Source organism: Psychrobacter sp. DAB_AL62B (assembly GCF_028895345.1).
In the GTDB taxonomy this organism is placed as follows: domain Bacteria; phylum Pseudomonadota; class Gammaproteobacteria; order Pseudomonadales; family Moraxellaceae; genus Psychrobacter.
Genome location: NZ_SAXC01000002.1, coordinates 461,371 through 519,041, shown reverse-complemented (window position 1 = coordinate 519,041; position 57,671 = coordinate 461,371). Strand labels below are relative to the sequence as shown.

Here is a 57,671-nt window from a genome sequence, read left to right as displayed (position 1 = left end):
TTATCTTAGCGCGGATGGTTGGGCATATTACCTATTTAACCGATGACGCGATGAAAGCAAAATTCGGCCGTGATTTAAAATCGGGCAAGTTTATGTATGGTTACGATGTTGAGTTCCAAGTCGAAAGCTATCTGCGCTATCAAGGCGAACGCTTTAGCGAAAACTTCGATGCCAATACCTATTTGCTTATGACCAAAGCGTTAGACTATTTTGACCCGACGCGTGATTATCCATCACAGGATTATCCGTCAGAGTCTGCTACAGACCTATCTAAGTTATCATCAGAGCCGTTAGCAAACTCTATTGGTGCTTCGGTAAAAGCTGATAGTAGCGAAGACGAGCTAACTGAAACTCTAGCCAATAGTACTGATATAGATAATATTGAAAACAGCAATTACCAAGAGCTTACTGCGCTTAAAGCAGCCTTTGCTCATACTCAGTGCCAATATCTAATCGTGTCATTTACCACTGATTGGCGTTTTGCACCGGAGCGCTCGCAAGAGATTGTCGATGCATTGATGGCTACTGGCAAGCCGGTCAGCTATATCAATGTCGATGCGCCACATGGCCATGACTCATTCTTATTTGATATTCCGCGTTATATGGGTGCCGTCAGAGGATTTTTGACCGCACCATTTATGACTGATAACCAAGCAAAAAATAACCATCAAGATAGCATTCAAAGCAGTCATCAAAAAGTAGGAGCGCATTCATGAGAATGGATCATCAATTGGCTGAACGCTGGATTGCCCCGCACTCACATGTTCTGGACTTAGGCTGTGGTAATGGCGAACTGCTCGCGCACTTGCAACAAAATCGTGGCGTAACGGGCTACGGGCTTGAGATTGACGAAGAAAAAATCAATGAGGCGATTGCTAATGGTTTATCGATTGTCGAGCAAGATTTGAATGATGGTTTGGCGCGTTTCGCTGATAATAGCTTTGACACTGTCGTCATGGCGCGCGCACTACAAGCGGTTAAATCTCCTGATATATTATTACTCGATATGCTACGGGTTGCCCGTGAGGCCGTTATTACCTTTCCAAACTTTGCCCATTGGCAAAACCGTATTCATTTAGGACTTAAAGGTATCATGCCAGTTTCAGAGGCATTGCCGTATGAATGGTACAACACGCCAAACATCCATTTATGCACCTTTAAGGATTTCGAAAAACTCTGCGCTCAGCACGACATTCATATTATTAATCGCTTTGCTGTCAGCGATTCTGAAAAAGGGCATTCACCGCTGATGACAGCGTTGATACGCCAAGCGCCCAATCTGTTGGCAGATGTTGCTATTTATCGGGTGACCAAACAAAAACCTGAATGATATTCGAGTTTTTGTACTATTTATTAAAGGTAATATTAGCGCTCATCAGTACCACTCTAACCTTAATATATTGTTAACTTATTCTTACGCTCAGGTAACTCTATGATTTTGTTGAGGACAATGAGGTATAAGTAAGCATTAAATCGTGTAATTAGTATTTGAGTTTCGTAAGCTTGGGTGTTAAGCTAGCAAAATAGTGTCAATCGCACCCCATTTATGACCGTTTATCGGTTCGATGAAGGTCTATTGCCACACACAACGATTAAATATATTGCTAATAATTAGGTAAGTTTGTATTGCAAGATTTCACCTAATTGTTATCGCCGCCTAAACTCCTTTAGCGGTGCAACTTTTTTTGCTTATTAACTGCCTAATTTTGGAGCTGCTATGAAATTATTAAAAGCTGCGTTGTTCACTACCTTGCTTTCTTGTGCAGGTTTTGCCAACGCTGAGTTAATATCAAATGTGCCACTTGATACCTCACGTTTTGAGCTGATGCCTGTCAGTGAATTATCCAATCGTGCTGCTCAAGGTAATGATCACGCTCAGTTCTATTTAGCCAAGCGCCTACAGAAAGGCGAAGGTATTGCTCAAAATACTCAGCAAGCAGTCCAGTGGTATACCAAAGCTGCGCAGCAAGGCGTTGCCCCTGCTCAGTTGAATCTTGCCATCATGTACTTGCGCGGTGAAGGGGTACAACCAAACCTACAACAAGCACGCGGTTGGTTAGAAAAAGCCGCCATGCGTGGTGATAACCGTGCTAGCTATACGCTTGCTTTATTAGATGAGAAGCAAAAAAATCTGGTTGATGCTTATAAATGGTACGACTTGGCTGCCCGTGATGGCATGTTAGACGAAAAAGTACGTAACAAAGCACGCGGTAAAATCGGTCAATTAGCATTAAACTTATCAAGCTCAGATATCGCTAGTGCTCGTAGCAAAGCGGATACTTGGTTTCAGAGTAAGTAAGTTTTAAAACACTTAGTAAATAGAAAAATCCAGCCTTTGAGCTGGATTTTTTATTATATGATCACTAATTTAAGCTATCTAATTTCGATAAAACATTTCGACAAATCTATAAAAACCCTGCAAAATTTGCTACACTGCGCCAGCATTTAGCCAATTCCACAATTACACCAATGTTATAAAACCACCAAATACTTTAAACCAATGCACTAGGTTTGCGACCTAGCCAGCAGGAGAAAAACATGAGTACCTCACAGACTACTAACGTCAAAGCACCAACCCATGCGACCGAATACGACAGCGTCACTAATAACATCGTGGTTGCCGCTTTATATAAATTCACGCGCTTTGCTGACTTTGAGCAGTATCGCGAGCCAATTTTAAATAATATGCTTGATAACGATGTCAAAGGCACCTTGTTAATCGCAAGCGAAGGCATTAATGGGACGATTTCTGGCACACGCCAAGGGATTGATCACGTCCTTGAGTATCTTCGTAGTATCGACGCGATCGGCAGCTTCACTTTTAAAGAATCTTATACCGACGCCCAGCCTTTTTATCGCACCAAAGTGAAGCTTAAAAAAGAAATCGTTACTATGGGGGTTGAAAACATTGACCCATTACAATCGGTTGGGCGCTATGTCAAACCAAGCGAGTGGAATGCGCTGATTTCAGATCCGGACGTTATCCTCATTGACACGCGTAACGACTATGAAGTGCAAATCGGTACTTTCCAAAATGCGGTCAACCCAAATACAGAAACCTTCCGTGAGTTCCCTGAATACGTGGCAAAAGAGCTAGATCCGACTAAACATAAAAAGGTCGCTATGTTCTGTACCGGTGGTATTCGCTGTGAGAAATCTACTGCATTCATGCGCGAACAAGGCTTTGAAGAGGTCTATCATTTAGAGGGTGGTATCTTAAAGTACCTAGAGGAAATTCCTGCCAGCGAATCTATGTGGGAGGGCGATTGTTTTGTTTTTGACAATCGCGTCTCCGTCAATCACAACCTGGAAAAAGGCAGTTATGAGCAGTGTTTTGCCTGCCGAATGCCAATTACTCAAGATGAGATGCAAAGCTCTGCCTATATCAAAGGCGAGTCATGCCCGCATTGTATTGATAAAGCGACTGATGAGCAAAAAGAGCGCTTCCGTGAGCGCGAGCATCAAATGCAGCTGGCAAAAAAACGTGGTGAAGCACATATCGGTAGCGAAGTTATCGATATCATCGAAAAACGCCGCGCTGCGAAAGTTGAAGCTCGAAAGCAGCAAGAAAACGCTCAAGCTAAACAATAGAAATCAGCAAAAGCTTAACGAAATTAAGGTTTATTAGAAATAAGGGTTAAAAGAAGAGGCCAACAGCGTCTCTTTTTTTGACTCTTTTATACCGCTGGATAAACCACCTGGCCTTGACTATTTAGCTCAGCCCCTAGTGTTGGCTTGGCAGGATCTAAGCGGCCAACGCCCATAATATGCTCTACCCTGTTGCCTCTAAGCAGTAAATAATCGGTAATAATACGCCGATGACAACGCCACCATACCGCTTCAGAACACATAAGGGTAAGGCGCTGTTTTTTCCCGAGTTGAATGAGTTGGTCAAGGGCCGCTTGAAAAGTATCACTTAACGCATAATCCGCATAGTTATGAAAAGCTTGCACGCGCCATAGATTATTAATGTGTTCATCGATTTGTTTTTGTTTTGGACGTCGCCCACCAAGGTCGGAGCAGTGCTGATAACTGATGCCAACTTGACTGAGCGCTTGCGGAAAAGTATCGATATTAAAATTAGGGTTGGTGCGAGAACGGGGAAAGCTGCGCACATCAACGAGCAGTTCGATATCGGCTGCTTGAAGCATGTCAATCAGCTCATCAAGGCTACGGGTCGAATGTCCAATCGTATAAAATGTGGTGTTCATGAGTTAAGCCGTTGTCATTTTGAATTTTGCTGTTATAGTCTTGTTCTGCATGGTCTTATCCTGAATTGTCCAATGGTTTTGCTCATTCAATATTAACCAGCTTGAACTTGCTAAATCATTAGGACTTTTGTAGGACTATGGTGGTCAAAGGCTGCTAACGCAGCAAAACCGATCAAAGCAAAATAGAATGACCTAAACCTTTACTGCTTATAATGATACCCAGCATAAAAAAAGAGACGCTCAATTAAGCCCCTCTTTTTGACGTTTACAATGCGTTTTATCGAATACGATCAGCTGCCGCGATAAGTACTATAGCCATAGGCTGATAAAGTAATTGGCACATGGTAATGCTTGTCGCCTTCGATATTGAAGTTCACTTCAACATAAGGATAAAACGACTTTAAACCTTTATCTTGAAAATATGGCGTGGTTTCAAAAATCAGTTTATAAGTACCATCATGTTGTACGCCAGCTTCATTAGGTAAAAAAGTCCCAATACGACCATTGGCATCGGTCTTTTGCGTATTAACCAGTTTCCAGCTACCAGTCTTCTCTTGCATCATCAATCTTACATTGACGTCCGGTGCAGGCTTGCCCGTACTGATATCTAAAATATGGCTAGATAACTGATACTTGTCTTGATCGCCTGCCGCGTAACTTGCTGTCGCCGTCATAGCCAATACGCTACCAAGCGCAGCCGCTTTCATTATACTTGCTTTCATAAAAACCCCTATCTAAGTTTGATTTGAGAACACTAAGGACTAATGATAAAAATTTACTTATAAAGTAATTCGATAAAATACTTATCTGCTAGCTATTATAAGATCTAAATATTAAGCATATTAGCAATACAGGCGTTTAGTATAAGTTATCATAGCCGCGTTATTGTAAAGAAAATGTTAACTTATATGATGAAATTTTATGGTCAGCAATATTTGTGTTAATGGTTATTTAAGACAAAAAAATAGCAGACAATTTATTAAATTGCCTGCCATTCATATAACGACAATAAGTGCAAATTAGCTATAGATGTGCTTCAAACAAAAAATATGCCTAAAACAAAATACGCACGCGAATCGTTTCTTCAACATCTTTAAGTTGGTCTAGAGCAGCTGTTGAGTCGTTATAATCTACATCCATAACGAGGTAGCCGACATCACCTTCGGTCATCAGGCTTTGTGCTAAGATATTAATATGCGCCTCAGCAAACAAGCGGTTAATCTGTGACAGTACGCCTGGGACATTTTTATGGATATGCAGCAGACGATGCGAGCCTTCTTTAAACGGTACAGAAACTTCTGGGAAGTTGACGGCAGTCGCAGTATCGCCTTGGTCAGAATATCTAACGAATTTCTCTGCTACTTCTAGTCCGATATTGGCTTGCGCTTCTTGCGTTGAGCCGCCGATATGCGGGGTCAAGATGACATTATCAAACTTACGTAATGGCGATTCAAACTCTTCGTCAGCAGATTTTGGCTCTTTTGGGAACACGTCAATCGCTGCGCCTAACACTTTACCAGACTCAAGCACAGCGGCAAGATCATCAATCTCGACACAAGTACCGCGAGCGGCGTTGATAAAGTAGCTGCCGTCTTTCATTTGGGCGAACTGCTCAGCTTTCATCATATAGCGTGTGCTTGCTACATCAGGTACGTGCAAGGTCACGATGTCAGCGGTAGATAGTAGCTCTTCTAAGCTACCAACTTGTACCGCATTACCCAATGGTAGCTTGGTTAAGACATCATGGTAAATGACTTTCATACCAAAGCTTTCGGCCAAGACAGACAATTGCGAACCAATAGAGCCGTAACCGACGATACCGATGGTTTTGCCGCGCACTTCATGTGAGTTAGTCGCCGACTTACCCCAACCGCCACGATGAACAGTCGCATTCTTTTCAGGGATACCGCGATATAACATAATGGCTTCGGCAAGTACTAACTCAGCGACCGAACGGGTGTTCGAATACGGGGCGTTAAAGACCGGGATACCGAACTCACGAGCGGCGTCCAAGTCTACTTGGTTAGTACCGATACAAAAGCAGCCAATACCGATCAGTTTTTCTGCATGCGCAAGCACTTCACGGGTCAACTGGGTACGTGAGCGAATGCCGATAAAATGAGCATCTTTAATCTTTTCGATTAGCTCATCTTGATCCAATGCATGGCTGATATTTTCGATGTTTTGATAACCAGCATTTTGCAATATCTTTAAGGCATTGTCGTGCAGACCTTCAAGCAATAAAAAGCGGATTTTGTCTTTTTGGAGTGATAACGCCATATGAGAACTGTCCTATAATTGTCTTATAAAAATCATCAGTGGGATAAGCTATGATGGATGAAACGAAAACAGTCCGGATATCTTACACAAAATTCGACGGCTATGTTAGCAGATTAGATGAATTATTGGTTATCAAGCCTGAAAACTTTTTATGCTATAGTGAATAATTCTATCCATATGTGATTCAACAATCTTTTTATGCTTTGAAGCCATAGATAGATGCAAGCTCATACCGCTCTCTCGTTGCTACATTCGCTCAATTCCAATAATATACATCTTTTATATCAGACTAATAATATACACAGCTACACACGTTCAGTTATAGCCATTTAGTTATATAATAATCCCCTTTATGCATAGCGCTTACGTTTATACCGAGATTTGACCATGACTTCTTTATCTAGCCAAACCCTATCTGACACCCATGCAGCCGCTGTTCAAACTATTCTAAACACGTTGATTGATAGCCATCAATTTGATGCCAGCCAAATCAAAACTGACAGTGAAAGCTTAGAGCATTGGGGCAAGGACTGGACCAAGCATTTCGCTCCTGCTGCTGCGGCTATTGTCTTTCCAAAGACTACTGAGCAAGTACAAGCGATTGTGTTACTTGCCAATGAGCACAATGTGGTCTTGACGCCAAGTGGTGGTCGTACTGGCTTGTCTGCGGGCGCAGTCGCCGCTAATGGCGAGATTGTCGTCAGTATGGATAAAATGAACCATATTGGAAAATTCTATCCTGCCGATCGCATGGTTGAGATTGAAGCAGGTGTGGTCACTCAGCAGTTGCAACAGTTTGCTGAATCAAAAGACCTTTACTACCCTGTCGACTTTGCTTCAGCAGGCTCAAGTCAAATCGGCGGTAATATCGGCACCAATGCCGGTGGTATCAAGGTTATTCGCTATGGCATGACCCGTCAATGGATCATGGGGCTGACCGTTGTCACTGGTAAAGGCGATATCTTGCACCTCAATCGCGGTATGGTGAAAAACGCTACGGGCTATGACTTGCGTCAATTGTTTATCGGTAGTGAAGGTACGCTGGGGTTGGTGACTCATGCTCAAATCAAGCTTGAGCGTCAGCCGCAAGACTTAAACGTTATGGTGCTTGGCATGGACAGCTTTACCGATGTCATGAATGTCCTATCAGCCTTTCAAGCGAAAATTGATTTAACCGCTTTTGAATTTTTTGATGATGTGGCGATTGATAAGCTCATGGCACATGGTCAAGTACAAGAGCCGTTTGAGTCGCGTACCAAGTTTTATACACTGCTAGAGTTTGAAGCGCCATACGAGCCTATCATGGATAAAGCAATGGCGATATTTGAGGATTGCATGGAGCAAGGCTGGGTCGTTGATGGGGTCATGAGCCAAAGCTTGGCGCAAGCCGAGGAGCTATGGAAGCTACGCGAATATATCTCTGAAACCATCTCAGTATTTACACCTTATAAGAACGATGTATCCGTACTCATCAGCTATGTACCCGACTTTATCAATGAGATTGATCATATTGTCAGCAGCAACTACCCTGACTTTGAAGTTTGCTGGTTCGGTCATATCGGCGATGGTAATTTGCATCTGAATATCTTAAAGCCTGAAAACATGAGTAAAGACGATTTCTTTGCAGAATGTCAGATCGTTAATAAATATGTGTTTGAAACGGTAAAAAAATATGGTGGCTCAGTATCTGCTGAGCATGGCGTTGGTATGACCAAAAAACCGTATCTCAATTATAGCCGCAGCGAGACTGAGATTGATTATTTAAGAGAGGTCAAAAAAGTCTTTGATCCCAATAATATTATGAACCGTGGGAAAATTTTTGATATGTGAGTATTCATTTAATTATTAAAGTAATGAACAAGCTGGCATAAAAAATGACGCTAAACATAATGGTTTAGCGTCTTTTTTATTCGGTCACTTTTATAAGATAACTTTTATACAATCTAAATGGTCATTTTCGCCATATGAATTATATTTATAACGCTATAAATATAACAATATCAGCGCCACCACCAGTAACACGCTTAAAAAGCCTTGAACGATTAAAAAGGCTTGGTGTGGCGCAGCGATATGACGCATCATATTGCCCATCGCGTTATAAGTAATGCCTGCTGCATTGATATGCGGTGGACTATCAAAGGCTTTAATGGTTTGCAAAAACTGCTCAGTACGCTCAGGCGTCCAACCATGAGGCGCAAACGGTAAAAATGGTGACAGCTGCGCGGCTTGTTTCTTGGTAGCGGGCGACCATAGCCAACGCTCCAAAAACAATAAGCGCATACGCCAGTCAGAGAAGCTACGCTGTTTGATGGCTTTTAGTAATAGTACCTGAACATTTTTGTGGCGTTTATCAGCAAAAATATTCTGCGTTAAGGCCGATACTTTTTCTTTTTCACCTTCGATACATTGTAGAAAATGCCCATTGCCGTAACATAACGTTCCTGTAATGCCTTGCCGCTCATTGTAATCACGCGCATGACCTTCTACCTCGTCAAATATCGTCGCATTCAAACGTGATCCAATCGTCAGGCTGCTGACATACACCAACTGCACCAGTGCGGCGTCTTCTATTTTGTCTAATTTGCTAAGTGCAGTAGTGTGAGATGGCATCGTTTAAAATCCTTAAAAGGTCACTGTTAAATATGACCGAAAAAATAAGCTAAATAAAATTACGCCTGAGCTAATAAACTACTGCGTCAACAAAATACTAAACTCATAAAAAATAGTGATTCACAAAAACCTAGCAAATATTTACGACGCTTGACTGTCATTGACGAATGAGCTTGGTATCATACCCATCGCAGTCAGAACTGAAAGTATGGTCGATTCACTTTAAAAGTAAGAAAATGCCACTTGCAAACTGGCAAAGACACCTCATTAAAATTAATGATATGAGATTGAGGTTTTATAACTCATTGTAAATACAGAGATAAATTATTGTAACGATTCTCTAAGAGTATTGGTATAATTTTCTCGACATTTCTTGGCATTGTTACATGAAAAACTGTGCCCTTGGGTTTGCCTTTAGCGATTGCATTCACCTAAAGAGTAATACCACGACGTGTGATCCCTTATTTATTGACCTTATTTATTAACATTAATTTATTAACACCCGTTATTGAAACAACAGACAGGAACATTATGAGCAAGATTGAAAAACCAGACGACTTCCATCTGACGATTGCTGAGATTAAGAAAAAAGACTACCCACAATTAAAAGCATTGATGGATCGTGTCTATGTTAACTTAGGCGGTGCATGGTCTAAAACGACGATCAATACTTTGATTGATGCGTTCCCTGAAGGTCAGATTGCTTTGTTTGACCATGATAAGCTGATTGGTATCGTACTATCCATGCGCGTTGATTACACCAAATTTTCTAATCCGCATACCTACGATGATTTAATTGGGCAAAAAGAAATCATTAGAGATAACCCTGAAGGCGATGCAATATATGGTCTAGATGCACTCATTGACCCTGAATATCGTGGTTATCGCTTAGGTCGTAGGCTTTATGATGCACGTAAAGAGCTATGCCGTCAGCTAAATTTCCGCGCTATTTTGGCCGGTGGTCGTATCCCTAATTATCATAATCATCAAGACCTCACACCGGGCGAATATATTGAGGCCGTTGCGGCTCGTGAGATTCACGACTCTGCGCTGTCTTTTCAATTATCGAATGGCTTTATCGTCAAACGTATTTTGACTGCTTATTTGCCTGATGACAAACAATCTAAAGGCTTTGCGACCTTACTTGAGTGGGCAAATATTTATTATGAGCCAAAAGACTATAAGCCTAATACTCGGAAATCTGAGGTACGTATTGGCGGGATTCAGTGGCAGATGCGTGAGGTTGAGTCGCCTGAAGAGCTGCTGCAACAAGTTGAGTTCTTTGTCGATATTATGGCTGATTATAACTCTGACTTTGCCTGCCTACCCGAGTTTTTTAACGCGCCATTGATGGGGTTATGTGAATCGACGGATCAAAACGTCGCCATTCGCTTTTTGGCAGGATATACCGAGTGGTTCAAAAACGAGATATCGCATCTGGCCGTCAGCTATAACGTCAACGTGATCTGCGGCTCTATGCCTCTGCTCGATGAAGATGATACCTTGTACAATGTCAGCTATCTTTGCCGCCGCGATGGTACGGTTGAAGAGCAGCGCAAAATTCATATTACCCCACATGAGCGTAACGCTTGGGTCATCGAAGGCGGTGATGAGGTAAAAGTATTTGATACTGATGCCGGTCGTATTGGCATCTTGGTTTGCTATGACGTCGAGTTCCCTGAGCTTGCCCGCCTAATGGCACTCGATGATATGGATATTTTGTTCGTACCATTTTGGACAGATACCCAAAACGGCTATTTACGTGTACGCCACTGTGCGCAGGCACGCGCGATTGAAAACGAATGCTATGTGATGATTTGCGGTTCAGTAGGTAACTTACCGCAAGTTGAAAGTTTAGATATTCAGTATGCACAGTCGTCTATTTTTTCACCATCAGATTTTGCCTTCCCACATGATGCGATTATGGCGGAAACGACCGCAAACACTGAAATGGTATTCTTCTCTGACTTGAACTTAGACAAGCTTATCCACGTGCGCAACGAAGGCTCGGTACATAACCTTCTTGACCGCCGTGATGATTTGTATAGTTTGAAATGGAAACGAAAAGCCAAAATTTCAGCGAGCAAATTAACGGACAAAGAACGCCTTGAAAACTCTGGCAGTGTCCTTCTTGGTGATCCATTACAAGACCGCGCGCAAAAGTCTTAATTGGTTTATTTAAAAGCCATGCATTAACCCTGTACTAAAAATCACCTAATAGCATTTATAAGTAATACGGCTGATCCTTCAGCCGTTTATTTTTATCTATTAAAAAACACTGAGAGTAAAAAAGCAGCCACTATGACGACTGATATTGAAAGCAAAAAAGAAAAACCTAACAAGACACCTAAGCAAAAAGCATTGTCGATCATTAAAACTGTGCTGTTATATGGTTTGGTATTTATGGTGATTTATACCGCCATCAACTGGTGGCGACAGCCGGTCATGCCAGCCAATCCGCAGTTGCAATTAACAGACTATCAAGGGCAGACCGTTGACTTGGCAGCGCTGAGTCAGGATAAACCAACGCTGGTATATTTTTGGGGGACTTGGTGCCCTGTATGCCGTGTCACCTCGCCGACTATTAATACGTTGGCAGCAGAAAACAATTATCCTATCGTCACTATCGCCATAAAGTCAGGCTCTGACCAAGAGCTAGACAGTTATCTCAATGAGCATAGCTATAACTTTACGACAATTAATGATCAAGAAGGGCTTATCTTTGATGATTGGCAAGGACAAGTCACGCCTTCTTATGTCATATTAAAAGATGGTGAAATGACCCAAGGGCTGACTGGTATTCAGCCTAAATGGTCACTGAAATTACGATTATGGCTGTCGTCAGTTTTTTAATTTTCAAAAATCAGTTTTACTATGCTGATGGCATTTTTGATTTACCTCTATCTATAGTCAGATCTAAATAAAAAAGATACAAGTTAAACAGTGCGTTGCTGGTATAAAATTTCCTCGCTTGCTGTGCGCTTTGCACTCCAGAGGCTTCGAAAAATTCATTCCAGCAACGCTGTATTCTTTTTAAAGTGTATTAACTATACTTCATTTTAAATAAATGATAGAAAGCCCAAGCTCATTAATTAGCAAACATTTGCTATAATAAACTTTCGTTTAATCTTAATAATGGATTTGAGGTTTGAAAATGAATTGGAAGAATACTGGTATCACAATAGTTACTGCTGTGTTCATTAGCATCTTAAGCGTGACTTCAGCAAATGCCGAACTTAAAGATTATTATAGTGAATGTATGAGCAAATATAAGACTATAAATAATTCGAAAATTTATGAATGTACTGGATATGCGGATCAAAAATACAAAAGTACGATGAATAAGGCTTACAATAAAATCTATAAATCCCTTAAAGGTAATGGACGAGATTCCGCTGATGCAGAAAGTTTTGAAAAATCACAACTCGGTTGGCTAGATTATCGTGATCAACAGTGTGCTCTAGAAGGGATGTATATTGGTAGTCCAGCACTGCCGCTTTGTGTATCATCTAAAAATAAAGAGCGCGCTGAAGAATTAATGAATTTCTCAGAAAACTTTTAAAAAGATATTCTTCTGAAACATATCAAAAACTGAATCTCAAACTAAAAACCTGCCACTCATTTGACTGGCAGGTTTTTCATATACTTAGGGCGTATTTAATAATATGCTAGCTAACTAACGAATCGAGCTGCTTATACTCATAATCCAGCGCCTCTGCAACTGCTTTATAAGTCATATAACCTTGAGTGGTATTTACGCCTTTTGCCAAAGCGGCATTGTCATTACAAGCCTTTTTAAAGCCTTTTTTGGCAAGGGCTTGGATATACGGTAAGGTAACGTTAGACAATGCTATGGTTGAGGTGCGTGGTACTGCCCCAGGAATATTCGCCACGGCGTAATGAATAATGCCATGCTTGGTATAAGTCGGATTATCATGAGTGGTGATTCGATCCGTGGTTTCAAATAAACCGCCCTGATCAATCGCAATATCGATAATAACACCGCCATCATTCATATCTTTGACCATCTGTTCAGTGACCAGCTTCGGTGTGGCCGCACCCGGAATTAATACCGCGCCAATGACCAAATCACTGTCTTTCACGCTATCGGCGATATTGACTTTGTTGGATATCAGCGTCTGCACATTATTGCCAAACATCTCCGATAGTTGTTTAAGACGCTTGGGATCAAGATCCAGAATGGTGACGCTAGCATGTAGACCAACCGCGATTTTTGCCGCTTCAGTACCCGATACACCGCCGCCTATAATGGTAACCCTACCCTTTTTTACGCCTGGCACGCCGCCGAGCAGCATGCCTTTACCGCCATAAAAAGACTGCAAAAACTGCGCGCCTATCTGCGTACTCATCCGTCCAGCGATCTCACTCATCGGCGTCAATAGCGGTAACGAGTTATCCGCCAATTGGACTGTCTCATAACCAATTGCCGTGACTTTATTGTCAATTAATACCTTAGCAAGCTCTGGCTCATTAGCCAAATGCAAATAGGTAAATAAGATTAAGTCGTCTGTTAAGTATTGATATTCGTCAGCTTGTGGTTCTTTTACTTTAATAATCAGCTCTACGTCCCATACTTCAGCAGCGCTATTCGCAATGGTTGCGCCCGCTTCTTTATAGTCATCATCCGTAAACTGCGACCCCATACCGGCCTCAGTCTCGACAATGACGTCATGACCATCATCGACCAAAGCACTGACGCCATTTGGGGTTAGACCAATGCGGTTTTCGTTATTCTTTGTTTCCTTCGGAATACCTATTTTCATAACTGCTCCATGTTATATTATTTAAGATAAAATAGATAAATTCATAGCAACGTGCTACGAGCATTATTTTTTAATTAATGCTCCCATGCGCGCTAGACGCTACAAAAAATCCATACTAGTAGGCGTATGTTGTATTTCTTTAAATCGAATTAAATCGGATATGATAATTAATGTGGATTAAAATTAATGAATAAAAAACGCTTCAATCAAAAACGACGATAAACTACTGGGAGTAGGGATTATCTGAGGATAGTGATATGATGCTGTCTTGCACTTAAAAACAGCTTAGATATTGATTGCTCTATCTTTATTATCACTTTTATTAGCGTAGCAGATATAAAATAAGTAGCAATCGCTAGTTACTTAAATTTTGTGACTGGTTTTGGCGGACGCAATTACGATACTGGTCGGCTCTTTTTACCCTACTGTTTTTGTCATATAATAGCTGACGTTACCTTTATCTACTTTCTGCCTGTTTTAATAGCTGTATGTTATGTTGCATTCATCTCATGAGCATTTATGATTGATTTGACTATTTTATAAGCAACTGATAAGTAAAAAAGACCCCTGTTATTAAGCATCAATCCCAGTATTACCTTGAGTTTTGCAACCACCTTTAAACAAATTTTTCAATTTACATTTTCATCACTATTTTAAAAGACGCCTTCTATGACTGATAAAAGTTCTGATACACCAAGCCACGATTATAAAGACACCTTAAATCTTGCCGATACGCCATTTGCAATGCGCGCAAACCTTGCCAAACGTGAGCCTGATTGGCTAGCTGCTTGGGAAGCGGATGATGTGTACGGTAAAATTCGTCAGGCACGTGCTGGGGCGACCAAATACATTTTGCACGATGGTCCTCCCTACGCCAATGGTCAGATTCACTTGGGTCACGCGGTCAATAAAGTACTAAAAGACATTATCGTTAAATCAAAAACCTTATCAGGTTTTGATGCACCTTATGTGCCCGGTTGGGACTGCCATGGTTTGCCTATCGAGCAAAAAGTCGAAGCTAAGTACGGTAAAGTTGGTCAAAAAGTCTCCGCGACTGAATTTCGTGGTTTGTGCCGTGAATATGCCAGCACGCAGATTGAATTACAAAAGGCAGACTTCAAACGTCTTGGCGTGTTCGGCGATTGGGACAATCCGTATCTAACCATGAACTTCCATCAAGAAGCCAACATCGTACGCGCCCTTGCCAAAATTCATGACAATGGTCATGTGACTCGCGGTATGAAGCCGGTCAACTGGTGCTTGGACTGTAGCTCTGCTTTAGCTGAGGCCGAAGTTGAATATCAAGATAAGGTCTCAGACGCTATCTATGTCAGCTTTGATGTTTTAGACAGCGACAAGGTTGCAGCATTGGCTGAGATAGATGGCAACATCGCTGCCGTTATCTGGACGACGACGCCTTGGACTTTACCAGCTAACCAAGCCATCTCGGTACATCCTGAGCATGACTATAGTGTGGTCGCCACTGAAAACGGCAACTTACTACTGGCAACTGACTTGGTCGAGTCGGCGTTAAGTGAATTTAAACTTGATAATAAAGGCATCCTAGCTACGGTATCAGGTCGCGAGCTTGAAGGTCTGCATGCTCAGCATCCATTAATTACAGAACGCCAAGTGCCATTAATCTTAGGCGATCACGTGACGACTGACAGCGGTACTGGTCTGGTACATACCGCACCTGGTCATGGTCTTGACGATTATATCGTTGGTCTTAAATATGATTTACCGGTTGAAAATCCAGTAAGTGGTACGGGCATCTATTTAGAAAGCGCGGCGGTATTTGCTGGTGAGCACATTTATAAAGCCAATCCAAAAATCATCGCGGCTCTACATGATAACGGTCACTTAATCAGTCATACTAAAATTGAGCACAGCTATCCGCATTGCTGGCGTCATAAGTCGCCTATTATCTTCCGTGCGACGCCGCAGTGGTTTATCAGCATGGAAACCAAAGGCTTACGTGAGCGTGCGCTTGCCGATATTCCAACAGTCAATTGGACACCAGCATGGGGACAAAATCGCATTGAATCCATGATGAATGGTCGCCCAGACTGGTGTATTTCGCGCCAGCGTACATGGGGTGTACCGATTGCTTTCTTTACCCATAAAGAAACAGGCGAGCTGCATCCAAATACCCTAGAGTTAATGGAAACTGCCGCACAGAAAATCGCAGCAGGCGGTGTTGAAGCTTGGTTTGATGCCAGCTGTGAAGATTTCTTGGGCAGCGAGGCCGCTGACTATGATAAAGCGACTGATACGTTAGACGTTTGGTTTGACTCAGGTACGACGCATTTTGCCGTACTTGAACAACGTGACGAGTTGACCAATCCAGCTGATTTGTATTTAGAAGGCTCTGATCAACATCGGGGCTGGTTCCAGACGTCATTACTGACCTCAGAAGCCATGTACGGACGCCCGCCGTTTAAGCAAGTATTGACTCACGGGTTTGTCGTCGACGAAAACGGTCGCAAGATGAGTAAGTCACTGGGCAATATCATCACCCCACAAGAAGAGATTAATAAAACCGGTGCGGATATGCTGCGTCTATGGATTGCGTCTAGCGATTACCGTTATGAGATGAACGCCGGTAAAACGGTATTTAAAGGTGCAATCGATATGTATCGCCGCATCCGTAATACCCTGCGTTTCTTGCTTGCCAATACCGATGACTTTGATCCAGCAACTAACAGCGTCGATATCAATGAATTGGTCAGCCTTGATAAATTTATCATTGAACGTGCGCAAACGGTACAAGCACAAATCATTAGTGCTTATGATGCGATGGACTTTCACCAAGTCACGCAACATATCACCGCGTTTTGTTCGCAAGATTTGGGCAGCTTCTATTTAGATATTATTAAAGACCGTCAATACACTACTCAAACCGATGGTCAACCGCGCCGCTCTGCGCAAACGGCTATTTATCATATCGTCCAAGCACTCATTCGCTGGATCACACCGATTTTGTCATTCACTGCGCAAGAAGCGTGGGAAGTATTGCAAGGTAACAATGGTGGTGAAGCCGGCTATGTATTTACGGAAGAGTGGTATGTATTCCCAGAGTTTGAGCTAAGCGCTATCAGCAACGATGACTGGCAACGTATCATGCTCGCAAAAGATATAGTCAATAAGCATATCGAAACCGCACGCGGTGAAAAAATCATCAATGCTAACTTATCAGCGGACGTTAATCTATATGCTGATGGCGCCATGCATGAAAGTCTAGCCAAGCTTGGTGAAGAGCTGCGCTTTGTACTCATTACCAGTAATGCAACCTTAAAGCCTTTGAGCGCTGCCCCTGTTAATGCAGTAAGCACAGACGAGCAAGCAGACAGCAGTAGCACAGCGGTCGTCGACTTAGTAGTAGAGGTCAGCGCTGCAACTGGCACCAAGTGTGTGCGCTGTTGGCACATTCGTGATGATATTGGTACAGATAGCACGCATCCAGAATTATGTGCCCGCTGCGCAACCAACGTCAGTGGCGATGGCGAGGTGCGTCACTATGCCTAATTCGACAGAAAACAATAAGCCGCATGTTGCAGTCGACAATACACCTAAGCCTGCGCATGCGACAACGGGTAACTCATCGATACCTAAAGGACGGCTGAATAAGACGCCAAAGATTATTGCTAATGGCAGTCGCGCGTTTGTCTGGTATCTACTATCACTGGTCGTGGTTATCCTTGATCAATGGACGAAATGGCTGGCTGAAACCAAGCTGACCTTTCATGAGCCAGTGCCTGTCATCGAACCTTTCCTTAATTGGACATTGGCATATAACTACGGCGCTGCCTTTAGCTTTTTGGCAGATGCTGGCGGTTGGCAGAAGTGGTTTTTTTCTGGTCTCGCATTAGTGATGTCATTATTCTTAATCGGTTATCTCATCAAAGCGCCACGCCAAGCTAAGCTGTTATCTATCGGTTTGGCATTAGTACTTGGCGGTGCGATAGGTAACTTGATTGACCGCTTGCTACATGGTCACGTGATTGACTTTATCCATGTGCATTATGCCGACGTTTGGCATTATCCTATTTTTAATATTGCCGATATTGGCATTTCTATCGGTGTAGCACTGATTATTATTGATATGCTATTTTTGGAAGGTAAGCGTAATAAATAAGTAAATTGATGTCAATTAGCGAAAATAAAAGCCCCGTCATAGAACGCTATGGCGGGGCTTTTTTATAAAATTTTGATGCTTATCTACTACAGCCCCTAAAAATTTAATAAAGAGCCAATCCTTGTTCACAATAATCCTTCTAAAAAAGCCAAACCCCCACCCGCCAATATAAACAACAACCCCGCCATATTAATCACGACGGTTAAATAATACGCCACTCGAAACTCAGGCTTTTGTGACTTATGCCTCAAGTAAGTTTGTGCGACCATTGCACCGACCCAGCCACCAAGCGCACTTAACAGATGCAAGGTTGATTCAGACGTGCGCCAATCGTTATTTTGAGCGGCAGCTTTGTCTTTGGCATACATTGCATAGGTTATGATTCCCAATGCCGCATACCAAGCAACGACTAGCCAGCTTAGCTTATTCATGACCGCCAATAAAATTAAGACGCCATAAAAGCCAACACCGAGGAACAAGCGTTTCTTTTGTCCTGCTTCAAACTCTGCTTGCGCACTACGTTTATGATTACGCTGCCGGATTTGCTGATTCTTTTGTGCCATTTTTTGTTGTACAAAGCTCAGCTCTTGCACGTCTTTTGCCTGCATGCGCCCTTGATTGTCTTGCCCAGACGTAAAGATGACTTGCTCGCCGACATTAGGTCGACGGCGTGCTTTAAACTCATTGATATGAAAGAATATTGAGTCACCATTCTCAGTTTCGATAAAGCCAAAGCCTTTATCATCTTGCCATTTTTTAACCTGACCTTGTCGCTTATTTGCCATCGATATGCCCGCCCTCTTTTAGATTCGCCAAACATATTACACTATTTGCGTTACACTATTTACGCTTACATGCTTTCGCAGATGGCTTATCATTTCTTACAGTATTCTCAACCCGACTCCCTATTCTAACAAGAGGTAGCTTTTACTATGTCCGACTCACAATTTATCACTCCCAATGAAGATACTCGTATCACGTTTGGCAGCCTCGTTAAGCTACATTTTGAAGTATCATTAGAAAATGGTACGGTGATTGACTCAACCTTTAGCCGTGACACGCCTGTCACCTTGACCATAGGCGATGAAAGCTTGTTACCCGGTTTTGAGCAAGTTCTAATGAACCTGCGTGCTGGTGATACGCGCTCCGCTCACCTTGAGCCAGAGCAAGCGTTTGGTGAGTGGAATTCTAACAATATCCAACGCTTTAGTCCTACCCAGTTTGCGCTCATCGCTGAAAACCCTGAGATTGGCATGCTGATAGAGTTTGAAGACAAAGGTAAAAATACCCTGCCCGGTACGATTAGCGCTATCAATGATGACGAAATCGAAGTGGATTTCAACCACCCTCTTGCTGGGCAATCCGTACTATTTAAAATTAAAGTCTTTCAAGTAACGCCACCGGGTGTCACTGGTATTAAGCTAATTTAGAATGAAAAATCGATTTATATTAGAATAAAAAAGGATAAACAGATGCAATATCAAACACTGCCGCAAATCGATGAAAAAGTTTCCAAAATTTGCTTAGGAACGATGACTTGGGGCCAGCAAAATAGCGAAGATGACGCACATGCGCAAATGGATGTGGCGCTCAGCGAAGGCGTGAACTTTTGGGACACCGCCGAGATGTATCCGTCACCGCCGGATAAAGACAAGCAAGGTGATACCGAACGCTTTATGGGTACTTGGTTTCATAAAACCAAACAGCGCGACAAAGTCATTCTCGCCAGCAAGATGTCACCGATGGATTTCTTACGTGATGGGCAGACGCGTTTTAATGCTGAACATATTAGTAGCGCCATCGATGGCAATCTTGAGCGTTTGCAAACTGATTATATCGACATCTATCAACTGCATTGGCCTGAACGTCAAGCAAACTTTTTTAGCCAACGCGGTTATACTGAAGCAATGGCAGCGCAATCACTGGACGATTTAACGCCCTTTTTAGAGACCATTCAAGCGTTAAATGATGAGATTAAAAAAGGTCGTATTCGTGCTTATGGGCTGTCGAACGATACTGCTTGGGGACTGATGCGTTATTTATGGGAAGCGGATAAAAATGGCTTAATTGCGCCTATTACTGTGCAAAATCCTTATAGTTTATTAAATCGCTTATATGAAGTTGCTATGGTAGAGATTGCGCATCGTGAGAATATTGGTTTACTCGCTTACTCACCGCTTGGCTTTGGCGTATTGTCTGGCAAATATCTTGATGGCAAACGCCCAACCGGCGCGCGCCTCACTATGTATGATCGCTTTGCGCGTTATACCAACGAGCAAGCACTGTCAGCCACCGCTCAATATGCCAAAATCGCGGCGGATGCCGGTTTAGATATGGCGCAAATGGCATTAGCTTTTGTCAATTCGCGCTCGTTTGTCACAAGCAACATCATTGGTGCTACCACTATTGAGCAGCTAAAATCTAATATTGATAGTATCCATGTAACGTTAAGCTCAGATGTATTAGAGGCTATCGAAGCGGTACATACGCAGCAACCTAATCCATCACCTTAGTTTAACAGAGCTTAGACTCTCATAACCTGATATTAAAGTATTCATAGTGCAAAGAGAAAGGCGCAAATCGCTAGGTTTATCACTGCGATTTGCGCCTTTTTTATTGATATTTTTCTATCTTAAATAAACTTATGCTTTTACTACTTTCGTTAATACTCGCGAATGTAGTTCGGCTAGGCCTTCTTGCATACGTGACTGTAATAAATTCGTCAGCTGGCTTTTACTCAACCCTTTGGGATCTATTGGCTCAAGTGGCAATACATAAGCGGTAACATCCTTAGTGTCGAGCACCTTTTTTATGCTCTCTTTCATCGTAAGCTTACCGAAATAAGGTAATGCTTCACTCAAGGTACCATCTTTATTGACATAAGCAATCACCAGCGGGCGCACAGGAACGTCAGCATCTATCGCCGCTTGTAGCAAGGTGCCATGAATACGCTTAATTTTTTTGCCGTCTGTCGTGGTTGCCTCAGGAAAAAACATTACCGAGAAGCCCTTGGTTAAAAAGCTGGCAATTTGCGCTGCAACCGAGCCTGCATCACCAGAACCACGCTCAATGAAAACCGTGCCTGCCGCCTGCGCCAACTTACCGAATATAGGCCAATCACCAATTTCAGCTTTGGATAAAAAGAAGGCAGGGCTTACCGTACCAACCACAGGGATGTCCATCCATGACACGTGATTAGACACCCATAGCCCATGATGTTGCTCTACCCGCTCAACGGCAATGACCTTTACGCCAAAAGAGCCTGCCATTTTGCGGCAAAAAGTTTGGATATAGTGTGGCAGTGTTTCGCGTGGTGGCTGTTTAAAGGCCCCGATACGTTGGGCGGCACGCAGTCCGCCAGCGATAGTCGTGGTCATGCCAGCAATCTGTTTGCCGCGACCCAATTGCTGTTTGAGTGAAAAGCCTGACTTAGATTGGCTCATCTGTGTCCCTCGTGGTTGAAAACTTATGATTATATATCGTAAACAAGCGCAATGAGTATAACAAAGTTTATTCAGTCAGTGACGATTTGTTCACTGAGTTATGAATGGTTTTTGTTAGCGCTTTGATTCAGTTTCCTATCGCTCAATTTGTATTTTATCATCATTAAAAAAGCTAATAATGGTAGTAGTAACTATAATGACAGAACATTTAATAATTAACCTTGTAACATAAAACCATCGCTAATTGTGCTAGTACGCTTTAACATTAAGTGATGAGACCACATATATATGGTCATATGAACGCTATATCGACGTTTACTGAATTGATAATAGCGATATATTTACTTTATTGAATAGGTGATACTCTTTGGATTATTTTGAAAGACACGAAGGTGGCGAACGCGCCATTATAGTACATTTAGACATCCGCCAAATCCAAGATCCTGATGATCTAGGTGAATTTGAGCTATTAGCAGACTCAGCAGGGGCTGATCGTTTGGCACTGGTCACAGGCTCACGCCAAAGACCAGATGCTAGATACTTCGTTGGTAGCGGTAAAGCAGAAGAAATAGCAGAATTGGTTCGCGAACATGATGCCGATATCGTCCTTTTTAACCATAGCTTATCGCCATCACAAGAGCGTAATATTGAAGCCTTGGTAAAATGTCGCGTACTTGATCGTACTGGGTTGATTTTGGATATTTTCGCTCAGCGTGCACGTACTTATGAAGGTAAGTTACAAGTAGAGCTGGCACAGCTTAACCATTTATCGACGCGTTTGGTGCGTGGTTGGACGCATTTGGAGCGTCAAAAAGGTGGTATTGGTCTGCGTGGACCAGGTGAAACCCAGCTTGAGACGGATCGTCGCTTACTACAAGTGCGAGTAACCCAGCTTAAATCTAGAATTGAGAAAGTCAGACAGACACGTGCGCAAGGTCGAGCCAGACGGCAAAAGTCAGACGTGCCAACCATTTCGCTCGTTGGTTATACTAACGCTGGCAAGTCTACTTTATTCAATCGCTTAGTCGATGAAAATATCTATGCTGCCGATAAACTTTTTGCAACGCTCGACCCCACTTTACGCCGTTTAGATTGGCAAGGTGTTGGTCGTGTGGTATTGGTCGATACCGTTGGTTTCGTCCGTCATTTACCACATGAGCTAGTAGAATCTTTTCATGCAACATTAGAAGAAACCTTAGAAGCAGACTTATTGCTACATGTGATCGACTCCTCCAGTGAAGACATGCATGAGCAAATTCAAGCGGTCAAAGACGTGCTGTCTAAAATCGATAACGATGTACCCGTGCTCAATGTCTATAATAAAATCGACTTAACCGATGAGCCTGCACATATCGGTTATGCTAGCGAAGGTCAACCTAACCGTGTGTATGTTTCTTCTAGAGAAAATCTAGGTATGGAAGAGTTGTCATTAGCCGTCCAGCAGCTACTTACTGGCACATTGACCACGTTTGATTTGACGCTACCTTATAATGCGGGTCAGTTAAAAAACGCCTTGTATGAGCTGGGCGTTATTCAAGAAGAGAGCTACAATGACAGCGGTCATGAATGCTTAACGATTCGCTTGCCAAGCGATAGGCTCAGACAGCTACTTGGTCAAGCAAATTTAGAGCCTTCGGATGTATTGCCATTAGCACAAGCGACGTTACTGATGCCGATACTTGAAGAGTTTGAAAAGCCTGACGAGGATGAAGAGCAGACGATGACCGAAGCAGAAGAAAAAGCGTTTGATGAATTTGATGCCTTAAATTCTGAAGCATTATCGTCAGAAGTTCTAACTGAAAATAATCTAGGGTCTGAAGTGGAAACAACGCAAACTCTTGATTCACAGCGCTAAATGACCAGTGTTCTAAAATAGCTGGCTGCTTAAAATGGTGTGGTTAACTATAAATGGACGGTATCAATTGATATCGTCCATTTTTTATAGGGTATATATAGTCAGCTCTAAATAAAAAAAGATACAAGTCAAACAGTGCTTTGCTGGAATGAGTTTTCCTCGCTTGCTGTGCGTTTTGCACTCCAGAGGCTTCGAAAAATTCATTCCAGCAACGCTATATTCTTTTTAAAGTGTATTAACTATAGTACTAAATTTCACAGTCCGTCCAAAGTGATAGAAAGCGCTATTATCCTATAAACTTTATTAGTTGAGCCACTCTCTATATAATCGCTTTTTATGCCTTTAAAAATACTGATACGTAGGATTCACATTTTAAAAATGGAAAACCCATACGCTTATAATTGATTCTATTCGTGAGACTATCCTCACTAATATTTTAACTCTCTCATCTATCTTTCTTTCTATCTATGACTTGGCCGAAATTGCTTATGAAGTCTACCCATTCTTCAAAAATACCCTTATGGATGGCATTGCTGTTGACACTAACGATGATCATCATTGTTCGTGAGTCAGCAGTGATTGTCTGTCAGTGGGCAGGAATCGAAAAAGCTGCCAATATCGTCGGTATGCTAACGATGTTTTCTATCCTGATCGTTTGGCGGTTGATTAAAGGTCTACCTAGCTGGCTCACCCGAGCTAGTAATACTTTATTGGTTGATAGTGGCTTTGCTTTTTTACCGGTATCTGCGGGTGCAGGTTTGCTGTTATTCGCCTTAGGTGATGAGCTATGGGGCGTAATGCTAACGATGATTATTAGTACGCTCATACCACTTTGGGGACTGGCGATACTTGCCAACCGCTGGCTCAATCGCGATGCTAGTAGTGATAGCACCACTACCAATAAGCAGAAGGAACAGCTTTAAGCTGTATGAACAAAGGAATCTTATGAGTTTTGATAGTATGTTTATGACCACCCTTGCTGCGATATTATTAACCTTAGTAGCACACGTGATAGCTCGCGTACTGGCACGCAAACTATCATGGTTGCCAATGGTGATTACAGCACTGGCATTGGTGGTATTGTTTTTGTTCATTCTACAATGGGATTATAATCATTATTATAGCGCGGCCAAACCTGTATTTGATCACCTATTAGGCTACGTCACAGTGTTATTAGCCGTACCTTTAGCAGCCATGAACTTTAAAGGCTTGCCAGTCAAAAAACTTTCTATCATTGTCGCGATGGCTAGTCTAGTTGGGGCGTTGTTACCGATGTCATTGGCCTATCTATTTTCACTGAGCAACGATACGATATTGGCTTTTGCCACCCGTTCAGTGACCACACCGATTGGTTTGAGTATCGCAGATTTGATCAAAGCGCCTCTAGCGATGGCGAATCTGATTATTATAGTCTCAGGGATCATTGGCGGTACGTTAGCGCGCTTCTTGTTTCTTGGCATCGATGACGACCGTGCCAAAGGCTTAGCGCTTGGCTTGGCCGCTCATGCATTTGGTACGGTAGAAGCCTGGCAGATCAGTCATACAGCTGGACGTTACGCGGCATTTGGCTTGGCAGTCAATGGTTTGGTCACCGCTGTTTGGGTACCTATTTTTATTACTGCCCTAACTGTTTAAGCTCACTTTATGACTGCACTATGCGCTTAAGCTCGTTAATCTGCTTTCAATACTCTTTACCTGTTTAAATAGAATAATTGTAAAGTCCAAAATATCTACGATGCTTTAGATAATCAGTATTTTTATAGAATCGATTTACTTGAAAAACAAAAAAAGTATTGCTGAAATCACTTTTTTCTATTAAACCAAGCTTATAAACAGTAAGCCAGAAGATTTTTTTTCAGTAGCACATAGCTAGCAAGGTATTTATTTTATCTTATACTGGCAACAGCAATGATATAGCTGTACATCGATCCTTAATCAAGTACCTTGTAATAGCATATTGATTTCATTAAAAATTTTTACAATTTAAATATCTGTTTCGGCAGTTTATAGCGGCAATCAGATATAGTCATAAGTTATTTTATGTTATAGTAAGCAACTATTATTTTTTGTATCTATTGCAATTGGTTTTGTTAGCCGTGGTTTTGCGTTGTAGCACTAAAGGTTGGTGACTATAAATCTTGCAGACAGGATAACCGCTTTGTTGCGCAAACCGATGCGTCCATGAGCAAGGCAATTTGCTACTACTCGATAAAAAGTGATAACCCTATGATAAATATTGCACCTCTAGTCACCCGCTGCTTGTCACCTATTTTACTCACCACCGTCGTCCTATCTAGCCTACCGATTGCCGCTCAAGCAGGCAATATGTACATCTATAAAGATAAAGGTGGTCAAGTACTCCTAACCAACGTCAATCCCAGTGGTAATTTTGATAAATTTACCAAAAAAGTAAAAGTCACTTATTATAAAGACTCTAATCTATATGATAGTGGAAGTAGCAGCGCTAGCAGCAATAACTATGGCAGTAGCTCTGCAAGCAGCAGCGGTACTCGCAACTCTTATGATAGCTATATTCTTGCCTCAGCCCAGCGCCACGGTGTCGATCCGGCACTTATGAAAGCCATGATGCATACTGAATCTGCCTTTAATCCTAACGCTCGCTCACCAGTCGGTGCACAAGGTTTGATGCAGCTGATGCCAGCAACGGCACGTCGATTTAAGGTGAGTAATCCTTGGAGCCCTGCTGATAATATTGAAGGCTCAGCCAAATATATCGCTTGGCTAATGAAACGTTTTAATAACAACGTAGAGTTTGCGGTTGCCGGTTATAACGCTGGTGAAGGTAACGTTGATAAATATAACGGCATTCCACCTTTTAAAGAAACGCGTAATTATGTCAAAAGTGTGATGAGCCGTTATCATAGTTTATATAAAAACGACTCAGGACTATCTGGCAATACGATGAACGCTAATAACAGCAATTCTACTAATACCAATAACGCTAGTGGCATGCAAAACGTCAGTTATGGCACCAGTAGTAATAGTAATAGCGCCAGTTATGCCAATTCTGCTTATTTGGCATTACGTTAGTATTGATACTTGGCACCATACTATAGTCCGTTCGAAATAAAAGCGATACGATGGTAGTGACGTGTTACGGCTATAAATTTTTGCAGCCTCTGTCACGCCTGCGAACAGCAAGCAAGAAAAGTTATAGCCATAGCACGGTATCGTTTTTAAAGTGACTCCACTATAAACAGCTTAAAAATGAAGCATAAAAAAAAAGCCCGTTAAATAAATAACGGGCTTTTTTGTGCGTGGCTGCTTCATAGTTATTAAATTAATATACGTGAAACAACTATAAAACAAACCTATAAGTACTGAGCAAAAACACCATCAGTACTCACAACAAAATGTATAAATTACTTGTTAGCTAATGCTTGAGTAGCAGCAACTTCAGCCGCGAAATCTTCTTGTTTTTTCTCGATGCCTTCGCCGACTTCTAAGCGTTTAAAGCCAAGTACTTTTACGCCTTCAGCTTTTAGTACGTCACCAACTTTTTTCTCATTGTCCATGACGTATGGCTGACGTAGTAAAGTTACTTCGTCTAGGTACTTACGTAAGCCACCTTCGATCATTTTTTCAACGATGTTGTCAGGCTTGCCAGATTCACGAGCTTTTGCGTCGATGATATCTTTTTCGCGGGCTAGTACATCAGCATCTACGCTTTCATCATCTACTGCAACAGGGTTGAATGCAGCGATATGCATGGCAAGATTTTTACCAGTATCTGCATTGCCACCTTCATAAGAAACGACTACACCGATACGTAAGCCGTGACGGTATGATGCAATGTTAGCGCCTTCTAAGGTTTCAACACGGCGAATTTGGATGTTCTCACCAATTTTTTGTACTAAAGATACACGCGCTTCTTCAACGGTTTGACCATCGCCATAAGGCAGTTCAGAGATAGCAGCGACGTCAGTGACGTTGTTTTCTAACGCAAGGTTAGCTACTTTTTCTGCAAATTTAGTAAAGTTTTCGTCTTTAGCCACGAAGTCAGTTTGGCAGTTAACTTCTAACAAGAATGCTTTATTGTCGCCTTGAGCGATGATGATAGCACCGTCAGCTGCAATGTTACCGGCTTTTTTAGCGGCTTTCGCTTGACCAGATTTACGTAGGTTATCAATGGCAGTTTCAACATCGCCGTTTGATTCTTCTAACGCTTTTTTACATTCCATCATGCCAAGACCAGTACGGTCACGCAATTCTTTTACCATTTTGGCAGATACTTTTACTTCTGACATAAGAGTTACCTTTTATTATGTATGTGAGTATTGTTATGTATGAGAGTGTACGATATCTAAATACATGACACATTTAAATTCTGTTTGGCGGCTTAATAATAAGGCATGACGAGTAAAACTACATCATGCCTATTATAAACTTCCATGCTGTTAGTAACGTTATATGGCTGCCAATAGATAAACTATCAAGGCATCCTTACAAAGTTAAACCATATCGGTCAGCGATTTATTCTGCTGGAGTAGCCGCTTCTTCAGTTTTAGCTTCAGCTGGTACTTCTTCAGTAGCAGGCGCTTCTTGCTCAGCTTTACCACCGGCTTGAGTTTGTGCGTATTCTTTACCAGCGATGATTGCATCAGCCATAGAAGTTACATACAAAGTCACGGCACGGATAGCATCATCGTTTGCTGGGATGATGTAATCAACGTTATCTGGGTTAGAGTTGGTATCAACGATACCGATAACTGGGATACCTAGATTTTTAGCTTCTTTGATAGCAATCGCTTCGTGATCTACGTCTACAACGAAGATAGCGTCAGGTAGGCCGCCCATGTCTTTAATACCGCCTAGTGAACGCTCAAGTTTTTCCATATCACGAGTACGCTCTAGCGCTTCACGTTTGGTTAGCTTAGCGAAAGTACCGTCTTCTGCTTGTTTCTCAAGCTCTTTTAGACGATTGATTGACTGGCGTAGTGTTTTCCAGTTAGTCAACATACCACCTAACCAGCGATGGTCAACGTAAGGCATGCCAGCGCGTGCTGCTTGCTCACGGATAACACCACTTGCAGCGCGTTTAGTACCAACAAACAATACTTTGTTTTTCTTAGCAGCTAAGCCGTTTACGTAAGTCAATGCTTCGTTAAACGCTTTTACAGTGTGCTCTAGGTTAATGATATGAATCTTGTTACGGGCACCAAAAATATATGGACCCATTTTTGGATTCCAAAAACGTGTTTGGTGACCAAAGTGAGCGCCGGCTTGTAATAGGTCGCGCATTTCGATTTTGGTTGGATTCTTTGTAGCCATGTTAAATGTCCTGTTGGTTGGGTTATGCCTCCACATCACAAAAACTGCCTATCTAGCGACACGCATTTGCTATTAGTTAGGTATATCAATAAAACACCTAGCCGTGAAGCAAATTAATCAAGTCGCCAAACACCCAGCAATTTTTTGCCATGATGTGTGTGTCATTGGTTGATGGGTTGGTTTAAAAAAAATTGAGCTATGATTTGAACGTACAGAATACTGTAGGATAAAAATAGCTGGGCTGTATTTTATCATATAACGCTTAGCGACTGCTAGCGCTATTATAAGGTTTAAGGTGATGATAATGCATAAAAAAACGACGTCTCAACGTCGTTTTTATTCAGAAAAAAGAAGAAGTAGCTTGCAGCTTTAGATTAAGCGATGCAAATACCTATGACGGCCTTGTAGCCATGCCATGTAAATGGCGTCACATAGCTTTGACGATCTTTTGGTAAATAAGGAATACTGGGTATTCCCTCAATAATCTTAGGCGGTGAGATAATAAAATCTGCGCCAAACTCAGCACGGGCGTTACCTGAAATGGTATTTGCCATCTCACCCAATAAGTCTTTCATCATCGTAATTGATGAATCAGGCTCGCCCATGACTTTGATCACTTCGCGCAACAAGTTGCTAGGGGCGCTGACATAAACACAGCCTTCAAGCGGGCCAGATATCTTAATCATGCCGCTATAATCGTAACCCACGGCATTTTTATTGCTATGCAAATAAGGCGTATCAATCACCACTGGCTCATCGTCAATCTGCGCAAAGAATGCGCTGATTGAGCTTAAAAAGACGCCTAACTTTTCTACATTAACCATAATAGTTCATCGTCCATATTTACATATTTATCGTCACGAGGTATTGTATTAGTCCTGCAAACAAACCACAATCTCCCCGATTTGACCGCGCCAACTCACTGGAATGATAAAAGAGCGTCCACTTTTAGGCAAAATAATACTTTGCGGTGAGCCTTTGCATACGAAGGGTACAGAAATGTGGAATTCTGGGCCAAACTCATTACGAGCATTACCCGAAATGGTATTAGCAACCTCTCCGACAAGGTCTACCAGATTATCCTCACTTTTATCTGTCTCGCCCATGCTATCTAGAATGCTATCCAATAGCGCGCTGGTGGCAGAAAAATAAACCACCCCTTTTTGCACCCCTGATATACCGATGACGCCGGTATAATCGTGAACTTTAGGTTGTTGGTTTTCTAGCAAATACGGCGTATCTACAATAAGCTCTTCATTACCAAACTGATTAAAATAGTTGGTGATAATACTCACAAAAACTTGTAACTTTTGCTCTTTCATAATGTGTGTTCTTTAATAAGGTATTTACTTAAATTATTGGACAATATCAGTCTTGTACCAACTCATACAAAGACTCTACCAGCTCTTCTTCTGAAAAAGGCTTGCATAAAAATCCGCTAGCACCCAGTGATAAGGCTTCAATCCCAGTGGATTTATCAGACAATGCTGATACCACTAAAATGCGGACATTGGGGTCAATCGCAATGATTTTTTCAATACACTCAAGCCCGTCCATTTGCGGCATGGTTAAGTCCATCGTAACCACATCAGGACGGTGTATATTGAATTTCTCAATGGCTTGGACACCGCTGGTTGCCGTAGCAACCAACATAAACTGACCAGAATCATAAGCGCGCTGAATACGGTTGCGAATAATATTGGAATCATCAACAATCATTAATTTGTACATAGCTTATCTATTTTCCTTAATTAAGCAGCAGGTAGCGTAATGACAAAACGTGTCATCTGACCAAGCTCACTATTAACATTGAGCTTACCTTTATATTCCTTAACTAACGCCTTGATGACATCTAAGCCCACACCGCGTCCACCATCTTCATCGGCATGCTCTTTAGTAGAGAAGCCAGAAGCAAATAATGTTTTGAGTAAGTCACCCTGAGTCAGCTGACTGGCAGCATCTTGCTCAAAGCGGCCATCTGCAACTAGCTTATGACGGATACCTTCGTAGTCGATACCTTGACCGTCATCTTGTAGCGCAATGATTAAGTTTTGACTGTCACGTTGCATCTCTAAGTCGATACTACCGACCACAGATTTACCTACTGACTGACGCGCTTCAGGTGACTCGATACCATGTACCACAGCATTACGTAATAACTGAATGCTAATCTCTTTAATCGGCTGCTTAAGGTGTGCAGGTATGTTTACGTGCGCCAAATTATGGCCGTTAAGCTGTATTTGCTTACCTTGTCTTACTGCGATGTCTTGGGCAAAATCTTGATAATAAGACAACTGCTCATCATCTGACTCATCACTCAAATCAATTTCATTACCGCCTTCAACATTTATACTATTAGGAGAGAAATCAGCTACTTTATTGTTGCCAACGCTTGATCGAGGCGTGGTAGTTTTTAACCGCTCAGTTATCGGTGCAGCTTTCACAGCTGCTGCAGTTGATACAACAGGTTTTGCATTAGCTTTTGGCGCGGCTTGATTGATACGCTCACTCAACGTTTCAATGGTGTTCGAAAGGCTGAGCAAGTCATCTAAATGTACCGCCAATTGTAAGAAGTTATTGCCTGATAATTTGCCTTGATTCTGTAGCGCATCAAGTTTGTCTTCAGCGTCTGATGCAATCTTGGTAAAGCTGTGCAGTTTAAGCGCAGAAGCCTCACCTTTTAAGCTGTGCATTTCACGATAGATAGCCTTTAATTTACCTTCGAGCTCAAATTGCGAGCTACCAGGGTTTTTCAAAATGTTGTTCATCTTATCGATATGGGTTTTGGTATTACTAATAAACTCGTTAATAATTTTTGGATTAACATTTAAGATGGTCGTTAGCATCTCAATCTGCATGTCATTTTGCGAGCGTTCTTTCTCTAGGCGCTGCTCTAAATAAACCGCATCTGAGACGTCATTAACGTTGACCAAAATACGCGCAATATCTTTATCTTCATAAACGCGTGAAAACTTAAAGTCTAAGAAGCGACTGGTCGCACTGTCTTCGCCAGACGTATTGTGTAGCATCACTTTATGCAATGGATTCAAAGAATCAACCAATTTTTCTTTCACACGTGGGTTATATAATTGCTCGATAAACTGACGGGTGGTTTTCAAATCTTTATCTGAAATACGCCCGCGCAGTACATCGGCAAAGTTTTCTCCTGACAATCTGTCTGCACCAATAATGCCATTCAGTGCGCGTGAATGCTGCTGTCCAATATTCAAATCTTTATCTAGCAGAAATAGACCCGTATTTACCGTTTCCATGATTTCTTGTGTTTCGCGGCGCGCAGTTATCAGTTCTTCATCAGAGGATTTTAATCGACGGACAAAATATAATACGAAGATGATAAAATATAAAATTGCGAAAGAAATACCAAAAATCTGTAGGTTTCGTAGAAAGCCAGCACGCTGACCGTTCTCACTACTTAAACTATTGCTAAGACCAGTAGCATTATCATAAATACCTTGCGTGCTCTCTCCAAACTTACTCTCTAAAGCGCTAGCCGCTAAAGCCAACGGTGAACTTACAAAACGGCTTACTTCTTGTTTATAAGGCGTCCACAGGCTTGAGGCATCTTTTACGTACTTGACTTGATCAGGCGCCGTTGAAGGCTTATAAATATCTTCATCGTCACGAATAGCGACACTACCGCCTCTACTAAGCGTTGTAATTTCTTTATCAATTTCTGCTGTCAGCTTGGTTATTTTTGCTTCTTGTGATTGTAGCGCTGACGCAGGTTGCTGCTGCTGACGCATGATATTCAGCAGGTATATCTCTTGAGTTAGCTTTGGAATATCACTTCGGATATTCGAACTTAGCGCAGAGCCTGCTCGCAAGTCACGAATCTTCAGTGAGTTATAAATACTGGTAACCAAAACGCCTGAGGTTAGCAATAAGAAGATAACGACAGAGACGATAATGGATGTATAACGGTTTTTTGGGATTTCTAAATTTGAACGCGAAGATGATGCATCCACAATTAACTTCCTTGTTTAAATAGAGCATAAAATTAGATTAAAAACTTGAATTATTGATAACTTAAATAACGCCATAATCTTCTTAGAATAAGACAGGTGGCATTTAGCTCACTCTTTTAGCAATCCTAGTCCTTGGTGCCGTATAAGTTCGCTGACTGTATAACTTATTAAGAGCCTATACATTGAAGAAAAACAGAGTTCTTAAAAATTATGGCATAACAATAGCCTTGCTATTTTGCTGCAGGCACACAAATATAGGCACATAAAGGCATACATTGAAATGCTCAGATAAAGTCAGATAAGATTTTTATAGAGTCATAGATAAGCAGACTCTTGAATAAAATGATTAAGAACGAATAACTTATTTGCTGATTGTAATGGGGTTACAATCTGGTAAGGTTTCACGATATATTTGTAGGTCTTTTATTACACAAAATTACATTTTTTATCATACTTAAATGAACTTGTGAATGCAATGTTTTTGTTTGACTTTTATTAAAGCTTAATATCTACTTTTATATATAGTAATAAATATGAATACATTTTTGTAAAATTATTTTTTTTATAATACTAAATTTCTTATAAGCACAAAAAAGCATTCAGACGTTTGATACGTGCTGAATGCTTTTGAATAATAAATGCCAGTAAATAGAATCTGCCAGCCAATTAATCCGCATTATCAAGGTTCAGGTTACGGTCTATCTGCCAAATCAAATAACAGCCAAGGCTCATTAGCGCAAACATCGCAATACCGATTTTCAGTACTGGATTCACTGGGAATAAGTTTAATATTAAACCACCGAAAATACCCACTGAAAACATTAAGGAGCCTTGCAAGGCACTGGCCATACCAGCACGGCGCTTCTGAAAAGCTAGCGCAATCGCTGACGAGTTGGGCTGAGTCAAACCTAAACCGGCAATACAGAAGAAAATACAGGCCAATACTAGTGGCAACCAAGCATCTGTACCAAACATAATACCGAGCGTAAATAGTGCACCTGCTGAAATGACTTGCATCATCGCCCCAAAACGCAGAATACTCAAAATACGAAAACGGTTGGTCAGCCATTGGTTCAGCTGCGTCAATCCCACAAACCCTGCTGCATTCATACCAAAAAGCCAGCCAAAATGCGTAGCTGATATGCCATAAGTATCCATGATTAATTCAGAGGCAGAGCTGATATAGACAAACATCGCCCCCATCAATAACCCGCCGCCAATCGCTGGGTAGTTAAAGGTAGGATCCTTTAATAAGTCCCAGTATTGACTGAGTATTTCTTTGGCTGGACGCACATTACGGTTCTCTTCGCTAAGCGTCTCAAAAAAGAAAAACTTAGTGAGTAATAAGTTAAGCGTACCAAAAGCGGCTAAAAACCAAAAGATAGAGTGCCAGCTAAAAAACTGTAAAAACACAGCACCGAGTGACGGCGCTAATATCGGTGCTAAACCCATCACCAATATCATGATAGAAAAAGCTTTGGCAGTTTGCTTGGCAGTCAGGCGATCACGAATCGCCGCACGGGTGACAACCGCGCCTACACAAGCACCGAGCGCCTGTAAGGTACGCCCCGCAAACAGCACATATTCGTTGTTAGTCGTCGCGCAAACAATAGAGGCAATGACATACAGGGTCATACCAAAATATAACGGTTTAACACGGCCAATACGATCACTCAATGGACCATAAAACAGCTGCCCAAATACCAAACCTATGAAATAGGCGGGTACCGAGTTGGCCATAAATGCAGTCGATACGCCAAATTCATCTGCCATTGATGGTAACGCTGGCAGATACATATCAATCGATAATGGCCCTACCGCGACGATAAGACCAAGCATCATAATCCATGCCACAGGCAAATCGGCAGAGCGCACTCGGTCAGCAGCAATCGGTTTATTGGGAAGGGGAGATTTTGGAGCAGACATATTTAAACCATTTGATATAGTGATTATTATTTTATTATTAGTGCTTTGATTGTTTCATATAGTCAGCTCAAAACAAAAAAAACACGCTTATATTAACGTGCTACTGCTATCAGCTTTTCAAAACAATCAGGCATATCGATGTACCGCTACGCGAGCAGACAGTCTTATATCGCACTGTCTGCTTATAATTCAATAGAGGTATCATGTGAATAAAACAAAAACTCACAACTAAAATCATTAGTCAATATATGTCGAATTTTTCCTAACGGAATTGGCGTTTGCTAAATACGGTGCTGGCTTGCTTCGCTTTTCTAAGCGCAAGCTTACGGTTACGACCAAACATCATTTTCAATTGCCATACTTTTTCTTTATATAATGTCGTCGCTGACTGCTGGAACATGGCATTGACGACACGCTTACTTGCCAGCACCGCATCTGGAGAACGTTCAGCAAACTCAGCAGCGAGCTGTTGTGCCTGCTCTAACGGCGTCTCGCTACAATGACTGACTAGCCCCAACGCTTTACCCTGCTCTGCATCGATAGTACGCGCACTCATTGCCAGCTCTTTTAAGACGTCAGCTCGTACCACGCCAAAACCAGATTGCGTCAAGCCCATATCAGGCACTAAACCCCATTTAGCCTCCATAATAGATAATTTACACTCAGGATGGCTAATACGTACATCACACGCCAGCGCCAATTGTAAGCCTGCACCAATGCAATATCCTTCCAACACGGCAATGACTGGCACTGGAACATCACGCCAAACCAAGCAAACGCGCTGGAATAGACTCTGCCAAGGTTTGACAAGCTCCCATAGAGCAAATGCTTGATTTTTTGGGTGGTTTAAATCGCCTAAATCAATACCGGCACAAAATGTCCCCTCTGCACCATTAAGAATAACCGCACGTATCGTTTTGTCTTTACTGATGCGACCTGCTACCGCGATTAACTCATTGACCACCTTAAAGCTCATGGCATTTTTTTTCTCTGGTCGATTGATGGTCACGGTTAATATATTGTCGGTCGCGCTGACTTGTAATGTTTCATACTGGTAGGTGGCGATAGTATGCATAATCATCCTTAATAATAAAATAAATATAATAGTTCGTGAACAGACTGATATTAACAGCCTTGCATCTACGCTACCTTATCAATAACTGACTGCTACGATACGGTTAATCATTAATGTCATAAAAACGCCTGCTTTAAATCATTTTCCAAGTCATGTCATTTTCGCTCAGACGATGATAGTTCAGCTGCGGATAAGAGGACAAATCAAGCGTTTGCAAATTATTTAACGCTAATAACAAGGCGTCATAATAAGGCTCAAGCATCGCAAACTGCGCAGGCGTGGTATGTTGAATGTTTAGTAAGCACTTATCCTCTAAATCTTGGCTGGCTTGGCGTAACTGCGGCACTCCAGTATAACGACTGCCGCCCAATATACGGTGGGCAATTTGCCCGAGCATACTACGATTGCGCGTTTCCCATGCTTGCGTCAATGCCTGCTTTTCATCATTAATGGTATCGAGCATCATAATAATCAGCTTGGCAGCGAGATCCGGTTTATTGGCTGAGCGAGTCAGTGCATCTTGCCAGTTTAGAATATCTAAGCTATCAAACACGCGTGCGTTTAAGTCTGTATTTTCTAGTACTTCATCTTTAATACTGTCGACCGCTTGGAAAGCGTGCGTCTTCAATGGTACTTGTCCCTGTTCTTGATAGCGCAGATTTTCATAGCGTGGCTGATTTTCGCGCAAGGTTTCACGTCTATAATCCTCACGCGGCTGACTGTCACGCAAATAGTCATCACGAATTTTCTTCAGTGATAAAGGGCGAGTAATCTTTTGCCGACTGCGTATCTTGGCAGCATTATCACTATTTGACTCATTCCTTTTAATCATTTGATAAATAGGCGTTGTAGCGTCTGAATATGCAGCTGAAGAAGGTTGCGTCATCGCATTTTGCAAATCAGTACCTTTGGAATCAGTACTCTGCAAACCAGCATTTTGAGAATGGTTGGTTTTCGATTCCAAAGCTTGTAAATTACTGCTTTGTTGGCCATGATTTTTTGAAAGGTCTTCGTTTACTGCCGTTAATGGTGAAGGCGATGCAGTGCGCCCAAGCCATTTTTGCAGCACTTGTAGCAACTGTGGCTGGCTAATAGGCTTGCCCACATAGTCATTAATGCCACTGGCGATTAATTTATCACGCTCATCAGCTAGTCCATGTGCGGTCAATGCAATAATAGGAATATGGCTGTCAGCCGCTTCAATATTGCGAATTTGCCGCGCCGCTTCGTGTCCTGACATACGCGGCATTTGAATATCCATAAAGATAAGATCAATACTGTCTTTATGCTGCACAGCGCCTTTCTCCTCTATAGTGACGTCTTCAAGATGTAGCGAGCCAGCCGCTGTTTTATTAACATCATCGCGCGTTTCAGCTTTAGATAGCTGGGTCTTTTTCGACAGACTTTGTTTTTCAGTTTTGGCGGTTTTAATATTCTTGGTTTGCTGCTTGCTAATAAGTTCTATCGCGTCAAAACCACTACTCACTGTGATTACATGAATACCAAGCTCACTCAGCAGGGCATCTAGCACCAGTAGGTTTGGCAAATGATCATCAACTGCCAATACGGTAACGCCTTTCCAACGTGGTTCTGGGATACCTGTCGGTGCGCTACGCTTTTGCGTATCAAGCATGGCATATAGTTGTCTTTTGTCTAAGGGCTCATACAAGATATTGGCATGGTAACGATTGAGCAGCGCTTGATCGGCGGCAACTTGATAGCCAAATACCGCAAGCTTGCCTTGATAATGCAGGCGAATTTGTTTGAGCAGCGCCATCATATCATCTTGCGTATCATCATCGACGATGACCCAGTCCCAATAATTGCCCCGCTCTTTTAAAGACTCCAGCACACCTGGCAATGAGTTTGCTTGGATCAGCTTAATCGGTAAGTACTGCAAGCTGGCTTTGAGCACTTGTAACGAGGCGTTATGATTGATCCAGACCAAAACATTGAACTCATCATTGGCGCTCGCCAGTGGCGCTAGAACTGGTAATTCAATCGTTTGACCCGTCGCTGCTTCTAGCACATCAACATGCGCTGGCATACGGAACCAAAACGTCGCCCCTTGATTGGAGATATTCTCTTGTACATTATCATAAAAACCAATATCGCCACCCATCAATCGCGTCAACTGCTTGGAGATGACCAGACCCAATCCTGTCCCGCCATACTGACGCGTGATGGATGGATCGCCTTGGCTAAAGCTTTGAAAGAGCATCTTTTGATCAGATAGTGAGATACCTTTACCACTATCTTGCACGCTAATCATCAAATAATTGTCCTGATGATCATCTAAGCTGACGCGCACCACGACATCACCACTGTCGGTGAATTTAATCGCATTACCGACGATATTGGTCAGTACTTGTTTAAGTCGTAAAGCATCACCGTTGATACGCATTGGCACGTCGTTATAAAACAGTACCGCCATACGCAGACCTTTTTCTGCAGACACTGGCGACAGCATATCCACCACATCATAAATGGTCTCATACAAATCAAATTCATGGCGATCAAGCACCAATTTACCTGCTTCAATCTTGGAAAAATCTAATACATCATTCACTAATGCTAACAAGTGAGCGGACGATTTGCGTATGGTTTGCACATACAAGTCTTGTTCAGGATTGAGCTCACCGTGACGCGCGAGCAAATTAATAAAACCATCAATACTATTCAATGGCGTACGTAGCTCATGGCTAATATTGGCTAAAAATGCCGATTTGGCTTGGCTGGTTGAGATTGCCGCATCACGCGCATTGCGAATAGAGATGTTTTGCATTTCCATTTCATCAAAAGCCAAACGTAAATCATCTTCCGTTTGCTCCGCATGGTCTTTAAGCTCTTGAAAGCTCCCATGTAAACGGCGTAATGTTCTAACCAAATCTTGTTGTAACAAATTCAGCTCACCATTCGATTCAACCGGAATGGGTTGGTATAGATTGTCGACATGGGTACGTTGCAGCTGCAAACGTAGCTCATAGATTGGCGCTATCCAACGTTTTGAATAGATATTCAGGCTCAGCAGCAAGATTAAAATAGTGAATAAGCCAGTAATTACCAATGCCATCGCGATACGATAGCGGGCGATATAAAGCGGCTCATTATCCATATCAATCAATAGCCACAACTGCTGACCGTCAAACTCGCCCAATACGCTGCCGTAAGCGGTACCGATGGGCGTTGGTTTTTGTGATAAAAAACGCTCTGATGGGTCTATTTCTGGCCACGCCTCATCAGTACCATAGCCTACCGTTGCCAGTACTTGATTGTTCTGATTAATAATGGCGATACGCTGCACATGCTGCTCCGACTGCAGGCGCCCTAATCTATCTTGAATACTTTTTAGCGCCGCCATCGCGGCTGGCGAAGTACTATCTGTATTACCATTGCCTCTTTCCGATTCTGCCTTTTCACGCTCTTGCTCCAATAGTTCCGGAACAAGCTCCACAATCGTTGGTGTATAACGGATGAGTACCGCCTCGGCCAATACTTCTTGCTCTGAATCACTGGCCCGCATGGTTTCATGAAACACCAAAATACCACCTACTGCCGCCAGTAAACAAATTGGCAAAAACACCAATATAATCAGCTGACCATAGGCACTACTGGTATCAAAACGTTTTTTGTAAGCCATGCTAGATTCAATCTCCACTGATATTTTTGCGATAGATATTTTATGAGGCGCTTATTAACGAACTATTCATGACTTATTAATCAATTATTCAGATAAGTGCTTAATAAGAAAAAACCATTAAATATCGTTTGAGATTATCTTAACAGGATTCTATAAGCGGCTGTTAAACAATCATTGATAAAGCTTTATGCGCTAAGCGCAGCTGAAAACAAAATGATATAATGGCGCAAATTTTCATTTGCCACAATAAACACCTGACAGTCGTAATCTATTCACTTATTATTGTTGGCACATTATTAATAAATGGTGATTGAACATGGTGGTATGACCCTATTGTCAAATAATAAAAACGTATTTTGATCATAAAACCGCCGTTTAAAAGGCGAATGAATGCCCTACTATCATTTAAGAGATTGTTCTTTTAACAGACAGTTCTTTTAAGAGAACATTCTTTAAAAAATTAATAAGGATACTTTATGTCCGCTACGGCCAAGTCAAACGCCAACTTTATTACTCAAATCACTAAGCTTGCTGATTGTGTCGGTCAAACGCCATTGGTCAAATTGCAGCGTTTGCCTGAGCAAGAGCAGATTGCCAATGGTTCGGTATTGCTAGCCAAGCTCGAAGGTAACAATCCTGCCGGTTCTGTAAAAGACCGCCCTGCATTTAACATGATTTATCAAGCTGAGCAGCGTGGCGATATCAAGCCTGGTGATATGTTGATTGAAGCGACCAGCGGCAATACCGGCATTGCTTTAGCTATGGTCGCGGCAATGCGCGGCTATCCGATTACCTTATTTATGCCGACCAACTCAACCCAAGAACGTAAAGACGCTATGATTGCTTATGGCGCCACGTTAATTGAAGTGGATGATGGTATAGAGGCAGCGCGCGATTTGGCATTACAGATGCAGACCGAGGGTAAAGGCATTGTGCTCGATCAATTTAATAACCCTGATAATAAACAGGCACATTATCTGACCACAGGTCCTGAACTATGGACACAAACTGATGGTAAAATCACTCACTTTATCAGCTCTATGGGTACCACTGGCACCATCACCGGTGTCGCACAATATCTAAAAGAGCAAAATCCTGCGGTGAAAATTATCGGTTTACAGCCTGATGAAGAAGCATCTATCGCTGGTATTCGCCGTTGGCCTGCCGCTTATATGCCGGGTATTTTTGAAGCGGACTTGGTTGATGACATCATGGATATTGATCAACGCGTCGCTGAAGTTTATATGCGTAAGCTTGCCAAAACCGAAGGAATTTTTGCTGGGGTATCTTCAGGTGCAGCTGCATGGGCCGCCATACAAGTAGCTAAAGAAAACCCTGACGCTGTCATAGCATTTATCGTCTGTGATCGCGGTGATCGTTATTTGTCCACTGGACTATATAATATCGATGACAGCATAGAAAATGCTGACAACGTAGCTCTATAAGTCAACCACTAGGTAGAATTATCTATGTCACAAGCCTTCTCGTCCAATCCTATACTGGTCTTTGATATTGAGACCGTCGCGGATACCGATGCTGCCCGCCGTATTTATCCGCAATTGGCTGAGCTAAACGATGCGGACGCATTGAGCGCATTAACGGCTATTCGAATACAAGAAGCGGGACACGACTTTATGCGTTTGCCGTTGCAGCGCATTGTCTGTATTTCTGCGCTCTATATTAAAGACGGTACGTTTTCTTTATTTTCTTTAACCGCAGATAAGTTTAGTGAAAAGGAAATTCTTGCCAAGTTTTTTCGGGCGTTTAGTGATCTTGAAAAACTACCTAAACTGATTAGCTGGAATGGCTCGGGCTTTGATATTCCGGTGCTGATATATCGTGCCATGCAATATGATTTGTCAGCGCCATGGTTATTTGAAGAAGGCGAGCGCATCAAAAACATGCGTTTTGATAATTATGTGAATCGCTTTCACACGCGCCACCTTGATTTGATGGACAGATTTAGCCAATACGGTGCCAGCCGCCGTGAGGCCATGGATGTCGTCGCAAGCTTATACGGCTTGCCTGGTAAGACGGATGTCGATGGTAGCATGGTTGGCGACCTCGTCAGCAATAATGACTGGCAGACGCTATCGATATATTGTGAGTCTGATGTGATGAATACTTGGTTGATATATTTGCGCTGGCTGCGTCTAACTGGACAACTATCCTTACCCGATTTCGATGCTTGGCAAAAGCAAAGCCATGACTATTTAGCCAAATTTACTCAAGCGGACGGCAGTCCACGTCACCAAGAATTTATTGCTGATTGGTCATCTGCGCCCAAATTATAGAAAATACGGTTATAAGCAATTTGTTCTATCCTCATTTTTTTAGCTATTTTTATTTATCATTTATTATTAAGGCAGGTTTATGCAACCCACCGATTCAAACACTTCTACAGCACCTGATACCACACAGCAAACTAACGAGACTCAGACCATTACTATCCCGCCTAATAAGAAAAAATCTAAGCCATCATCGAAGACACGCCGTCGTCTAAAAGATGCTGAGCCACTACCCTTTACTATTGATGGCTTATCGCATGATGGTCGCGGCGTTGCCGTATACGGTAATGGCTTTGGAGAGGCCGAAGGGCACATCACAGATAAGCATGGCAAAAAAATCTTTGTCAGCTTTGCATTACCGGGTGAAAGCGCCTTGGTCAAAATCACTAATAGTCGTACCAGCTTTGAAGAAGGCGATGCCATTAGCATCACTGCCAACCCAAATCCTGAACGCGCTGTACCGCCCTGCCCACACTTTGGGGTTTGTGGTGGTTGTAACTTACAGCATTGGCAACCGGATGCGCAGATTAATTTTAAGCAGTCTGTCCTTGCTGAAATGTTACAACACCAAGCCCACGTTCAGCCTGATCATTGGCTAACACCCATAGTCGGAGATCAACTCGGCTATCGTACCAAGGCGCGACTTGGCGTACGTTATGTTGCCAAAAAAGAAACCGCGCTGGTAGGCTTTCGTGAGCGCTCAAGTAACTTCTTGGCTGAGTTAAATGAGTGTCATATCTTAGATCCGCGTATTGGCTTTGAGATTGCAAACTTAAAAACCCTTATCAGCACCTTAGAAAGCCGTGACAAGATTGCCCAGCTTGAATTGGCTATGGGTGAGTATTTACCAGAGCTACCTGATGGTGATCAACCAGTGGCACTGATTGTGCGCAACCTAGCCCCATTATCAGAAGCTGATATAGATAAACTAAAAGGCTTCTTTGCTGCTCGCAATTGGCAGTTATATTTGCAATCAAAAGGTGTCGATAGTATCCAGCGTATTGCCTTGACGGATGCTGATGATTTAAGTGAACAATTTGGACGCTTATATTATCAATTACCCGAATATGACCTTACTTTTGAATTTATCCCGACAGATTTTACCCAAGTCAATCTGTCAGTAAATCGTCAGATGACCAAGCTTGCTTGTGATTTGTTGGATTTAAAAGCAGGTGAACGGGTACTGGATTTATTTAGCGGCTTGGGTAATTTTAGCTTACCACTTGCGCGTTTGGTTGGTGAAACTGGCTCAGTCGTTGGTGTTGAAGGTAGTGAAGCTATGACTGCTCGCGCCGCTGATAATGCGCGTCGCAATGGCATTAATAATACTGAATTTTATAGCCAAGACTTAACTCAGGACTGTACGGATAAACCTTGGGCCAATCAAGGGTTTGATGCGCTGCTTATTGATCCCCCACGTTCTGGCGCATGGGAAATCATGCAGTACCTGCCAAAGTTTAATGCAGAGCGTATTGTCTATGTTTCATGTAATCCTGCTACCCTCGCTCGTGATACCAAAGCGTTGCTAGAACAAGGCTATCGTTTGACTCATGCTGGCGTGATGGATATGTTTTGCCATACCGGTCATGTTGAGTCAATCGCTCGCTTTGAGAAAGTGTCAGCTTAGCGTCCGTTTTTTCGCGTTTATTTTTTGATACATGAAAGCGTTAAGGTGTTTTTTTAAAATAAATTAGCCATATTGTGCTTAAAGAAAATCGACGATATGCGCGTAAATAAGCCGCTATGTTATTGAGCCTGAAATTATCATTACAGAGGCTCGCTTGATTTGTCATCGCAACATGCGATAATAATAGTCAGTGCTTTCATTTTTTAATAAAAATGTAGCAAGTATACGTACTCATAATTGTACGTATTATTCATATGTTTAATTTTATAGCTGCTAAAAAAGGATTTTTTAGCGGCTGTATTGATTTATAACTGACTATTCACAAATAGCAAGCTCACCATATGCATTGTAGATGGGGTTATCGTCAATTTAGAATAGCTAAGAGGAGTGGGCTATGGTAAAAATTCGTGAAGGATTACCGCTGGTGGATGGACAGACCACGCAAGCTGACAGTGCCACCCTAGCGGCGCAACTGGTCGCGAGTCAACGCTCTCATCAGTCTGCAAACAGTTATGCCCAAATTCCCCTCGATATCAAACATCAGCTGTCCACTCATAAACTACATACTACCTTTGATCGCTCCGCACAGTATGCTTATCATAGTCATGACCCGAACCTTAAAAACGAGTATTTAGACAATAAACTTCTCAATGAATCCTCGACGCTTTCAGAAAAAGAGCTTGAAGCGATTGATTTGGACCAGATAAATATTGACGTACCTACTTGGCTAGACAATGTAGCTAAGCGTATCGGTCAAGAATCTGTACCCAACCTCAGCGTTGCCTGTGAGTTTATTCGCAGTCATATGAATACCAGTGAATCTGAGCGTTCAGGCGCTTACGTGACAGGTATTGCTATGACGGACATCTTGACTTACCTCTATCAAGATGAAGATGCCCTTGTCGCTGCTATGCTTTATCGTAGTGCGCGTAAATCAATCATTAGCCTGGCTGATATTGAAAAAAACTTCGGTGCTGATATATCAACCTTAGTCAAAGATACCTTGGCGATGGGTAAGCTGTCTGAGATTATTGAGAGCAATAAGCGCTTAGAAGATCACTTTGTTAATAACCAACGTGACCAGCTATCAAACATTTATAGCATGCTCATCTCCGTTACCAATGATGTGCGCGTGGTACTCATCAAGCTGGCTGAACGTACCTTTGCCATGCGTGAATTGACCTTTTCTAATGCAGAGCGTCAAAATCGTGTCGCACGTGAGGTTATGACGATTTATGCCCCATTATCGCACCGCTTGGGTATCGCCCAGCTTAAATGGGAGCTTGAAGACTTAGCGTTTCGCTACCTTGCGCCAGATCGCTATAAAGAAATTGCCAAGCTATTATCGGAAAAACGTAGTGAACGTGAATCCTATATTCAGCGCGTGCAAGACAAGCTCAATGAATCCTTGGCAGAAGCTAGTATTGAAGGTGAAGTTTCAGGACGCGTTAAGCACATCTACTCCATTTATCGAAAAATGAAGCTAAAAGGCTTATCGTTTGATCAGCTTTATGACATTCGCGCCTTGCGGGTATTGGTCACCAACCCTTCAGATTGCTATCATGTTTTAGGACTGGTACATGGCTTGTGGCGTTATATTCCTGAACAGTTCGATGATTATATTACCAATCCAAAGTCTAATGGTTATCGCTCATTGCATACGGCAGTGATTGCTGAAAATAAGTCGCTTGAAGTACAAATCCGTACTCATGAAATGCACTTTGAAGCCGAGCTTGGCATGTGTGCCCATGTCAATTACAAAGAAGGCCTCAAAAATAAGAAAGACAACTATCTCAATCAAAGGATCAGCTCATTACGCCAACTGCTCTCTATTAATAATGAAACGCGCAATCAGCCACGCTCGTCATTATTAACAGGCGAAGAGCTAGAAGAAATCGAGTTTGATGACGAAGAACAACTAGTTGATTTCGATGAGCTCGAACGTATTTATATCTTTAGTCGTGATGGTGATATTACTGAGCTACCAAAAGGCGCGACTGTGCTGGATTTTGCTTATTATGTGCACACGCAAGTTGGTAATCGTGCTCAAGCGGCGCGAGTCAATCAGCGCTATGTACCGCTGACCTATCAGCTCAAGACTGGTGAACAGGTTGAGATCATCACCAAAGCCTCACGTGAGCCTAACCGTGATTGGCTGGTTGCTTCACTGGGCTACATTCATACCAACCGCGCACGCTCAAAACTACGTCAGTGGTTCAATAAACAAGACCGCGATAAAAATATCGAGATTGGTCGGCACATGCTGAGCAAAGAGCTTGAGCGTTTATCGGTACATCCTAATAGCATTGATTTAAATGACTATATCCAGCATTTTCATGTCAATAATACCGATGATATCGTCGTCGGTCTAGTAACAGGTGAGATTGGACTCAACCAACTCACCAGCCATATTTCTCGTCAGTTGCATCTAGAGCCTGAGAAACCTGAAGAAGACTTTTCGCCCAGCATTAATACTAGGGATTCAGGGCAACGTGATGCCTATAAAATCCATATCGATGGCTTGGACAATATCGAGATTAATTTGGCAGGCTGTTGCCATCCCGTACATGGTGAGCCAATCGCTGGTTATATTACGTTGTCGCGCGGTGTTAGTGTGCATAATCGGGGCTGCCCCGAGTATCTACGTCTGATTGAGCGTGACCCTGAGCGCGAAATCGAAGCGGCTTGGAAAGTTAAATCAGGTCGCTATCAGCCGGTAGATATTCATGTAGAGGCGTACGATAGGCGCGGACTTTTACGCGACTTGACCCAAATTATTGATAAAGAAAACGTCAATATTCGCCAAGTTGAAACGCTGAGTAATGATGACAATATTGCCTTTTTAAAGTTTCATATTGAGGTTTCAGGGCTGGCACATTTATCAAAGCTACTTGCTAAGCTCGAACAACAGCACGGCATCTTACATGCTCGACGTGCCGTTGCTTGATGATAAAGTGATAAAAATCTTCCAAAAACACCTTCAATTAACAATAGAGTTTTCATAAAAAATACTATGCCTGAGTTGCCCGAAGTAGAAACGACAAAAACCAGCCTTGCACCGCTATTAGGTCGTAAGGTCACCAAGGTAGAAGTCTTTCAACCTAAACTGCGTTGGTCGATGCCTGATGATTTGAGCCAATTAGTTGACTACACTTTGGATAGCGTTGAGCGACGAGCAAAGTATTTAATCCTCAATTTTATACCGTTAGTTGCTGCTCATACTATTAGCCCTATCCAGACTGACACGTTCCAGACTGACATTTTAAAGCCGCGCCAACTTTTAATTCACCTTGGCATGTCAGGCAGCTTACAACAACACAGTCATGCTAGCGATAAACGCAAACACGACCATTTGATTATGACCTTTATTGGCGCTGATAACACGCAAATCCAGTTACACTATTATGATCCTAGACGCTTTGGATCCGTCTTATGGCTTGAGGATTATGGTCATAAACTATTAGATCATTTAGGTCCTGAGCCATTATCAGAAACCTTTACTGCTGACTATTTATATTATCTAATTCAGCGTACCAATAACCCCAGCCAAACATCTAATGATGCTTTAACAAATGAAACCAAAGTCAGTAAGGCAATCATCAGTAAAACCACTATCAGTAAACAACCGATCAAACGCGCTATCAAATCAGTGATTATGGAGCAACAAGTCGTGGTCGGTGTTGGCAATATTTATGCAACCGAAAGTTTATATCTTTCAGGCATTCATCCAGCAACACCTGCCCATCAGCTATCATTCAAGCAGATTACGGTACTGGTTGATCATATCAAAGTTATCTTACAAAAGGCGATAGCGCTTGGTGGTTCAACATTACGTGATTTCACAGTTGCCAGTGGACAAACAGGATATTTTCAACAGACCTTGAATGTCTACGGTAGACAAGGTGAGGCTTGCCCGCACTGTGACACAGTATTAGAAAATATTAAGCTCAATGGGCGCGCCAGTGTTTATTGCCCGCACTGTCAGCCAAGCCGTTAAATTGAAACATATTGACTAATAACACTACTTTAGAAAAAAATCTTGCGCATTTTTGTTGCTTATTAACGTACATATTGCTTTAATAGTGCCAGCACTTACATAAACAGTGCAAACCGTTTATTGATCTGTAATATATCATCTATTTATTGTTGCCGTGATATTTCTATGGGGAAATAGCAGCAGCTATTCATCATACTATTTATGAGTTTTAGGACATCATTATGACGGCTCAAGCTAAAATCAAAAGCACCGCTAAATATAAGCTACTAACGATGATTGCAAGTGCCAGCTTAGTTTTTGCAAGCATGCAGCCCGCTTTGGCAGCGATAGAAATTGATGAAACTGATTTTGGTCCTTCTTATGAGACTATGGCCGTTGATACCATTGTTGGGAAGCCATTACAACTAGTAGCAGCAGTGGCGGGTACAGCAGCTTATCTCGTTAGCCTTCCCTTCTCTCTTATCGGTGGTAATGCAGACCAAGCACAGCAGAAGTTGTTCGTTGAACCATGGAATGCAATGGGTCGCTGCTTAGGCTGTACCGTTGCTGAGGATAATTATTACAAATCACAAATTATTGACAATAACGTTGTACGTATCATTGTTGATCAACCATCAGAGATTCTTATTAATACCAACGACTATGTCATAATCACGCCTTAGACTACAATTTCTACTACCAATTTATCTGATAAATTATTGATAGTAGCTGTCTTATCAATCGATGATTTTTAAACTAATAGCTTATCAATATCTAATAAAAAAAAGGCTAACATTACGTTGGCCTTTTTGCATTTTATTATCCTATTTTAGATAAAATTGCTTTATTTGGTAAGATTGCTATTACCAAGCTTGGCACTAATCTCACGCAGCAACTGCACTTCTTCTGAAGGTTCTGCTACTTCCTCTACCACCTCATCTGCACGGCGCAATCTATTGACCATTTTTATCATCATAAAGATAATAAACGCTAAAATCAGGAAGTTAATAAGTACGGTGATAAAACTACCATAAGCCAATACCGGGACACCCGCGGCTTTAAGTGCATCATAGGTTTTAGCAACACCTTCAGGCGCATCCCCTAATATGAAAAACATATTCTTAAAGTTGATTTCGCCGCCCGCAATAAAAGCAACGATAGGCATAATGATATCCTCTACTAAAGATGTCGTGATAGTAGCGAACGCTCCACCAATAATGACACCGACAGCTAAGTCCATGACATTACCTTTTAAGGCAAATTCTTTAAATTCAGATACCATACTCATAATCTCTTTCCTCAAAAATCTTATCTACAATAAGATAAGTATATCAATGGTTAATCCGACATTGGACTTTAGGGACAATTATTGAATATTTCGTTGTTTGAAAAACCCTATCAAACTATTGTGTTTTTATTTCATGAAAAATGCAACAAAAAAAACAGCATAGAATGAGTGATGTTCTACTCATTCTATGCTGCTCATTAGATACCTTACTTAATAATAAAAAAGATATTAATTAATATTAAGGATATCTCTTAATTACCAAACAAATAAATGATTACTATCATTTATTTATCGATATTAAGCACCTTTCTTACGTCCAAAACGCTTACGCTCACTTTCAGTCAAGTAACGCTTACGCAGACGAATAGATTTTGGTGTAACTTCTACTAGCTCATCATCTTGAATGAATTCAAGCGCTTGCTCAAGAGTAAACTTGATTGCAGGCGTTAAGGTCAACGCTTCATCAGTACCACTAGCACGAACGTTGGTTAACTGCTTGGCTGTTGTTGGATTAACGGCCATATCATCGTTACGTGAGTTTAAACCAACAATCATACCTTCGTAAACTTCAAGCTGTGGCTCAGCAAACATCTTGCCACGCTTTTGTAGGTTGAATAGTGCGAAGCCTAAGCAAACACCTTTGGTCATAGAAACGAGTACGCCGTTAGAGCGAGCACCGACATCACCAATTTTTTGTGGACCATAATGCGAGAAGCTTGAAGTTAGGATACCTGTTCCTGAAGTCAACGTTAAAAACTCAGAACGGAAACCAATCAAACCACGAGCTGGCATTGTCGCTTCGATACGCATACGACCTTTACCATCAAGCTCCATGTTGGTCATCTCGCCTTTGCGTAGACCAACTTGCTCCATGATTGGACCTTGATGCTGATCTTCAACATCAAAGACTACATTCTCGTACGGCTCTTGTAGCTTACCATCAATCTCTTTAACGATAACTTCTGGACGCGATACACCAAGCTCATAGCCTTCACGGCGCATGTTTTCAATCAATACAGACAGATGTAGCTCGCCACGACCTGATACTTTAAATTTATCAGGAGATTCTGTGTCTTCTACACGCAATGCCACATTATGAATCAGTTCACGCTCAAGACGCTCACGAATGTTGCGTGAAGTGACAAATTTACCTTCACGACCAGCAAACGGAGAGTTATTAACTTGGAACGTCATAGATACTGTTGGCTCATCAACCGTTAACGCTGGCAAAGCTTCAACATGATTAGGATCACATATAGTATCCGAGATATTAAGTGCATCAACACCAGTAATACAGACAATGTCACCTGCTTGCGCATCTTCTACTTCAATACGATCAAGACCATGATAACCCATAATTTTTAAGATACGACCGTTACGCGTTTCGCCGTCTTTATCAATCACAGTTACTTGGGTGTTGGTTTTAACTTTACCGCGCTGAATACGACCAATACCGATAACGCCTACGAAGCTGTTATAATCAATACTTGATATTTGCATGCGGAAAGGAGCATCTGCATCAACCTGTGGTGGCTGTACAACATCAACGATAGTTTTAAACAATGGCGTCATATCATCAGCAAGGTTATCTGCTTCTAAACCGGCAATACCATTCAATGCTGAGGCATAAACAACTGGAAAGTCTAATTGCTCATCGGTAGCGCCTAAGTTGTCAAACAGATCAAAAATTTGATCCATTACCCAATCAGGGCGTGAGCCTGGGCGGTCAATTTTATTAATAACAACAATAGGCTTTAGACCTTGCTCGAACGCTTTCTGAGTCACAAAACGGGTCTGAGGCATTGGACCATCGACACCGTCCACAACTAGAAGTACACAGTCGACCATTGACATCACGCGCTCAACTTCGCCACCAAAGTCGGCGTGACCAGGGGTGTCCACGATATTGATACGGTATTCAGTACCATCAGTATCGTCAGTCCAACGGATGGCTGTATTTTTAGCCAAAATAGTAATACCACGTTCTTGCTCAATATCACCTGAATCCATCGCACGTTCAGCAATGTTTGCACGATCGCCAAAAGTACCAGACTGATGTAATAGCTTATCAACCAAAGTGGTTTTACCGTGGTCAACGTGGGCAATAATTGCAATGTTACGCAGGTGTTTGATATCGTTCGCCATATAAAATGCTCGTTTCGTCTTAAAAAAATGCAGTAGCAGTAAGCACCGCTGGATAAACTTTTGCCATTAACCAGATAGTCCTAATTACACTAGTATCAAACGACCATACAATAGGCATAGTGGATTAATTAATGTGTGTAAAATCAAGTATCTATGCTGATAAATCCATCGTACAGATAGCTATGCTAATGTACACTTTGTCAATCTACAAAGTGTTTGGGTAGCTAGTATAACATTATTGCATCATAGATTTATGTAATAACTCACTTTTCTCGATACATAAATAAAAAAAAGCCACCCAATGGGTGGCTTTTTTTGTAACTAATTAGTTTATAACATAACTAGTAGCTATTACTTATTGAACAACCATATCTTTAGTTTGTTCAACAGTCATGGTTTTGTCACCAGTGATGATGGCATATACACGACGGTTCATAGCGCGACCTTCTTCAGTGTTGTTATCAGCGATTGGTTGGTCATAACCATAACCAACTGTTGATAGACGGTTTGGTGCGATACCAAATTCGTTAGTCAACATAGATTTCACAGCAACGGCACGGGCTTCAGACAAACGTTGGTTATAACGTGCTGATGGACCTGTTTTAGAAGCATGACCTTCAACACGAGCGGTAGAGTTAGGATACTCACGCATCTTCTCTGCTACTTTAGCGATTTCAGGTTGGTACTGAGCTTTGATAGCTGATTTATCGTTATCAAAGAATACACGAAGTTCCATTTTCAGCTCATCAGTAATATCTACTGGTACTGGGCAACCGCGCTCATCAACAACCACGTTCATTGGAGTGCCTGGGCAAGCATCGATGCTATCAGGTACGCCATCGCCATCAGAATCAAGATCAGATTCAATAACAACGATTGGTGGAGTTTGAACGTTAGGCTCTACCATTGGTGGAACAGCTACTGTAGGTGCTAAATGGCCACCAAGTACAACTTCTAGACCGGCCAAGGCCATGCCTTCCCACCAGTTTTCGTCAAAGTTATGAATCGCACGAGCTTCACCACGTAGGCTTAAAGCGTTGTTGATACGATACATAGCACCTAAACCTAGGTTACCGATAGTATCTTTAGAACCAGTAACAAAGTTGCCAGCTGCGTCTTCAACTTCGATTTTAGATTGACCAGCACCAACTAATACATATGGCTTAAATGCGTTATCAGTGTAACCACTGAACTCTTCAAAACCGATCAAGAAGTTACCAGAAATCATTTCTTGTTCAGCATCTAAAGATATAGTACCAGCGTCGTTTACAGCATCAGTGTTTGATACACCGTATTCTACTTGGAACTGAGTAGAAGGAGTTAGCTCAATACCTAGCGCTGCACCAGTGTATAAACCATTCTCTTTATAAACCCCACCTGCGCCCATAGTTTCAGCTTGCTCATCAGAAGCGCCTTCACTGTAATGATAACCAAGTAGCAATGGGCTGATAGTAACGCCAGCGTTAGCTGCTAGTGGCGCCGCTGTGATGGCAAACAAAGCCAAAGCAATTTTATTTAATTTCATGAACTTCCTCCAAAGGATAATTTTAGTAATGCATTAAGCAAAACCGCTGCTCAAGATGGCCAAAAATAGACATCATTTACGAATTAAAATTACAAAGCAAAACCAATTAAGAAGTAGCTTAGCGATTATCAATTCAGTTTACAACTTTTTTCGTTAACCAGCTACACATTATTACACGATAATGTCATAACTAAAACACATTAGCCGGCTTAACTTACTGAGCTCTAACACACTTTACACTTTTTATCTTTTGTATGTTAGGTCGCAATAGATTATGAAACCAATCATATCTATTGATTAAGACTATTTTAATACAAATGACTTAGTTTCTCTATTGCTAAAACTCTCCATTCACGAATTGAAACATTCTTTGACAGTAGACATATATTTAGTTTATATTCATAAATGCAAACATAGTTTCACTATTTAGATAAATATTTGGTCTTTGGCACCAGTTTCCACATCATGAGTAATTCAAAACTTAGGGTGGAAAGTTAAGTATATTATAAAATCAACCAGTTATATTGAAACAAAAACTCAATTTCATCAGACAATTTTAAAGTTTTATTCTATCCATACCTTTTATACAGGTAACAATCCTCAATGATTGCATCATATAGAGTATCTTTCAATAGGTTAAAAAATCAAAAACCCTATCATGATAAGGGTTTTAATTTGGTGGAGCTGATCGTTACCGTCGCAGTCTTGTCTATATTAGCAATGATTGCTGCTCCTTCTATTATGGAGCAACTCGCTCGCATGGAAGCAAAGCGTATTGAAGGTCAAATAGAAAATACGTTGACATTAGCCAAAGCTGAAAGCTATATCAGAAGACAAGATTTACTAGTTTGTCTCTCTAACAATAGCGGGATATGCCACAGAGATAGTTATAAAAGTCTGCTATTATTTTTAGATAAAAATAATAATAAAAATTTTGATTTAGGGGTCGACGACCTGCTAGAAGAACAAGCGTTAAATCCTAAATACAGCACATTATATTTGAGAGTGGGAAACAATCGTCATTACACTAAGTTCTGGGGCGATAGCGGTAGTCCGCGCGGTCATTTTGGTCATATTAAATACTGTCCAACCTCAACCTACAATCAAACCATGTATCAAATCTCATTTAACCAAGTCGGTCGCATTACTTATAAACCCAACGAAAGCTACCCTACTGATTGTGGGCAATAAAAATGATGAGATTAGATGCTTAGATACTTTGGTGCATGGCAGACTTCATCATAATAACCGCCTGCTCTAATCCAACAAAAACGGCATCGGCAATAAGAGCATGACCAATATTCAGCTCATATATACCATCAATCTGGGCAATAGCATTGACGTTATCACGTGTGAGACCGTGGCCTGCATTGACTAGAAGTTTATCATCGATAAGTCTAGCAGTAGCCACTGCATGTTTGATTCGACTCAGTTCTGCCTTCATCCTGTCGGTATCGTCTGCTAAACCTGCCTCAGCATAGGCGCCTGTATGTAATTCAATAGCATCAGCGCCACAATTCACTGCTGCAGCAATCTGCTTATCTTCTGGATCAATAAATAAAGACACTTTGATATCTGCCGCCTGTAACTGACGGACATAATCTGTCAACCAAGTGAGCTGTCCTGCGACATCAAGACCGCCTTCTGTGGTCAACTCGGCACGCTTTTCTGGTACTAAGCATACCCAAAATGGTTTAACCTGACAGGCAATCTCTAGCATTTCAGTCGTTGCTGCCATCTCTAAATTCATTCTAGTGGTCAGTTGCCCCGCCATTTCATAAACATCTGCATCTTGAATATGACGGCGATCTTCACGCAAATGAATCGTTATCCCATCTGCACCCGCTTGTTCACATAGAAGTGCTGCTGCTAATGGACTTGGATAGCTAACGCCACGTGCTTGGCGTAAGGTCGCTACGTGGTCAACATTGACCCCTAATAACGGTTTTTTTGAGGCATTTTCTGAAGTTTGCTCTAATTTGGAGGCTGTTATGTGCGCGGCGTTAGTCATAAAAAATCCTTTTAATAATATTTAGATCATTTACTAAAAAATAGCTTATAAAGTCTTTGTCAAAACTATGATTGATAACGCTGTTGCTGCTGCCAAAGTAAACGACTTTGTAGCGGCTGATAATCAAGCAAATGATCAATCAACTGCCGATGCAAGCGCGACCAGGCGTTCAGCGTAATAGCAGATATTCCTTGCTCCAGCATCATCAATATCTCACGGCCACTGAAAACCGTATGAGTGATAGCCCTATCATTATCTTCAGTATGGACAATAGGCACTAAACCTACATCAGCTAAAAAGCGATAAGCACAGTGAGGCTCAATAGGATTCTCAAGGCTATCATGTTTTAACGTTAGCGAAAAACCTAACTCGTTAAATAAATACGTCTCAAAATGGCGCAAGCATAAACGTAATTCGTCAGCAGTTAAGGGCTGCTTAAGCTGACGTAGACTATCTTGATAATGGTGCCATAATACTGGCATAGGATCTTCAGTAGGTAATAGTCGCCACAGTATTTCATTCAAATACAGGGCAGCATACTGATGTTGGCCAGTGATACTGTCGTGATGCAACACCTCTGACATTATCGCGCTGCTATCTTTTATAGGATCACTATTTCCTATAGCGTTACTATCTTCTTGTTCTATTGGTTTCTGTACGAAGCTTAAGGAGGCGATATTAATCTGACTGAATGTCTTGAGATCACGTTTGCCAGTAGCAAAGAGCTGTAAGGGCATAAATAGTGGCGCGCCTTTTTTACCAATACCATGTATCACCCCGTGTTGCTGAGAAAATAAATAATATAAGGCGCGCTTTTCTTGATAAGGGCGCTGGTGTAATAAATAACCGATTAACGCTTCGTTACGCATTGATTATTACCTCAGCTTTAATAATAGAAATCTATTATCGACATGCTATTTTTGGTCGCTATTAATATCCCAAGCTGGTCAAGGCACGCTCATCATCCGACCAACCACGCTTAACCTTCACCCACAAAGTTAGCATGATTTTTTTATCAAACAGCTGTTCCATATCCTTACGCGCGTCCATACCGACTTGTTTGATACGTTGGCCTTTGTCACCAATAACAATCGCCTTTTGTCCGCTACGCTCAACATAGATAGTGGCATCAATAAAAGTACAAGCTTTACGTGGGCGACCCGTTTTTGGATCAGTATGCGCCGCCTCGTCTTTAAATCCGTCAATCTGTACGGTTAAATCGTACGGTACTTCATCACCAGAGCTACGCATGATTTTTTCGCGGATAATTTCACTGGCCAAAAATCGCTCTGAGCGATCGGTGATTTGCTCCGTATCATAGATAGGCTCGGCGATTGGGAGATGTGAAGCAATCACTTCTTGTAGACGACTAAGATTTTGATTTTTTAATGCAGAAACAGGTACGATATCGGCAAAGTCAAAGCTATCACTAAAGGTTTCGATAAGTGGCAGAATACTGCCTTTATCTTTTAAAGTGTCTGCTTTATTAATGACCAATACAACGGTCAGCTCCGTATTACCAAGTTTTTGTAAAACCAATAGGTCATCATCACGCCACTGGTCTGAATCAACTACGAATAACACCAAGTCAACATCGACTAAGGCAGACACGGCGGCTTTATTCATACGTTCATTAATAGCACGCACTTCATTACGATGAATACCAGGGGTGTCGACGAATACGGCTTGCATTTCATCATTAGATAAAATACCGTGAATACGATGACGAGTCGTCTGCGGTTTACGTGAGGTGATAGACAGTTTTTGACCCAATAAATGATTCATCAAGGTCGATTTACCCACATTTGGGCGACCAACAATCGCTACATAGCCGGTTTTAAAACCTTCAGCAGTACGAGCACTATTGCTTGGTGAAAAAAACTCTTCAATTGCTAAATCGTTTTCTAGGTCATTGTTTTCTATTGCGTTTTCTTCTAGCACATTATCTTCTAACGAATTGTCTTCTAGTGCATTGTTTTCTAAATTATCAGCATTTAGCTGGATATCATTCGATTCAGTATTGTTTTGGCTTGGATTCAGATCGGTGTTTTCGGTCATATTTTTAGCATTATCTTCATTATTTAATGGCAAGTCAGGGTGATTGCTCATAGGTTAATCCTGTGGAGGTTGTATCAGTCACACTGCTGTAAAATTAAATAAAATAAAACAGCAGAACTGTTATCAAGTTAAGAATATTGGGTATTTCAACACTTAGTGCTTCAAAAAATCGATTTTCAAAGCCACAAATATTTGAATAAAATAGTAGAAATTAAAGGTTATGTTTATAATCGAACTTTAAAATAGGCTTCACAAACTTTAAAATCAATTATGCGCGCTTTTTGGGCACACCTGGCAACTTATGTAGCTGATTAATCATAAGCTCTGCTGCTTTTTGCTCAGCGATACGGCGACTCTCGCCAGATTCGGTAATATCAGGACAATTGCTGATATTTACCTGACAGCGAACCACAAAAACTTGATGCGGTGCATTGCCTTGTGTTTCCATAAGCTCGTAATGCGGCAGATCAAATTGCTTAGACTGTAACCATTCTTGTAAGCGGCTCTTGGCATCTTTTAGGGCTTTTTGATCATTGACATTATCAATGAGGTCGCCGTACCAAGAGAGCACGCAAGCTCGCGTAATATTCATATCTTGGCTATCCAAATAGATAGCACCAATCAATGATTCTACAGCATCGGCCAATATAGAAGCGCGATTGCGACCGCCGCCTTTACGCTCACCCACCCCCAATATTAACTGATTAGACAGCTCTAAGTTTTGGGCAATGATGACCAAAGATTCTTGCCGTACTAAAGTGGCGCGCATACGGGTCAGACGACCTTCGTTTTGGCTAGGATAACGATGATATAGCGCCTCACCGACAATCATACCTAATAACGCATCACCCAAAAACTCTAAACGCTCGTAGTTTTTTTTGCTATCGAACGAGCGATGTGTGAGTGCCAGCTTTGGTAGGCTTAAATCATTAAACACATAACCCAATTTGCGCGTTAATATTGCTAAGCGTTGAATAAATTCTGAGCTAATAACAAGCGTGTCATCAGACAGGCTGTTTTGTTGGGGATTAGGAACCGCCTGAGGGTACTGCGAAGTTGGTTTCATGCGTGGCTTATGGTTATCCCGTTTGTATTTCATTGTTTGATTTTATTAAATGATAATATTTTTCGAAAATGTTGAATACAAAAATCAGCTTTCAGATAGCTGTTTTTAGATTACTAGTTTTTAAATAGCTGTTTTTAAATGACTATTATAAAAATATACAAAGAGCCAGTTATTCGGCTGTTGTACCATCAATATCGCCTTCGAAGCGATTAACAATATCTACATTACCGAAGAGTTTATTGGTTATGTCGTATTTCTTATGAATAGCTAACTGACCTGTTTTTTTATCCGTAAAGGTAAATACCTCTGCTGCCTTAGTATCATAATCCGCATTAATAGACAGTTGCTTGTCAACACGCTCGACGAACTGTTTGGCGGTTTCTTTATTACTATTGGATTCTTTAAGCTGAGCGTTTAAGGTTTTGCTCAGCTGATAATCGCCAATTT

General features: G+C 41.7%; 46 protein-coding genes and 1 pseudogene (2 of these 47 only partly in view). 23 read left to right on the top strand and 24 right to left on the bottom strand.

Annotated elements, in window-relative coordinates; translation table 11 throughout:
- The 4 genes and pseudogenes from metX to trhO all read left to right on the top strand — a co-directional run.
- Positions 1–638: pseudogene (metX, locus tag EPB74_RS05110) on the top strand (homoserine O-acetyltransferase MetX) (its annotated part extends 652 nt beyond the left edge of the window); the annotation flags it as partial.
- A 74-nt stretch (positions 639–712) separates the two neighbouring features.
- The gene (gene metW / locus EPB74_RS05105) at positions 713–1,330 is read left to right on the top strand and encodes a methionine biosynthesis protein MetW (RefSeq protein ID WP_274903141.1); all 618 of its coding nucleotides are present in this window, start codon (positions 713–715) and stop codon (positions 1,328–1,330) included.
- A 387-nt stretch (positions 1,331–1,717) separates the two neighbouring features.
- Positions 1,718–2,299 (top strand): tetratricopeptide repeat protein, encoded by a 582-nt coding sequence (locus EPB74_RS05100; RefSeq protein WP_274903140.1) that lies wholly within the window; start codon positions 1,718–1,720, stop codon positions 2,297–2,299.
- 239 nt (positions 2,300–2,538) lie between these two features.
- Positions 2,539–3,591 (top strand): oxygen-dependent tRNA uridine(34) hydroxylase TrhO, encoded by a 1,053-nt coding sequence (gene trhO / locus EPB74_RS05095; protein WP_274903139.1) that lies wholly within the window; start codon positions 2,539–2,541, stop codon positions 3,589–3,591.
- Positions 3,592–3,677: 86 nt separating this feature from the next.
- Here the strand turns inward: trhO and EPB74_RS05090 are convergent, their stop codons facing one another.
- The 3 genes from EPB74_RS05090 to serA all read right to left on the bottom strand — a co-directional run bounded on the left by EPB74_RS05090 (position 3,678) and on the right by serA (position 6,491).
- Positions 3,678–4,211 (bottom strand): DUF488 domain-containing protein, encoded by a 534-nt coding sequence (locus EPB74_RS05090; protein WP_274903138.1) that lies wholly within the window; start codon positions 4,209–4,211, stop codon positions 3,678–3,680.
- Positions 4,212–4,501: 290 nt separating this feature from the next.
- On the bottom strand, positions 4,502–4,933 hold the full coding sequence (gene uraH, locus EPB74_RS05085) for a hydroxyisourate hydrolase (protein ID WP_274903137.1): 432 nt from the start codon (positions 4,931–4,933) through the stop codon (positions 4,502–4,504).
- A gap of 331 nt (positions 4,934–5,264) precedes the next feature.
- A complete protein-coding gene (gene serA, locus EPB74_RS05080) occupies positions 5,265–6,491 on the bottom strand; it encodes a phosphoglycerate dehydrogenase (protein ID WP_089555111.1) in 1,227 nt (408 codons plus the stop codon).
- Between the two features lie 387 nt (positions 6,492–6,878).
- Here serA and EPB74_RS05075 point away from each other — a divergent pair, with 387 nt between their 5' ends.
- Positions 6,879–8,321: an FAD-binding oxidoreductase gene (locus tag EPB74_RS05075; RefSeq protein ID WP_274903135.1), complete on the top strand. Its 1,443-nt coding sequence runs from the start codon at positions 6,879–6,881 to the stop codon at positions 8,319–8,321.
- 153 nt (positions 8,322–8,474) lie between these two features.
- On the opposite strand, the gene EPB74_RS05070 is transcribed toward EPB74_RS05075, so the two are convergent.
- The gene (locus EPB74_RS05070; RefSeq protein WP_079690901.1) at positions 8,475–9,101 is read right to left on the bottom strand and encodes a BLUF domain-containing protein; all 627 of its coding nucleotides are present in this window, start codon (positions 9,099–9,101) and stop codon (positions 8,475–8,477) included.
- A 531-nt stretch (positions 9,102–9,632) separates the two neighbouring features.
- Between EPB74_RS05070 and EPB74_RS05065 the strand changes: the two genes are divergently transcribed.
- The 3 genes from EPB74_RS05065 (at position 9,633) to EPB74_RS05055 (ending at position 12,663) form a co-directional block, all read left to right on the top strand.
- Positions 9,633–11,270, top strand: a complete 1,638-nt coding sequence (locus EPB74_RS05065; RefSeq protein WP_274903134.1) for a carbon-nitrogen hydrolase family protein — start codon at positions 9,633–9,635, stop codon at positions 11,268–11,270.
- A gap of 132 nt (positions 11,271–11,402) precedes the next feature.
- Positions 11,403–11,954 carry a protein disulfide oxidoreductase gene (locus tag EPB74_RS05060; protein ID WP_274903133.1) on the top strand — a complete coding sequence of 184 codons (552 nt, stop codon included), beginning with the start codon at positions 11,403–11,405 and terminating at the stop codon, positions 11,952–11,954.
- Between the two features lie 301 nt (positions 11,955–12,255).
- The gene (locus EPB74_RS05055) at positions 12,256–12,663 is read left to right on the top strand and encodes a lysozyme inhibitor LprI family protein (RefSeq protein WP_274903131.1); all 408 of its coding nucleotides are present in this window, start codon (positions 12,256–12,258) and stop codon (positions 12,661–12,663) included.
- A gap of 106 nt (positions 12,664–12,769) precedes the next feature.
- On the opposite strand, the gene ald is transcribed toward EPB74_RS05055, so the two are convergent.
- Positions 12,770–13,885 carry an alanine dehydrogenase gene (gene ald / locus EPB74_RS05050; RefSeq protein WP_274903129.1) on the bottom strand — a complete coding sequence of 372 codons (1,116 nt, stop codon included), beginning with the start codon at positions 13,883–13,885 and terminating at the stop codon, positions 12,770–12,772.
- A 669-nt stretch (positions 13,886–14,554) separates the two neighbouring features.
- Here ald and ileS point away from each other — a divergent pair.
- Together ileS and lspA are read left to right on the top strand one after the other, a co-directional pair.
- On the top strand, positions 14,555–17,413 hold the full coding sequence (gene ileS, locus EPB74_RS05045; RefSeq protein ID WP_274903128.1) for an isoleucine--tRNA ligase: 2,859 nt from the start codon (positions 14,555–14,557) through the stop codon (positions 17,411–17,413).
- On the top strand, positions 17,406–18,023 hold the full coding sequence (lspA, locus tag EPB74_RS05040; RefSeq protein WP_274903127.1) for a signal peptidase II: 618 nt from the start codon (positions 17,406–17,408) through the stop codon (positions 18,021–18,023). Before ileS ends, lspA begins: the two co-directional genes overlap by 8 nt.
- A 125-nt stretch (positions 18,024–18,148) precedes the next feature.
- Here lspA and EPB74_RS05035 read toward each other — a convergent pair whose 3' ends face one another.
- On the bottom strand, positions 18,149–18,808 hold the full coding sequence (locus EPB74_RS05035) for a cold shock and DUF1294 domain-containing protein (protein ID WP_274903125.1): 660 nt from the start codon (positions 18,806–18,808) through the stop codon (positions 18,149–18,151).
- Between the two features lie 147 nt (positions 18,809–18,955).
- Here EPB74_RS05035 and EPB74_RS05030 point away from each other — a divergent pair, with 147 nt between their 5' ends.
- Together EPB74_RS05030 and EPB74_RS05025 are read left to right on the top strand one after the other, a co-directional pair.
- The gene (locus EPB74_RS05030) at positions 18,956–19,453 is read left to right on the top strand and encodes an FKBP-type peptidyl-prolyl cis-trans isomerase (protein WP_079690894.1); all 498 of its coding nucleotides are present in this window, start codon (positions 18,956–18,958) and stop codon (positions 19,451–19,453) included.
- 42 nt (positions 19,454–19,495) lie between these two features.
- On the top strand, positions 19,496–20,536 hold the full coding sequence (locus EPB74_RS05025) for an aldo/keto reductase (protein ID WP_274903123.1): 1,041 nt from the start codon (positions 19,496–19,498) through the stop codon (positions 20,534–20,536).
- Positions 20,537–20,665: 129 nt separating this feature from the next.
- Here EPB74_RS05025 and EPB74_RS05020 read toward each other — a convergent pair whose 3' ends face one another.
- Entirely contained in the window at positions 20,666–21,466 is an 801-nt protein-coding gene (locus tag EPB74_RS05020; RefSeq protein ID WP_274903122.1) for a lysophospholipid acyltransferase family protein, read from the bottom strand.
- 367 nt (positions 21,467–21,833) lie between these two features.
- Here EPB74_RS05020 and hflX point away from each other — a divergent pair, with 367 nt between their 5' ends.
- The 4 genes from hflX (at position 21,834) to EPB74_RS05000 (ending at position 26,372) form a co-directional block, all read left to right on the top strand.
- Positions 21,834–23,321, top strand: a complete 1,488-nt coding sequence (hflX, locus tag EPB74_RS05015) for a ribosome rescue GTPase HflX (protein WP_274903121.1) — start codon at positions 21,834–21,836, stop codon at positions 23,319–23,321.
- A 488-nt stretch (positions 23,322–23,809) separates the two neighbouring features.
- On the top strand, positions 23,810–24,244 hold the full coding sequence (locus EPB74_RS05010; RefSeq protein ID WP_274903120.1) for a CidA/LrgA family protein: 435 nt from the start codon (positions 23,810–23,812) through the stop codon (positions 24,242–24,244).
- Positions 24,245–24,266: 22 nt separating this feature from the next.
- Positions 24,267–24,956, top strand: a complete 690-nt coding sequence (locus EPB74_RS05005) for an LrgB family protein (RefSeq protein ID WP_274903112.1) — start codon at positions 24,267–24,269, stop codon at positions 24,954–24,956.
- Between the two features lie 591 nt (positions 24,957–25,547).
- Positions 25,548–26,372, top strand: a complete 825-nt coding sequence (locus tag EPB74_RS05000; RefSeq protein ID WP_274903111.1) for a lytic transglycosylase domain-containing protein — start codon at positions 25,548–25,550, stop codon at positions 26,370–26,372.
- Between the two features lie 332 nt (positions 26,373–26,704).
- Here EPB74_RS05000 and tsf read toward each other — a convergent pair whose 3' ends face one another.
- The 9 genes from tsf to EPB74_RS04955 all read right to left on the bottom strand — a co-directional run bounded on the left by tsf (position 26,705) and on the right by EPB74_RS04955 (position 39,240).
- Positions 26,705–27,589: a translation elongation factor Ts gene (gene tsf, locus EPB74_RS04995; protein WP_274903110.1), complete on the bottom strand. Its 885-nt coding sequence runs from the start codon at positions 27,587–27,589 to the stop codon at positions 26,705–26,707.
- A 226-nt stretch (positions 27,590–27,815) separates the two neighbouring features.
- Positions 27,816–28,613, bottom strand: coding sequence for a 30S ribosomal protein S2 (gene rpsB / locus EPB74_RS04990; RefSeq protein WP_274903109.1), 798 nt, complete (start codon positions 28,611–28,613; stop codon positions 27,816–27,818).
- A 374-nt stretch (positions 28,614–28,987) separates the two neighbouring features.
- Complete coding sequence (locus tag EPB74_RS04985) at positions 28,988–29,437, bottom strand: chemotaxis protein CheX (protein ID WP_274903107.1); 450 nt, start codon at positions 29,435–29,437, stop codon at positions 28,988–28,990.
- A 48-nt stretch (positions 29,438–29,485) separates the two neighbouring features.
- The gene (locus EPB74_RS04980; protein WP_274903104.1) at positions 29,486–29,935 is read right to left on the bottom strand and encodes a chemotaxis protein CheX; all 450 of its coding nucleotides are present in this window, start codon (positions 29,933–29,935) and stop codon (positions 29,486–29,488) included.
- A gap of 46 nt (positions 29,936–29,981) precedes the next feature.
- Positions 29,982–30,344, bottom strand: coding sequence for a response regulator (locus EPB74_RS04975; RefSeq protein WP_079690884.1), 363 nt, complete (start codon positions 30,342–30,344; stop codon positions 29,982–29,984).
- Between the two features lie 20 nt (positions 30,345–30,364).
- Positions 30,365–32,599, bottom strand: coding sequence for an ATP-binding protein (locus tag EPB74_RS04970; RefSeq protein WP_274903103.1), 2,235 nt, complete (start codon positions 32,597–32,599; stop codon positions 30,365–30,367).
- Between the two features lie 666 nt (positions 32,600–33,265).
- Positions 33,266–34,525: a multidrug effflux MFS transporter gene (locus EPB74_RS04965; protein ID WP_274903102.1), complete on the bottom strand. Its 1,260-nt coding sequence runs from the start codon at positions 34,523–34,525 to the stop codon at positions 33,266–33,268.
- A 262-nt stretch (positions 34,526–34,787) separates the two neighbouring features.
- Positions 34,788–35,600, bottom strand: coding sequence for a crotonase/enoyl-CoA hydratase family protein (locus EPB74_RS04960; RefSeq protein WP_274903101.1), 813 nt, complete (start codon positions 35,598–35,600; stop codon positions 34,788–34,790).
- A gap of 133 nt (positions 35,601–35,733) precedes the next feature.
- Positions 35,734–39,240: an ATP-binding protein gene (locus EPB74_RS04955; protein WP_274903100.1), complete on the bottom strand. Its 3,507-nt coding sequence runs from the start codon at positions 39,238–39,240 to the stop codon at positions 35,734–35,736.
- Positions 39,241–39,716: 476 nt separating this feature from the next.
- Here EPB74_RS04955 and cysM point away from each other — a divergent pair, with 476 nt between their 5' ends.
- The 6 genes from cysM to EPB74_RS04925 all read left to right on the top strand — a co-directional run bounded on the left by cysM (position 39,717) and on the right by EPB74_RS04925 (position 47,814).
- Positions 39,717–40,685, top strand: coding sequence for a cysteine synthase CysM (cysM, locus tag EPB74_RS04950; RefSeq protein ID WP_274903098.1), 969 nt, complete (start codon positions 39,717–39,719; stop codon positions 40,683–40,685).
- A 24-nt stretch (positions 40,686–40,709) separates the two neighbouring features.
- The gene (locus tag EPB74_RS04945; RefSeq protein ID WP_274903097.1) at positions 40,710–41,534 is read left to right on the top strand and encodes a 3'-5' exonuclease; all 825 of its coding nucleotides are present in this window, start codon (positions 40,710–40,712) and stop codon (positions 41,532–41,534) included.
- Between the two features lie 79 nt (positions 41,535–41,613).
- Positions 41,614–43,155: a 23S rRNA (uracil(1939)-C(5))-methyltransferase RlmD gene (gene rlmD / locus EPB74_RS04940; protein ID WP_274903095.1), complete on the top strand. Its 1,542-nt coding sequence runs from the start codon at positions 41,614–41,616 to the stop codon at positions 43,153–43,155.
- Positions 43,156–43,549: 394 nt separating this feature from the next.
- Complete coding sequence (locus EPB74_RS04935) at positions 43,550–46,102, top strand: RelA/SpoT family protein (RefSeq protein WP_274903094.1); 2,553 nt, start codon at positions 43,550–43,552, stop codon at positions 46,100–46,102.
- A 66-nt stretch (positions 46,103–46,168) separates the two neighbouring features.
- Positions 46,169–47,152: a bifunctional DNA-formamidopyrimidine glycosylase/DNA-(apurinic or apyrimidinic site) lyase gene (gene mutM, locus EPB74_RS04930; protein ID WP_274903093.1), complete on the top strand. Its 984-nt coding sequence runs from the start codon at positions 46,169–46,171 to the stop codon at positions 47,150–47,152.
- A 221-nt stretch (positions 47,153–47,373) separates the two neighbouring features.
- Positions 47,374–47,814, top strand: coding sequence for a hypothetical protein (locus EPB74_RS04925; protein ID WP_274903092.1), 441 nt, complete (start codon positions 47,374–47,376; stop codon positions 47,812–47,814).
- Positions 47,815–47,975: 161 nt separating this feature from the next.
- Here EPB74_RS04925 and mscL read toward each other — a convergent pair whose 3' ends face one another.
- The 3 genes from mscL to EPB74_RS04910 all read right to left on the bottom strand — a co-directional run bounded on the left by mscL (position 47,976) and on the right by EPB74_RS04910 (position 52,089).
- On the bottom strand, positions 47,976–48,419 hold the full coding sequence (gene mscL, locus EPB74_RS04920) for a large conductance mechanosensitive channel protein MscL (RefSeq protein ID WP_274903091.1): 444 nt from the start codon (positions 48,417–48,419) through the stop codon (positions 47,976–47,978).
- Positions 48,420–48,716: 297 nt separating this feature from the next.
- Positions 48,717–50,564: a translational GTPase TypA gene (gene typA, locus EPB74_RS04915; protein ID WP_274903090.1), complete on the bottom strand. Its 1,848-nt coding sequence runs from the start codon at positions 50,562–50,564 to the stop codon at positions 48,717–48,719.
- Between the two features lie 355 nt (positions 50,565–50,919).
- Positions 50,920–52,089, bottom strand: coding sequence for an OmpA family protein (locus EPB74_RS04910; RefSeq protein WP_089555139.1), 1,170 nt, complete (start codon positions 52,087–52,089; stop codon positions 50,920–50,922).
- A 603-nt stretch (positions 52,090–52,692) separates the two neighbouring features.
- Here EPB74_RS04910 and EPB74_RS04905 point away from each other — a divergent pair.
- Positions 52,693–53,280, top strand: coding sequence for a pilus assembly FimT family protein (locus EPB74_RS04905; RefSeq protein WP_446740018.1), 588 nt, complete (start codon positions 52,693–52,695; stop codon positions 53,278–53,280).
- A 19-nt stretch (positions 53,281–53,299) separates the two neighbouring features.
- On the opposite strand, the gene EPB74_RS04900 is transcribed toward EPB74_RS04905, so the two are convergent.
- From EPB74_RS04900 to EPB74_RS04880, 5 genes are all read right to left on the bottom strand, one after another.
- Positions 53,300–54,100, bottom strand: coding sequence for a pyridoxine 5'-phosphate synthase (locus EPB74_RS04900; protein WP_274903088.1), 801 nt, complete (start codon positions 54,098–54,100; stop codon positions 53,300–53,302).
- Between the two features lie 65 nt (positions 54,101–54,165).
- On the bottom strand, positions 54,166–54,969 hold the full coding sequence (recO, locus tag EPB74_RS04895) for a DNA repair protein RecO (protein ID WP_274903086.1): 804 nt from the start codon (positions 54,967–54,969) through the stop codon (positions 54,166–54,168).
- Between the two features lie 61 nt (positions 54,970–55,030).
- Positions 55,031–56,209 carry a GTPase Era gene (gene era / locus EPB74_RS04890; protein ID WP_274903084.1) on the bottom strand — a complete coding sequence of 393 codons (1,179 nt, stop codon included), beginning with the start codon at positions 56,207–56,209 and terminating at the stop codon, positions 55,031–55,033.
- A 217-nt stretch (positions 56,210–56,426) separates the two neighbouring features.
- On the bottom strand, positions 56,427–57,224 hold the full coding sequence (rnc, locus tag EPB74_RS04885) for a ribonuclease III (RefSeq protein WP_079690866.1): 798 nt from the start codon (positions 57,222–57,224) through the stop codon (positions 56,427–56,429).
- Between the two features lie 169 nt (positions 57,225–57,393).
- On the bottom strand, positions 57,394–57,671 hold the 3' portion of the coding sequence (locus EPB74_RS04880; protein WP_274903083.1) for a DUF4845 domain-containing protein. The gene runs 118 nt beyond the window's last position; the window shows 278 of its 396 coding nt (coding positions 119–396); the start codon falls outside the window, past its right edge; its stop codon occupies positions 57,394–57,396.

Excerpts from the sequence above, each read along its gene's own strand:
- mutM (WP_274903093.1), top strand. The coding sequence starts at position 46,169 with ATGCCTGAGTTGCCCGAAGTAGAAACGACAAAAACCAGCCTTGCACCG.
- EPB74_RS05035 (WP_274903125.1), bottom strand. The coding sequence starts at position 18,808 with ATGGCAAATAAGCGACAAGGTCAGGTTAAAAAATGGCAAGATGATAAA.
- EPB74_RS04935 (WP_274903094.1), top strand. The coding sequence starts at position 43,550 with ATGGTAAAAATTCGTGAAGGATTACCGCTGGTGGATGGACAGACCACG.
- EPB74_RS05100 (WP_274903140.1), top strand. The coding sequence starts at position 1,718 with ATGAAATTATTAAAAGCTGCGTTGTTCACTACCTTGCTTTCTTGTGCA.
- EPB74_RS04900 (WP_274903088.1), bottom strand. The coding sequence starts at position 54,100 with ATGACTAACGCCGCGCACATAACAGCCTCCAAATTAGAGCAAACTTCA.
- EPB74_RS05090 (WP_274903138.1), bottom strand. The coding sequence starts at position 4,211 with ATGAACACCACATTTTATACGATTGGACATTCGACCCGTAGCCTTGAT.
- EPB74_RS05030 (WP_079690894.1), top strand. The coding sequence starts at position 18,956 with ATGTCCGACTCACAATTTATCACTCCCAATGAAGATACTCGTATCACG.
- EPB74_RS05020 (WP_274903122.1), bottom strand. The coding sequence starts at position 21,466 with ATGAGCCAATCTAAGTCAGGCTTTTCACTCAAACAGCAATTGGGTCGC.
- tsf (WP_274903110.1), bottom strand. The coding sequence starts at position 27,589 with ATGTCAGAAGTAAAAGTATCTGCCAAAATGGTAAAAGAATTGCGTGAC.
- EPB74_RS04980 (WP_274903104.1), bottom strand. The coding sequence starts at position 29,935 with ATGAAAGAGCAAAAGTTACAAGTTTTTGTGAGTATTATCACCAACTAT.
- cysM (WP_274903098.1), top strand. The coding sequence starts at position 39,717 with ATGTCCGCTACGGCCAAGTCAAACGCCAACTTTATTACTCAAATCACT.
- rpsB (WP_274903109.1), bottom strand. The coding sequence starts at position 28,613 with ATGGCTACAAAGAATCCAACCAAAATCGAAATGCGCGACCTATTACAA.
- uraH (WP_274903137.1), bottom strand. The coding sequence starts at position 4,933 with ATGAAAGCAAGTATAATGAAAGCGGCTGCGCTTGGTAGCGTATTGGCT.
- EPB74_RS05025 (WP_274903123.1), top strand. The coding sequence starts at position 19,496 with ATGCAATATCAAACACTGCCGCAAATCGATGAAAAAGTTTCCAAAATT.
- EPB74_RS04960 (WP_274903101.1), bottom strand. The coding sequence starts at position 35,600 with ATGCATACTATCGCCACCTACCAGTATGAAACATTACAAGTCAGCGCG.
- EPB74_RS04965 (WP_274903102.1), bottom strand. The coding sequence starts at position 34,525 with ATGTCTGCTCCAAAATCTCCCCTTCCCAATAAACCGATTGCTGCTGAC.
- EPB74_RS04985 (WP_274903107.1), bottom strand. The coding sequence starts at position 29,437 with ATGGTTAATGTAGAAAAGTTAGGCGTCTTTTTAAGCTCAATCAGCGCA.
- trhO (WP_274903139.1), top strand. The coding sequence starts at position 2,539 with ATGAGTACCTCACAGACTACTAACGTCAAAGCACCAACCCATGCGACC.
- ald (WP_274903129.1), bottom strand. The coding sequence starts at position 13,885 with ATGAAAATAGGTATTCCGAAGGAAACAAAGAATAACGAAAACCGCATT.
- EPB74_RS05055 (WP_274903131.1), top strand. The coding sequence starts at position 12,256 with ATGAATTGGAAGAATACTGGTATCACAATAGTTACTGCTGTGTTCATT.
- EPB74_RS04975 (WP_079690884.1), bottom strand. The coding sequence starts at position 30,344 with ATGTACAAATTAATGATTGTTGATGATTCCAATATTATTCGCAACCGT.
- EPB74_RS05010 (WP_274903120.1), top strand. The coding sequence starts at position 23,810 with ATGAAGTCTACCCATTCTTCAAAAATACCCTTATGGATGGCATTGCTG.
- EPB74_RS04945 (WP_274903097.1), top strand. The coding sequence starts at position 40,710 with ATGTCACAAGCCTTCTCGTCCAATCCTATACTGGTCTTTGATATTGAG.
- EPB74_RS05065 (WP_274903134.1), top strand. The coding sequence starts at position 9,633 with ATGAGCAAGATTGAAAAACCAGACGACTTCCATCTGACGATTGCTGAG.
- EPB74_RS05005 (WP_274903112.1), top strand. The coding sequence starts at position 24,267 with ATGAGTTTTGATAGTATGTTTATGACCACCCTTGCTGCGATATTATTA.
- typA (WP_274903090.1), bottom strand. The coding sequence starts at position 50,564 with ATGGCGAACGATATCAAACACCTGCGTAACATTGCAATTATTGCCCAC.
- EPB74_RS04955 (WP_274903100.1), bottom strand. The coding sequence starts at position 39,240 with ATGGCTTACAAAAAACGTTTTGATACCAGTAGTGCCTATGGTCAGCTG.
- serA (WP_089555111.1), bottom strand. The coding sequence starts at position 6,491 with ATGGCGTTATCACTCCAAAAAGACAAAATCCGCTTTTTATTGCTTGAA.
- EPB74_RS05075 (WP_274903135.1), top strand. The coding sequence starts at position 6,879 with ATGACTTCTTTATCTAGCCAAACCCTATCTGACACCCATGCAGCCGCT.
- EPB74_RS04925 (WP_274903092.1), top strand. The coding sequence starts at position 47,374 with ATGACGGCTCAAGCTAAAATCAAAAGCACCGCTAAATATAAGCTACTA.
- ileS (WP_274903128.1), top strand. The coding sequence starts at position 14,555 with ATGACTGATAAAAGTTCTGATACACCAAGCCACGATTATAAAGACACC.
- EPB74_RS05060 (WP_274903133.1), top strand. The coding sequence starts at position 11,403 with ATGACGACTGATATTGAAAGCAAAAAAGAAAAACCTAACAAGACACCT.
- EPB74_RS05070 (WP_079690901.1), bottom strand. The coding sequence starts at position 9,101 with ATGCCATCTCACACTACTGCACTTAGCAAATTAGACAAAATAGAAGAC.
- rnc (WP_079690866.1), bottom strand. The coding sequence starts at position 57,224 with ATGAAACCAACTTCGCAGTACCCTCAGGCGGTTCCTAATCCCCAACAA.
- metW (WP_274903141.1), top strand. The coding sequence starts at position 713 with ATGAGAATGGATCATCAATTGGCTGAACGCTGGATTGCCCCGCACTCA.
- era (WP_274903084.1), bottom strand. The coding sequence starts at position 56,209 with ATGAGCAATCACCCTGACTTGCCATTAAATAATGAAGATAATGCTAAA.
- recO (WP_274903086.1), bottom strand. The coding sequence starts at position 54,969 with ATGCGTAACGAAGCGTTAATCGGTTATTTATTACACCAGCGCCCTTAT.
- lspA (WP_274903127.1), top strand. The coding sequence starts at position 17,406 with ATGCCTAATTCGACAGAAAACAATAAGCCGCATGTTGCAGTCGACAAT.
- rlmD (WP_274903095.1), top strand. The coding sequence starts at position 41,614 with ATGCAACCCACCGATTCAAACACTTCTACAGCACCTGATACCACACAG.
- EPB74_RS04905 (WP_446740018.1), top strand. The coding sequence starts at position 52,693 with ATGATTGCATCATATAGAGTATCTTTCAATAGGTTAAAAAATCAAAAA.
- EPB74_RS05000 (WP_274903111.1), top strand. The coding sequence starts at position 25,548 with ATGATAAATATTGCACCTCTAGTCACCCGCTGCTTGTCACCTATTTTA.
- EPB74_RS04910 (WP_089555139.1), bottom strand. The coding sequence starts at position 52,089 with ATGAAATTAAATAAAATTGCTTTGGCTTTGTTTGCCATCACAGCGGCG.
- mscL (WP_274903091.1), bottom strand. The coding sequence starts at position 48,419 with ATGAGTATGGTATCTGAATTTAAAGAATTTGCCTTAAAAGGTAATGTC.